The organism is Polaromonas sp. CG_9.7 (genome assembly GCF_015752205.1).
GTDB lineage: Bacteria > Pseudomonadota > Gammaproteobacteria > Burkholderiales > Burkholderiaceae_C > Polaromonas.
Genome location: NZ_JADOVG010000008.1, coordinates 111,602 through 166,113, shown reverse-complemented (window position 1 = coordinate 166,113; position 54,512 = coordinate 111,602). Strand labels below are relative to the sequence as shown.

At 61.1% G+C, this 54,512-nt stretch carries 57 protein-coding genes, 1 tRNA gene and 1 pseudogene (2 of these 59 running past the window's edge); 37 read left to right on the top strand and 22 right to left on the bottom strand.

Translation table 11 applies throughout. The annotated features are described in order from the left end of the window. Both IWX87_RS10440 and IWX87_RS10435 read right to left on the bottom strand, forming a co-directional pair. On the bottom strand, positions 1-288 hold the 5' end (the start) of the coding sequence (locus IWX87_RS10440) for a DUF2062 domain-containing protein (protein WP_196863449.1). The gene continues 300 nt to the left of window position 1, outside the view; 288 of the gene's 588 nt are visible here — the first part of the coding sequence; the start codon lies at positions 286-288; its stop codon lies beyond the left edge, outside the window. Between the two features lie 64 nt (positions 289-352). Beyond that, complete coding sequence (locus IWX87_RS10435; protein ID WP_348535230.1) at positions 353-787, bottom strand: DUF4149 domain-containing protein; 435 nt, start codon at positions 785-787, stop codon at positions 353-355. A 201-nt stretch (positions 788-988) separates the two neighbouring features. Here IWX87_RS10435 and IWX87_RS10430 point away from each other — a divergent pair, with 201 nt between their 5' ends. The 13 genes from IWX87_RS10430 (at position 989) to pdeM (ending at position 15,084) form a co-directional block, all read left to right on the top strand. Further along, positions 989-1,549, top strand: coding sequence for an ATP synthase subunit I (locus IWX87_RS10430; protein ID WP_196863448.1), 561 nt, complete (start codon positions 989-991; stop codon positions 1,547-1,549). 14 nt (positions 1,550-1,563) lie between these two features. Beyond that, positions 1,564-2,457 carry a F0F1 ATP synthase subunit A gene (atpB, locus tag IWX87_RS10425; RefSeq protein WP_196863447.1) on the top strand — a complete coding sequence of 298 codons (894 nt, stop codon included), beginning with the start codon at positions 1,564-1,566 and terminating at the stop codon, positions 2,455-2,457. Positions 2,458-2,531: 74 nt separating this feature from the next. Beyond that, the gene (gene atpE / locus IWX87_RS10420) at positions 2,532-2,780 is read left to right on the top strand and encodes a F0F1 ATP synthase subunit C (protein WP_011799683.1); all 249 of its coding nucleotides are present in this window, start codon (positions 2,532-2,534) and stop codon (positions 2,778-2,780) included. A 40-nt stretch (positions 2,781-2,820) separates the two neighbouring features. Beyond that, positions 2,821-3,291 carry a F0F1 ATP synthase subunit B gene (locus IWX87_RS10415; protein ID WP_196863446.1) on the top strand — a complete coding sequence of 157 codons (471 nt, stop codon included), beginning with the start codon at positions 2,821-2,823 and terminating at the stop codon, positions 3,289-3,291. A 16-nt stretch (positions 3,292-3,307) separates the two neighbouring features. Then, entirely contained in the window at positions 3,308-3,847 is a 540-nt protein-coding gene (locus IWX87_RS10410) for a F0F1 ATP synthase subunit delta (protein WP_196863445.1), read from the top strand. Between the two features lie 60 nt (positions 3,848-3,907). Next, positions 3,908-5,461 (top strand): F0F1 ATP synthase subunit alpha, encoded by a 1,554-nt coding sequence (atpA, locus tag IWX87_RS10405; RefSeq protein ID WP_196863444.1) that lies wholly within the window; start codon positions 3,908-3,910, stop codon positions 5,459-5,461. Between the two features lie 153 nt (positions 5,462-5,614). Then, positions 5,615-6,481, top strand: coding sequence for a F0F1 ATP synthase subunit gamma (atpG, locus tag IWX87_RS10400; RefSeq protein ID WP_196863443.1), 867 nt, complete (start codon positions 5,615-5,617; stop codon positions 6,479-6,481). A 48-nt stretch (positions 6,482-6,529) separates the two neighbouring features. Further along, complete coding sequence (atpD, locus tag IWX87_RS10395) at positions 6,530-7,954, top strand: F0F1 ATP synthase subunit beta (protein WP_036806937.1); 1,425 nt, start codon at positions 6,530-6,532, stop codon at positions 7,952-7,954. Between the two features lie 77 nt (positions 7,955-8,031). Next, the gene (locus IWX87_RS10390) at positions 8,032-8,448 is read left to right on the top strand and encodes a F0F1 ATP synthase subunit epsilon (protein WP_196863442.1); all 417 of its coding nucleotides are present in this window, start codon (positions 8,032-8,034) and stop codon (positions 8,446-8,448) included. 258 nt (positions 8,449-8,706) lie between these two features. Continuing rightward, positions 8,707-9,792, top strand: coding sequence for a ligase-associated DNA damage response exonuclease (locus IWX87_RS10385; RefSeq protein ID WP_196863441.1), 1,086 nt, complete (start codon positions 8,707-8,709; stop codon positions 9,790-9,792). Beyond that, positions 9,789-11,459, top strand: a complete 1,671-nt coding sequence (locus IWX87_RS10380) for an ATP-dependent DNA ligase (protein ID WP_196863440.1) — start codon at positions 9,789-9,791, stop codon at positions 11,457-11,459. The genes IWX87_RS10385 and IWX87_RS10380 overlap by 4 nt, the downstream gene beginning before the upstream one ends. A gap of 2 nt (positions 11,460-11,461) precedes the next feature. Continuing rightward, positions 11,462-14,398 carry a ligase-associated DNA damage response DEXH box helicase gene (locus IWX87_RS10370; RefSeq protein ID WP_280757229.1) on the top strand — a complete coding sequence of 979 codons (2,937 nt, stop codon included), beginning with the start codon at positions 11,462-11,464 and terminating at the stop codon, positions 14,396-14,398. Beyond that, a complete protein-coding gene (pdeM, locus tag IWX87_RS10365) occupies positions 14,398-15,084 on the top strand; it encodes a ligase-associated DNA damage response endonuclease PdeM (RefSeq protein ID WP_196863439.1) in 687 nt (228 codons plus the stop codon). Before IWX87_RS10370 ends, pdeM begins: the two co-directional genes overlap by 1 nt. A 109-nt stretch (positions 15,085-15,193) precedes the next feature. Here the strand turns inward: pdeM and IWX87_RS10360 are convergent, their stop codons facing one another. The 3 genes from IWX87_RS10360 to IWX87_RS10350 are packed head-to-tail and all read right to left on the bottom strand — an operon-like array spanning position 15,194 to position 17,289. Then, positions 15,194-15,724 (bottom strand): TPM domain-containing protein, encoded by a 531-nt coding sequence (locus IWX87_RS10360; protein WP_196863438.1) that lies wholly within the window; start codon positions 15,722-15,724, stop codon positions 15,194-15,196. A gap of 14 nt (positions 15,725-15,738) precedes the next feature. Next, the gene (locus IWX87_RS10355) at positions 15,739-16,665 is read right to left on the bottom strand and encodes a YgcG family protein (protein ID WP_196863437.1); all 927 of its coding nucleotides are present in this window, start codon (positions 16,663-16,665) and stop codon (positions 15,739-15,741) included. 15 nt (positions 16,666-16,680) lie between these two features. After that, entirely contained in the window at positions 16,681-17,289 is a 609-nt protein-coding gene (locus tag IWX87_RS10350) for a LemA family protein (RefSeq protein WP_196863436.1), read from the bottom strand. Between the two features lie 129 nt (positions 17,290-17,418). Between IWX87_RS10350 and IWX87_RS10345 the strand changes: the two genes are divergently transcribed. The 3 genes from IWX87_RS10345 to IWX87_RS10330 are packed head-to-tail and all read left to right on the top strand — an operon-like array spanning position 17,419 to position 19,732. Next, positions 17,419-17,865, top strand: coding sequence for a nuclear transport factor 2 family protein (locus IWX87_RS10345; protein WP_196863435.1), 447 nt, complete (start codon positions 17,419-17,421; stop codon positions 17,863-17,865). Between the two features lie 15 nt (positions 17,866-17,880). Beyond that, positions 17,881-19,086, top strand: a complete 1,206-nt coding sequence (locus IWX87_RS10335; protein ID WP_231374717.1) for a YheT family hydrolase — start codon at positions 17,881-17,883, stop codon at positions 19,084-19,086. A gap of 55 nt (positions 19,087-19,141) precedes the next feature. After that, complete coding sequence (locus IWX87_RS10330) at positions 19,142-19,732, top strand: DUF2946 family protein (RefSeq protein ID WP_196863434.1); 591 nt, start codon at positions 19,142-19,144, stop codon at positions 19,730-19,732. A gap of 69 nt (positions 19,733-19,801) precedes the next feature. Here the strand turns inward: IWX87_RS10330 and IWX87_RS10325 are convergent, their stop codons facing one another. Continuing rightward, positions 19,802-20,689 (bottom strand): cytochrome c5 family protein, encoded by an 888-nt coding sequence (locus tag IWX87_RS10325; protein WP_196863433.1) that lies wholly within the window; start codon positions 20,687-20,689, stop codon positions 19,802-19,804. Between the two features lie 197 nt (positions 20,690-20,886). On the opposite strand from IWX87_RS10325, the gene IWX87_RS10320 reads away from it, so the two are divergent. Then, positions 20,887-20,962: transfer RNA gene (locus IWX87_RS10320), tRNA-Arg, on the top strand. 336 nt (positions 20,963-21,298) lie between these two features. Here IWX87_RS10320 and IWX87_RS10315 read toward each other — a convergent pair. Then, positions 21,299-22,237, bottom strand: coding sequence for a 2-hydroxyacid dehydrogenase (locus IWX87_RS10315; protein ID WP_196863432.1), 939 nt, complete (start codon positions 22,235-22,237; stop codon positions 21,299-21,301). A 251-nt stretch (positions 22,238-22,488) separates the two neighbouring features. On the opposite strand from IWX87_RS10315, the gene IWX87_RS10310 reads away from it, so the two are divergent. After that, positions 22,489-22,695, top strand: coding sequence for a dodecin (locus tag IWX87_RS10310; RefSeq protein ID WP_196863431.1), 207 nt, complete (start codon positions 22,489-22,491; stop codon positions 22,693-22,695). Positions 22,696-22,726: 31 nt separating this feature from the next. After that, positions 22,727-23,164 (top strand): universal stress protein, encoded by a 438-nt coding sequence (locus tag IWX87_RS10305; RefSeq protein ID WP_196863430.1) that lies wholly within the window; start codon positions 22,727-22,729, stop codon positions 23,162-23,164. Between the two features lie 483 nt (positions 23,165-23,647). Here the strand turns inward: IWX87_RS10305 and IWX87_RS10300 are convergent, their stop codons facing one another. Further along, positions 23,648-23,965, bottom strand: coding sequence for a high-potential iron-sulfur protein (locus IWX87_RS10300; RefSeq protein WP_196863486.1), 318 nt, complete (start codon positions 23,963-23,965; stop codon positions 23,648-23,650). A 603-nt stretch (positions 23,966-24,568) separates the two neighbouring features. Between IWX87_RS10300 and IWX87_RS10295 the strand changes: the two genes are divergently transcribed. Together IWX87_RS10295 and IWX87_RS10290 are read left to right on the top strand one after the other, a co-directional pair. Then, the gene (locus tag IWX87_RS10295; RefSeq protein ID WP_196863429.1) at positions 24,569-25,540 is read left to right on the top strand and encodes a tripartite tricarboxylate transporter substrate binding protein; all 972 of its coding nucleotides are present in this window, start codon (positions 24,569-24,571) and stop codon (positions 25,538-25,540) included. 16 nt (positions 25,541-25,556) lie between these two features. Then, positions 25,557-25,934: a hypothetical protein gene (locus IWX87_RS10290; protein ID WP_196863428.1), complete on the top strand. Its 378-nt coding sequence runs from the start codon at positions 25,557-25,559 to the stop codon at positions 25,932-25,934. Between the two features lie 175 nt (positions 25,935-26,109). Here the strand turns inward: IWX87_RS10290 and IWX87_RS10285 are convergent, their stop codons facing one another. Continuing rightward, positions 26,110-26,469: a hypothetical protein gene (locus IWX87_RS10285; RefSeq protein ID WP_196863427.1), complete on the bottom strand. Its 360-nt coding sequence runs from the start codon at positions 26,467-26,469 to the stop codon at positions 26,110-26,112. Positions 26,470-27,021: 552 nt separating this feature from the next. Between IWX87_RS10285 and IWX87_RS10280 the strand changes: the two genes are divergently transcribed. After that, a complete protein-coding gene (locus IWX87_RS10280) occupies positions 27,022-27,501 on the top strand; it encodes a hypothetical protein (RefSeq protein ID WP_196863426.1) in 480 nt (159 codons plus the stop codon). Between the two features lie 10 nt (positions 27,502-27,511). On the opposite strand, the gene IWX87_RS10275 is transcribed toward IWX87_RS10280, so the two are convergent. Beyond that, complete coding sequence (locus IWX87_RS10275; protein ID WP_196863425.1) at positions 27,512-28,738, bottom strand: multidrug effflux MFS transporter; 1,227 nt, start codon at positions 28,736-28,738, stop codon at positions 27,512-27,514. After that, the gene (rsmI, locus tag IWX87_RS10270; protein ID WP_196863485.1) at positions 28,735-29,595 is read right to left on the bottom strand and encodes a 16S rRNA (cytidine(1402)-2'-O)-methyltransferase; all 861 of its coding nucleotides are present in this window, start codon (positions 29,593-29,595) and stop codon (positions 28,735-28,737) included. The genes IWX87_RS10275 and rsmI overlap by 4 nt, the downstream gene beginning before the upstream one ends. Positions 29,596-29,645: 50 nt before the next feature. On the opposite strand from rsmI, the gene IWX87_RS10265 reads away from it, so the two are divergent. From IWX87_RS10265 to IWX87_RS10255, 3 genes are all read left to right on the top strand, one after another. After that, complete coding sequence (locus tag IWX87_RS10265; protein ID WP_196863424.1) at positions 29,646-30,107, top strand: YraN family protein; 462 nt, start codon at positions 29,646-29,648, stop codon at positions 30,105-30,107. Between the two features lie 123 nt (positions 30,108-30,230). After that, positions 30,231-30,830, top strand: coding sequence for a phosphoheptose isomerase (locus tag IWX87_RS10260; RefSeq protein WP_196863423.1), 600 nt, complete (start codon positions 30,231-30,233; stop codon positions 30,828-30,830). Continuing rightward, positions 30,827-31,489, top strand: coding sequence for a BON domain-containing protein (locus IWX87_RS10255; protein WP_196863422.1), 663 nt, complete (start codon positions 30,827-30,829; stop codon positions 31,487-31,489). The genes IWX87_RS10260 and IWX87_RS10255 overlap by 4 nt, the downstream gene beginning before the upstream one ends. A gap of 78 nt (positions 31,490-31,567) precedes the next feature. Here IWX87_RS10255 and IWX87_RS10250 read toward each other — a convergent pair whose 3' ends face one another. From IWX87_RS10250 to IWX87_RS10235, 4 genes and pseudogenes are all read right to left on the bottom strand, one after another. Next, a complete protein-coding gene (locus IWX87_RS10250) occupies positions 31,568-32,470 on the bottom strand; it encodes an NAD(P)-dependent oxidoreductase (RefSeq protein WP_196863421.1) in 903 nt (300 codons plus the stop codon). 26 nt (positions 32,471-32,496) lie between these two features. Beyond that, positions 32,497-33,633, bottom strand: a complete 1,137-nt coding sequence (locus IWX87_RS10245; RefSeq protein WP_196863420.1) for a PilT/PilU family type 4a pilus ATPase — start codon at positions 33,631-33,633, stop codon at positions 32,497-32,499. A gap of 41 nt (positions 33,634-33,674) precedes the next feature. Continuing rightward, a pseudogene (locus IWX87_RS10240) lies at positions 33,675-34,290 on the bottom strand (Crp/Fnr family transcriptional regulator). Between the two features lie 38 nt (positions 34,291-34,328). After that, a complete protein-coding gene (locus IWX87_RS10235; RefSeq protein WP_196863419.1) occupies positions 34,329-35,372 on the bottom strand; it encodes a type IV pilus twitching motility protein PilT in 1,044 nt (347 codons plus the stop codon). A 43-nt stretch (positions 35,373-35,415) separates the two neighbouring features. Between IWX87_RS10235 and IWX87_RS10230 the strand changes: the two genes are divergently transcribed. Continuing rightward, entirely contained in the window at positions 35,416-36,156 is a 741-nt protein-coding gene (locus IWX87_RS10230; RefSeq protein WP_196863418.1) for a YggS family pyridoxal phosphate-dependent enzyme, read from the top strand. Here the strand turns inward: IWX87_RS10230 and IWX87_RS10225 are convergent. After that, entirely contained in the window at positions 36,153-38,630 is a 2,478-nt protein-coding gene (locus IWX87_RS10225) for a bifunctional diguanylate cyclase/phosphodiesterase (protein WP_196863417.1), read from the bottom strand. The two genes, IWX87_RS10230 and IWX87_RS10225, sit on opposite strands and share 4 nt — an antisense overlap. Positions 38,631-39,226: 596 nt before the next feature. On the opposite strand from IWX87_RS10225, the gene IWX87_RS10220 reads away from it, so the two are divergent. Continuing rightward, complete coding sequence (locus IWX87_RS10220) at positions 39,227-39,796, top strand: polymer-forming cytoskeletal protein (protein ID WP_196863416.1); 570 nt, start codon at positions 39,227-39,229, stop codon at positions 39,794-39,796. 132 nt (positions 39,797-39,928) lie between these two features. Here IWX87_RS10220 and IWX87_RS10215 read toward each other — a convergent pair whose 3' ends face one another. The 3 genes from IWX87_RS10215 to IWX87_RS10205 all read right to left on the bottom strand — a co-directional run bounded on the left by IWX87_RS10215 (position 39,929) and on the right by IWX87_RS10205 (position 42,667). Further along, the gene (locus IWX87_RS10215; RefSeq protein ID WP_196863415.1) at positions 39,929-40,654 is read right to left on the bottom strand and encodes an LrgB family protein; all 726 of its coding nucleotides are present in this window, start codon (positions 40,652-40,654) and stop codon (positions 39,929-39,931) included. Continuing rightward, the gene (locus IWX87_RS10210; protein WP_196863414.1) at positions 40,647-41,033 is read right to left on the bottom strand and encodes a CidA/LrgA family protein; all 387 of its coding nucleotides are present in this window, start codon (positions 41,031-41,033) and stop codon (positions 40,647-40,649) included. The genes IWX87_RS10215 and IWX87_RS10210 overlap by 8 nt, the downstream gene beginning before the upstream one ends. Before the next feature lie 131 nt (positions 41,034-41,164). Next, on the bottom strand, positions 41,165-42,667 hold the full coding sequence (locus IWX87_RS10205) for an FAD-linked oxidase C-terminal domain-containing protein (protein ID WP_196863413.1): 1,503 nt from the start codon (positions 42,665-42,667) through the stop codon (positions 41,165-41,167). Between the two features lie 456 nt (positions 42,668-43,123). Between IWX87_RS10205 and IWX87_RS10200 the strand changes: the two genes are divergently transcribed. After that, a complete protein-coding gene (locus tag IWX87_RS10200) occupies positions 43,124-43,270 on the top strand; it encodes a hypothetical protein (RefSeq protein ID WP_196863412.1) in 147 nt (48 codons plus the stop codon). 61 nt (positions 43,271-43,331) lie between these two features. On the opposite strand, the gene IWX87_RS10195 is transcribed toward IWX87_RS10200, so the two are convergent. Both IWX87_RS10195 and purU read right to left on the bottom strand, forming a co-directional pair. Continuing rightward, positions 43,332-44,252 (bottom strand): LysR substrate-binding domain-containing protein, encoded by a 921-nt coding sequence (locus tag IWX87_RS10195; protein WP_196863484.1) that lies wholly within the window; start codon positions 44,250-44,252, stop codon positions 43,332-43,334. A 75-nt stretch (positions 44,253-44,327) separates the two neighbouring features. Beyond that, on the bottom strand, positions 44,328-45,176 hold the full coding sequence (gene purU, locus IWX87_RS10190) for a formyltetrahydrofolate deformylase (protein ID WP_196863411.1): 849 nt from the start codon (positions 45,174-45,176) through the stop codon (positions 44,328-44,330). A gap of 142 nt (positions 45,177-45,318) precedes the next feature. Between purU and IWX87_RS10185 the strand changes: the two genes are divergently transcribed. Further along, positions 45,319-46,659: an aminotransferase class III-fold pyridoxal phosphate-dependent enzyme gene (locus IWX87_RS10185; protein WP_196863410.1), complete on the top strand. Its 1,341-nt coding sequence runs from the start codon at positions 45,319-45,321 to the stop codon at positions 46,657-46,659. A 118-nt stretch (positions 46,660-46,777) separates the two neighbouring features. On the opposite strand, the gene IWX87_RS10180 is transcribed toward IWX87_RS10185, so the two are convergent. After that, entirely contained in the window at positions 46,778-47,686 is a 909-nt protein-coding gene (locus tag IWX87_RS10180; protein WP_196863409.1) for a LysR family transcriptional regulator, read from the bottom strand. Positions 47,687-47,809: 123 nt separating this feature from the next. On the opposite strand from IWX87_RS10180, the gene IWX87_RS10175 reads away from it, so the two are divergent. The 8 genes from IWX87_RS10175 to IWX87_RS10140 form a co-directional block, all read left to right on the top strand. Next, the gene (locus IWX87_RS10175) at positions 47,810-48,526 is read left to right on the top strand and encodes a succinate dehydrogenase/fumarate reductase iron-sulfur subunit (protein WP_196863408.1); all 717 of its coding nucleotides are present in this window, start codon (positions 47,810-47,812) and stop codon (positions 48,524-48,526) included. A 62-nt stretch (positions 48,527-48,588) separates the two neighbouring features. After that, entirely contained in the window at positions 48,589-48,879 is a 291-nt protein-coding gene (locus IWX87_RS10170) for a succinate dehydrogenase (protein ID WP_196863483.1), read from the top strand. Continuing rightward, positions 48,876-49,232 (top strand): succinate dehydrogenase, cytochrome b556 subunit, encoded by a 357-nt coding sequence (sdhC, locus tag IWX87_RS10165; protein ID WP_036806829.1) that lies wholly within the window; start codon positions 48,876-48,878, stop codon positions 49,230-49,232. The genes IWX87_RS10170 and sdhC overlap by 4 nt, the downstream gene beginning before the upstream one ends. Before the next feature lie 72 nt (positions 49,233-49,304). Next, positions 49,305-50,297 (top strand): tripartite tricarboxylate transporter substrate binding protein, encoded by a 993-nt coding sequence (locus IWX87_RS10160; RefSeq protein ID WP_196863407.1) that lies wholly within the window; start codon positions 49,305-49,307, stop codon positions 50,295-50,297. Between the two features lie 15 nt (positions 50,298-50,312). After that, positions 50,313-51,188 carry a fumarate hydratase gene (locus tag IWX87_RS10155; RefSeq protein ID WP_196863406.1) on the top strand — a complete coding sequence of 292 codons (876 nt, stop codon included), beginning with the start codon at positions 50,313-50,315 and terminating at the stop codon, positions 51,186-51,188. A gap of 20 nt (positions 51,189-51,208) precedes the next feature. Beyond that, entirely contained in the window at positions 51,209-51,820 is a 612-nt protein-coding gene (locus tag IWX87_RS10150; RefSeq protein WP_196863405.1) for a fumarate hydratase C-terminal domain-containing protein, read from the top strand. Next, positions 51,817-53,553, top strand: coding sequence for an L-aspartate oxidase (locus IWX87_RS10145; RefSeq protein WP_196863404.1), 1,737 nt, complete (start codon positions 51,817-51,819; stop codon positions 53,551-53,553). Before IWX87_RS10150 ends, IWX87_RS10145 begins: the two co-directional genes overlap by 4 nt. A gap of 94 nt (positions 53,554-53,647) precedes the next feature. Further along, positions 53,648-54,512 carry the 5' portion of a tripartite tricarboxylate transporter substrate binding protein gene (locus IWX87_RS10140; RefSeq protein ID WP_196863403.1) on the top strand. The gene runs 122 nt beyond the window's last position, so 865 of the gene's 987 nt are visible here — the first part of the coding sequence; the start codon lies at positions 53,648-53,650; its stop codon lies beyond the right edge, outside the window.

Genomic DNA, 54,512 nt, shown 5'->3' with positions numbered 1-54,512 from the left:
AGCGACCGGAATATTGGCGCGCCACCAGACGCAGTTCAGGGTGGCCAGCGCAAACTGCGCCACCGGCACGGCAAAAGCCCAGAAAATTCCGATGGCAACGCCCCGCGCCACGGCTTCATGTTGTGCGCGCCACAACTGGCGGTCCAGCAGGCGGTGCGCCACAGGCTTGAGCCAAGGGTGCGCCGCGAGTGACTCGCGGCAGGGCAGTGCGCTGCGAAGGCGATTGATAAGGCCCGCCAGCCGCCCGTTGCTGCTGCGAGCGCTCGTCAGGGGCTGGTCCGCATTCATGGGGCTGTGTTCAAGGCAGTGCGCGCTGACCTTTTCGCGCGCAAAGATCCGGATCGCTCAGGCATCAAACGAGGAAGAACACGGCGCCAATGGCCAGCACGCCAAGCACCAGGTTGACAGTGGAAAGCGTGGCAATCTGCTTGGCGCGCCGGGCGCCTTCGCGCCAGTCGGCAGCAACGACGGCCTGCTTGAGACGGCGAAAAGGGCCAAAATAAATGTGGCCGAACAAGGCAAACATCACCAGGCCAATTCCCAGCATGGCGTGCCAGCCAGCCGGAGCATTCTTCATGCCCACGCCCATCAGCATCGCCAGTCCGGACAGCAGCAACACCACAATCGTCACCCAGACCAGGCTGAAGAAGCGTTGCAGCGTTTTGGCCATCAGGGGCAACCGTTGCGGTGGTGCCAGCAGTTCAGTTGCCGCAGGGCGCAACGCAAATAGAAGGAAACTGACTCCACCCAGCCAGGCGATTGCAGAAAGAACATGGAGGAATTTCATCAACGCAGGCATTGGCGGGTCTTTCATTAGAATGAGGCGCCATTGTGGTCCAGACCCCGGGCTGATCATAAAGCGGCCACGAAACCACACCAATCCCGCGCAGGCGCATGGATATTGGTAAACAACAGGGGTTTCTACGTATAATCAGAGGCTTTGCTGAGATTGGCGTTCGTAACCTTCGTGTAATTTGTGAGGATCACAATGGCAAACCCAGCAGCGAAATGCCCCAAGCGCCCTGAAGGATCTGCCTCGGCAAATGCGGCAGAAGCAGACTGGTCATACGGGCCAAGCGATACAGATGAGGCGGAAGGCGAAGGGTTCAAGCCCTTGACGCACGAAGAAGCGAAAAAGGTTCGGGAATTAAATCCTCCCTTTTCCTTGTGGCTTGTGTGCGCAGGTCAGGTTGTGGTTGGTCTCGTGGTGGCGGCATTGGCCTGGGTGTTGACCGGCCAGGCGCGCATGGGCTGGTCGGCAGGTTACGGGGCGCTGGCGGTGATCATTCCCGCAGCGCTGTTTGCGCGGGGTCTGTCGCGTCAAAAATCGGCAATGCATGGAAATGCGGCGCTGGCCGGATTTTTTGTCTGGGAAATGGTCAAGATTGCCTTGACGGTGGCGATGCTGTTTGCCGCGCCAAGGCTGGTCGAAGGATTGAATTGGCTGGCTTTGCTGGCAGGTTTCGTGGTGACGATGAAGGTGTACTGGGTGGCCATGTGGTTCGGCCCGGCACGCAAGACTCGATCAATAAATTTTTTGAAGAACTGACAAATTGGTGACCTATGTCTGCTGCTGAAATACATGCCCCGACGTCTGGAGAGTACATCCAGCACCACCTGCAGCATCTGCAGACAAATTTCTCGTTCGAAAGTGTCAAGCAAAGCAGTATTGTCGATTTCAGCCTGTTCAACCTCGACTCGCTGATCTATTCGGTATTGCTGGGCATCATCGGCTGCTTCTTCTTGTGGCGCGCAGCCCGCAAGGCGACCTCAGGCGTTCCTGGCCGCTTCCAGGCAGCCGTTGAAATCCTGTCGGAAATGGTTGACAGCCAGGCCAAGGGCGTGATTCACAATGCCAAGAGCCGCAAGCTGGTGTCGCCGCTGGCGCTCACCGTGTTTGTCTGGATTTTCCTGATGAACGCCATGGACATGCTGCCGGTCGATATGCTGCCCAGAATCTGGACGATGTTGTACGGCGCTGCTGGCCATGACCCGGAGCATGCCTATATGCGCGTCGTGCCCACGGCCGACCTGTCCACCACCCTGGGCCTGTCCGTCAGTGTGCTGCTGGTTTGCCTGGTCTACAACATCAAGATCAAGGGCGTCGGCGGCTGGTCGCACGAACTCATCGCTGCGCCGTTCGGCGACCACTGGTTTTTGTATCCGATCAACTTTCTGATGCAAATGATTGAATTTACCGCCAAGACCGTCTCACACGGCATGCGGTTGTTCGGCAACATGTTTGCCGGCGAACTCGTCTTCATGCTGATCGCCCTGATGGGTGGCGTGTGGGCCTGGCAGTTCAACCCCCTGACGGGTATGTTCTGGCTGGGATTCGGGCATGTTGTCGCCGGAACCGTGTGGAGTATTTTCCACATCCTGGTGATCACGCTGCAAGCCTTCATCTTCATGATGTTGACGTTGATTTACGTGGGGCAGGCCCACGATTCACACTAGGCCTTTCTGCCTGACGGCAGTTGGCTTTTTCTTTCCCTTTTCTTTTTACCTTTCCTCTCATCTTTGGAGCAATCATGGAAAACATTCTCGGACTCGTCGCTTTGGCTTGTGGTTTGATCGTCGGTCTCGGCGCTATCGGTGCCTCTATCGGCATCGCCCTGATGGGTGGCAAATTTCTGGAAGCTTCGGCACGCCAGCCTGAACTCATGAACGACCTGCAAACCAAGATGTTCATTTTGGCCGGTCTGATCGACGCTGCTTTCCTGATCGGCGTTGCCATCGCCCTGCTGTTCGCATTCGCCAATCCGTTTGTCTTGCGTTAATTTTTCGGCAAACCCTGGTAGGTTCTATAAGGAATAAGCCGTGAACATTAACTCCACCCTGTTCCTGCAGGCTGTCGTTTTTGCGATCCTGGTCTGGTTCACGATGAAGTTCGTGTGGCCACCAATCACAAAAGCGCTGGACGAGCGGGCACAGAAAATTTCTGACGGCCTTGCTGCCGCTGACAAAGCCAAGTCCGAACTCTCCACTGCCAACAAGCGTGTAGAAGCCGAACTGGCCACGTCGCGCACCGAGACCGCCACCCGTCTGGCCGATGCCGACCGTCGGGGTCAAGGCATCGTCGAAGAAGCCAAGGCCCGTGCGGTCGAGGAAGCCAACAAGATCATCGCGGCAGCCCAGGCTGAAGCCGCTCAACAAACGGTCAAGGCTCGCGAGGCGCTGCGCGAGCAGGTTGCCTTGCTGGCGGTCAAGGGCGCCGAGCAGATTCTCCGCAAGGAAGTCAATGCCGGGGTTCATGCCGAGTTGCTGAGCCGCTTGAAGACCGAGCTGTAGGCAGGACAGAAGCACTATGGCTGAACTTGCTACCATTGCCCGCCCTTACGCAGATGCGCTGTTCAAGGCGCAGGGCTCCGACCTGACTGCTGCCGCTCTCTGGCTGGACAGGCTGGCGGCTGTGGCGGAAAATGCCCAGTTGCTCCAGTTTGCTGACAGCCCGAAGGCAAGCGTGGACCAGGTGTTCGATCTGATGGCCAGTGTGGCCGGCAATGACACCAACCCGCTGCCCCCGGCTGCCAGGAATTTCCTGCGCCTGGTGATTGAAAACGGTCGCCTGTCCGCGCTGCCCGAGATCGCTGTCCAGTTTCGTTCGCTCAAGAACGCTGCAGGCGGGGTCACCGATGCCATCGTCTACAGTGCTTTCCCGCTGGACGAGCCAGCCTTGAACGAGATTGCATTGGTGCTGGAAAAGCGATTCGGACGCAAGCTCGGCATCAAGGTCGAACTTGATCCGTCGCTGATTGGCGGGATTCGTGCGGTCGTGGGTGACGAGGTGCTGGACACCTCGGTCAAAGCCCGCTTGGAACAAATGAAAATGGCGCTGATCGCCTGAACTGACGCACGCGCGCAGTCCCGGGTTTTTAGCCAACAACATAGAAAGAAGGAAAGAGTCATGCAACTCAATCCCGCAGAAATTTCTGAACTGATCAAGAGCCGTATCGAAGGCCTTGCAGCCAGCAGCGACATTCGCAACCAGGGCACCGTGGTGTCAGTGGCCGACGGTATTGTCCGCATCCACGGCCTGTCCGATGTGATGCAGGGCGAAATGCTTGAGTTTCCCGCCACGGCAGATGGCACGCCCACGTATGGCCTGGCACTGAACCTTGAGCGCGACTCGGTCGGCTCGGTGATTCTGGGCGAATACGAACACATTGCCGAAGGCGACACCGTTAAATGCACGGGCCGCATTCTCGAAGTCCCGATTGGCCCTGAACTGCTTGGCCGTGTGGTCAATGCACTGGGTCAGCCGATTGACGGCAAAGGCCCGATCAACGCCAAGCTGACCGACGTGATCGAAAAAGTTGCGCCTGGCGTGATTGCACGTAAATCGGTTGACCAGCCTTTGCAAACCGGCCTGAAGTCGGTTGACTCCATGGTGCCAATCGGCCGTGGCCAGCGCGAACTGATCATTGGCGACCGCCAGACCGGCAAGACCGCCGTCGCGATTGACGCCATCATCAACCAGAAGGGCAAGGGCGTTTCGTGCGTCTATGTCGCGATTGGCCAAAAGGCGTCCTCGATCAAGAACGTGGTGCGCTCGCTGGAACAAGCCGGCGCCATGGACTACACCATCGTCGTGGCGGCTTCGGCTTCCGAATCGGCCGCTATGCAATACGTCAGCGCCTACTCGGGCTGCACGATGGGCGAATATTTCCGCGACCGCGGCGAAGACGCGCTGATCGTGTATGACGACCTGTCCAAGCAGGCCGTGGCCTACCGCCAGGTATCGCTGCTGCTGCGTCGTCCACCAGGCCGCGAAGCCTACCCTGGCGACGTGTTCTATCTCCACAGCCGCCTGCTGGAGCGCGCCGCCCGCGTGAACGAGAAGTATGTTGAAGACTTCACCAAGGGTGCCGTCAAAGGCCGTACCGGTTCACTCACCGCGCTGCCGATCATTGAAACGCAAGCCGGCGACGTGTCCGCTTTCGTGCCGACCAATGTGATTTCGATCACCGATGGCCAGATTTTCCTGGAAACCAGCCTGTTCAACGCCGGTATCCGTCCTGCGATCAACGCCGGTATCTCGGTATCGCGCGTCGGTGGCGCCGCCCAGACCAAGCTGATCAAGAACCTGTCCGGCGGTATTCGTACCGACTTGGCCCAGTACCGCGAGCTGGCTGCGTTTGCGCAGTTTGCCTCCGATCTGGACGAAGCCACCCGCAAGCAGCTCGACCGTGGCGCGCGCGTCACCGAGTTGCTCAAGCAGTCGCAGTATTCGCCCTTGTCCATCTCCGCCATGGGTGCCACCTTGTTCGCTGTGAACAAGGGCTTCATGGACGATGTGGATGTCAAGAAGGTGCTGGCTTTCGAAAGTGGCCTGCACGCCTGGCTCAAGGACAAGAATGCGCCGCTGATGGACAAGCTTGAAGCCAACAAGGCCATGGACAAGGATTCCGAGGCCGAGTTGACCACGGCGGTGGCTGCATTCAAGAAATCGTTTGCGTAAGCAAACCGAAATCGAACGATGAGCGCAGCAACAACTCTGAGGACAAGGCCCATCAAGCAGGGGCCGCGGAACCGGCTCTGCCGGACCGCAGGCGCAGCGGCCCCCTCGGGGGGCAGCGCATTACACGAAGTGAACAGCGTGGGGGTAATCTAGATGGCAGCAGGCAAGGAAATACGCGGGAAGATCAAGTCGGTCGAAAACACCCGCAAGATCACCAAGGCCATGGAAATGGTGGCCGCCTCCAAAATGCGCAAAGCGCAGGAACGGATGCGTGCGGCTCGCCCTTATAGCGACAAGATTCGCAACATCGCAGCCCACCTGAGTCAGGCAAACCCCGAATACACCCACCCGTTCATGGAGTCCAACGACGCCAAGACGACCGGGTTTATCGTGGTAACCACCGACAAGGGACTGTGCGGCGGTTTGAACACCAACGTGTTGCGTATCCTGACGACCAAGCTCAAGGAAATGCAGGCGGCCGGTGAAGATGCGCAAGCTGTAGCCATTGGCAACAAAGGCCTGGGTTTCCTGAACCGCATCGGCGTCAAGGTGGCGGCGCACGCCACACAACTGGGCGACAAACCCCATCTGGACAAGCTGATCGGCCCGGTCAAGGTGCTGCTCGACGCATACAGCGAAGGCAAGATCAAGGCGGTTTACCTCTGCTACACCCGCTTCATCAACACGATGAAGCAGGAGTCGGTGGTTGAGCAGTTGCTGCCGTTGACCGCTGACCGCATGCAGGCTGACAAGACCGAGCACGGCTGGGACTACCTCTATGAGCCTGACCCCCAAACCGTGATTGACGAATTGCTGGTTCGCTATGTCGAGGCACTGGTGTTCCAGGCCGTCGCCGAGAACATGGCGTCCGAACAGTCCGCCCGCATGGTCGCCATGAAGTCGGCCACCGACAACGCCGGCAGCGTGATTGGCGAGCTCAAGCTGATTTACAACAAGACGCGTCAAGCGGCGATCACGAAAGAACTTTCGGAAATCGTTGCCGGTGCCGCAGCGGTCTAAGCCGCGCCACCCAGATTTACAAGATTAAAGAACCAAAAGGATTCGGTCATGGCTCAAGAAACTCTAGTGGATACAAGCATCCAGGGCAAGATTGTTCAGTGTATTGGCGCGGTGGTGGACGTGGAGTTTGCCCGTAACCAGATGCCCAAGATTTATGACGCGCTCAAGATGGAAGGCTCTGCCCTGACGCTTGAAGTCCAGCAGCAGCTGGGCGACGGCATTGTCCGCACCATTGCGCTGGGAACGTCCGACGGCCTGCGCCGCGGCAACATCGTGTACAACACCGGCGCCAACATCACCGTTCCCGTGGGCAAGGCCACATTGGGCCGCATCATGGACGTGCTGGGTGCGCCGATTGACGAGCGCGGTCCGGTTGACCAGACACTGACCGCCCCGATTCACCGCAAGGCCCCGGCCTATGACGAACTGAGCCCCTCGCAAGAGTTGCTGGAAACCGGCATCAAGGTGATTGACCTGGTGTGTCCGTTCGCCAAGGGCGGCAAGGTTGGCCTGTTCGGCGGTGCCGGTGTCGGCAAGACCGTGAACATGATGGAACTGATCAACAACATCGCCAAGGCGCACTCGGGCTTGTCCGTGTTCGCCGGTGTCGGTGAGCGCACCCGTGAAGGCAATGACTTCTATCACGAGATGGCCGACTCCGGCGTTGTGAACCTGGAGAACCTGGAAGAGTCCAAGGTCGCCATGGTTTATGGCCAGATGAACGAGCCCCCGGGAAACCGTCTGCGCGTGGCACTGACCGGCCTGACGATTGCCGAGTCCTTCCGTGACGAAGGCCGCGACGTGCTGTTCTTCGTGGACAACATCTACCGCTACACCCTGGCCGGCACCGAAGTGTCCGCACTGCTGGGCCGCATGCCTTCCGCTGTGGGCTACCAGCCCACGCTGGCCGAGGAAATGGGCCGCCTGCAAGAGCGCATCACGTCAACGAAAGTCGGCTCGATCACCTCCATCCAGGCCGTTTACGTGCCAGCCGATGACTTGACCGATCCATCGCCTGCCACCACCTTTGCCCACCTGGATTCCACCGTGGTGCTGAGCCGAGACATCGCTTCGCTGGGTATTTACCCGGCGGTCGATCCGCTGGACTCGACCAGCCGCCAGCTGTCGCCAGCGGTCGTTGGTGAAGACCACTACAACACCGCCCGTGCGGTGCAGGGCACTTTGCAGCGCTACAAGGAATTGCGCGACATCATCGCGATTCTGGGCATGGACGAACTGGCGCCTGAAGACAAGCTGGCCGTGGCCCGTGCCCGCAAGATCCAGCGCTTTTTGTCGCAGCCGTTCCACGTCGCTGAAGTGTTCACCGGCTCGCCCGGCAAGTACGTCAGCCTGGCCGAAACCATTCGCGGCTTCAAGATGATCGTGGCCGGTGAGTGCGATCACCTGCCAGAGCAAGCCTTCTACATGGTCGGCACCATCGACGAAGCCTTCGAAAAAGCCAAGAAGATGTAATCAAGCCGGTATTCGGTCAAGCATCTCAAGGCGCTTGCTGAATACCACTTTTTCTCATCTTTTAAACTGGAATACGTATGAATACCATCCACGTCGATGTCGTCAGCGCAGAAGAGTCCATCTTTTCCGGTGAAGCCCGGTTTGTGGCTTTGCCCGGCGAAGCGGGCGAGCTGGGAATTTACCCGCGCCACACGCCGCTGATCACCCGCATCCGGCCTGGCACCGTGCGCATTGAAAAAGCCGATGGCACGGAAGAGTTCGTCTTTGTGGCCGGTGGCATTCTTGAAGTGCAGCCTAACTGCGTGACGGTGCTGAGTGATACCGCCATTCGCGGCAAGGACCTGGACGAAGCCAAGGCAACGTCTGCCAAGGCGCTGGCCGAAGAAGCGCTGAAAAATGCCAAGAACGATATTGATATCGCCATGGCCCAGTCTGAACTGGCCGTCATGGCGGCGCAGATTGCAGCGCTGCGCAAATACCGCCAGAAAAAATAAAAACCGGTCAGTGCAGGCCCTGGCTTGCAATCGCAATGATCTGATTTCCAGAACATGGCCATTCAAGCCCCTTGTGCAAGCAAGGGGCTTTTTTCATGCCGACAAGCTGCGTGGCGGCGTAAAAGAAAACCGTCAAGTCCCTGCAGATTGCCCACAGGCTGGCCTGCAGCAAGCAGTTTCACCCCACTGGCGCTAGGATGACAAGCTGCTTCTTTGCCTGTGCGCAATGGCAAAGCTTTTTCATCCCTGAAATTGACCATGAATCTGATTGTTGCCCGGCCCGAAGGCCTGTATTGCCCCCCAGGTGATTTTTACATCGACCCCTGGAAACCGGTCGAAAGCGCGGTGATTACCCACGGGCATTCAGACCACTCGCGCATCGGGCATGCACGTTACCTGGCGACCGACAAGAGCGAAGGCATTCTGCGCAGTCGCCTGGGCGAGATCACCTTGCAAACCCTGGCTTATGGCGAGTCGGTGATGCACAACGGCGTCCGCATCTCGCTCCATCCGGCCGGCCATGTGCTGGGTTCCGCCCAGGTCCGGGTTGAATACGGCGGGGAAGTCTGGGTGGCGTCGGGTGATTACAAGCTTGAAGACGACGGCACCTGCGAGCCGTTCGAGCCCGTGGCCTGCAATACCTTCATCACCGAGTCAACCTTCGGCCTGCCGATTTACCGCTGGCCCTCGCAAGCTGATTTGTTCGCTGACATCAACCAGTGGTGGCGTAGCAACGCAGCAGCGGGGCGCGCGTCGGTGCTGTTCTGCTATGCCTTTGGCAAGGCACAGCGAATCCTTCATGGCGTGGACGCCAGCATCGGCCCGATCCTGACGCATGGCGCGGTCGAACCTTTAAACCGGGTTTACCGGGCCACCGGCGTCGATTTGCCCGCCACACAAACCGTTGCCGAAGCGGATGTCAGCGCTATCGGCCAGTCGCTGGTGCTGGCACCGCCGTCGGCCCAAGGCACGCCCTGGATACGCCGCTTTGGGAATTATTCCGATGCCTTTGCCAGCGGCTGGATGCTGCTCAGGGGCGCGCGCCGCCGGCGTGGGGTGGACCGTGGCTTTGTGATGTCCGACCATGCCGATTGGCCCGGTCTGCAACGCGCCATCGACGGCACAGGGGCCGAGCGTGTGTTTGTCACCCATGGCAGTGTCGCCGTGATGGTGCGCTGGCTGCGTGAACGGGGGCTGGACGCGCAAGGCTTCAAGACCGAATATGGCGGCGATGAAGACATTGCCGATCAGGCGCCGCCTTTGGCTGTGGCCCAAGCGGGCGGTATCGAACCCGAAATTGTGCAATCCAGGTCTGCGCCATTCCCGGGCGATGCTGCTTCATGAAAGCCTTTGCGGCCCTTTACCGCGAACTGGACGCCACCACGTCGAGCCTGGCGAAGCAGGCGGCACTGCGGCGTTATCTGCAGGACGCGGCACCAGCCGATGCCGCCTGGGCGGTGTATTTTCTGGCGGGCGGCAAACCGCGCCAGCTGGTGGCGAGCAAAGTGCTGCGCCAAATGGCGCAGGATGCCGCCGGCTTGCCCGAGTGGCTGTTTGACGAGAGCTACGATTCGGTCGGCGACCTGGCCGAAACCATGGCGCTGCTGCTGCCTCCACCCACGGGCCGCCATGACATCGGCCTGGCCACCTGGATCGAGCAGCACTTGCTGCCCCTGCGCAAGACCGCGCCCGACGACCTGCCTGAGCTGCTGCGTCAGCAATGGAGCCAACTGGCACTGGATGAGCGGCTGGTTTATTTCAAGCTCATCACCGGTGGCTTTCGCGTCGGTGTGTCGCGGCTGCAGGTCACGCAAGCGCTGGCGGCTGTCGCCGGTGTCGATGCCAAGCGGGTGGCCCAGCGGCTGATGGGTTACACGCACATCAGCGGCCAGCCGAGTGCGGCCGACTATGCCGCGCTGGTCGCGCTGGAAAGCCCTGGCGAGCTGAACCCGCAAACCAGCAGCCAGCCGTATCCGTTTTTTCTGGCCCATCCGTTCAACCAGCCGCTGGACCAGTTCGACATGCTGCTGGGTCCGCCCCAAAACTGGATCATCGAATGGAAATGGGACGGCATACGCGCCCAGCTGGTCAAGCGCGCCGGCCAGGTGTGGCTGTGGTCGCGCGGTGAGGAGCTGTTGACCGAGCGCTTCCCCGAACTGGCCGCCATGGGCGCTGCGCTGCCCGACGGCACGGTGCTTGACGGCGAAATCGTGGTCTGGCGCGGCAATGCCGACCAGCCCGGCAGCGAAGGCAGCGTGCAGCCCTTTGCCGACCTGCAAAAACGCATCGGACGCAAGACGCTGGGCGCCAAGCTGCTGCGCGATATTCCGGTGGTGTTGCTGGCCTACGACCTGCTCGAATGGCAGCAGCGCGATGTGCGCGGACTGCCGCAATCGCAGCGCCGGGTCTTGCTGGACGCCCTGCTGACCGACCTGCGCCACCCCGCACTGTTGCCCAGCCCGCTGCTTGAGGGCGAGAGCTGGCAGGTCCTGGCCCGCCAGCGCGAGTCGGCGCGGTCCATGGGCGTCGAGGGCATGATGCTCAAGCAACGCGATGCGCCCTACGGCGTCGGCCGTACCAAGGACGTCGGGCTGTGGTGGAAGTGGAAGATTGATCCGCTGAGCATCGACGCGGTGCTGATTTATGCCCAGCGCGGCCATGGCCGGCGCGCCAGCCTGTACAGCGACTACACCTTTGCCGTGTGGGACGGGCCGCCCGAACAGCTTGATCGCATGCTGGTGCCTTTCGCCAAGGCCTATTCCGGCTTGAGCGATGCCGAGATGGCGCGGGTGGACGCCATCATTCGCAAGACCACGGTCGAAAGCTTCGGCCCGGTGCGCAGCGTCAAGCCGACGCTGGTGTTCGAGCTGGGTTTTGAAGGCATTGCCCGCAGCCCGCGCCACAAGAGCGGCATTGCCGTGCGCTTTCCGCGCATGCTGCGCTGGCGCGAAGACAAGCCGGTGCTTGACGCCGACACGCTGCAAACGCTGTCAGCCCTGTTGCCGGGATGACCGTGGCCAAACCTTCGGCGACCGCAGCGGCAAAAAAAGTGCTTGATGCCTGGCTGGCCGAACGCGGCTGGAAGCCCTTCAGGTTCCAGCGCAACGCCTGGAAAGCGGTCGCCGAAGGCCGCTCCGGCTTGCTGCATGCCACGACCGGCGCGGGCAAGACCTATGCCGTCTGGCTTGGTGCCTTGATGGCTTTTAGTGCTTTTGCGCAAGTGGGCCGTGCGCAGGCCGCTATTAAAAAAATAGCAAATCAGAAGAATCCGAAAAAATCTGCAACCGCACCGTTGACCGTGCTGTGGATCACGCCGATGCGCGCCTTGGCGGCTGACACGCTGCGTGCCTTGCTGCCGCCGCTGGAAGCCTTGAACGCCGCTTTGAATGACGACGGATCGCCACGCTTCACCGCCTGGAGCGCCGGCGCGCGCAGCGGCGATACGCCGGCGGGCGAACGCAGCGCCCAGAACCAGCGGCTGCCGACAGTGCTGGTCACCACGCCAGAAAGCCTGTCGCTGCTGCTGGCGCGCGCCGATGCCCGGGACGTGCTGGGCAGCGTCAGGATGGTCGTGGTCGATGAATGGCATGAGCTGATCGGCAACAAGCGGGGCGTGCAGGTGCAGCTGGCGCTGGCACGGCTTAACACATGGAACATTGCGAGTGCGATGGACCAGACCACAAGCGCTTTAACCCAGCCGGGGCCGCGGAACCGGGTTCGCCGGGCCGCAGGCGCAACGGCCCCCTCGGGGGGCAGCGCAGTACGCGCAGCGACAAGCGTGGGGGCGTTGTCAATTTGGGGCATGTCGGCGACGCTGGGCAATTTGCAGGAGGCGATGCACACGCTGCTCGGCCATGACGGCGGCGTGCTGATCCAGGGTCAGGTACCCAAGAAACTGGTGATCGATTCGCTGCTGCCTGAGCGCACCGAACGCTTTCCCTGGGCCGGCCACCTGGGCTTGACGATGCTGCCGCAGGTGATCGCGGAAATCGACAAAAGCAGCACCACGCTGGTGTTTGCCAACACCCGTTCGCAGGCCGAGCTCTGGTACCAGGCGATGCTGGAGGCGCGGCCCGACTGGGCCGGCGTGATTGCGCTGCACCACGGCTCGCTCGACCGGGCGGTGCGCGAATGGGTCGAGCTGGGCCTCAAAAACGGTGAACTGAAGGCCGTGGTCTGCACTTCCAGCCTGGACCTGGGCGTTGATTTTTTGCCGGTCGAGCGCGTGCTGCAGATTGGCTCCCCCAAGGGTGTGGCGCGCCTGCTCCAGCGCGCTGGCCGCTCGGGCCATGCGCCGGGACGGCCGTCGCGCATCACGCTGGTGCCCACGCTCGGCATTGAATTGGCCGAAGGCGCGGCGGTGCGGGCGGCGATTGCCGCCGGCCACATCGAGTCGCGCACTTCGCCCGACCAGCCGCTGGATGTGCTGGTGCAACATCTGGTCACGGTGGCGCTGGGCGGCGGCTTTGTGCCAGAGGCCTTGTATGCCGAAGTGCGCTGCACGGCCGCCTATGCCGACCTGTCGCGCGAGAACTGGGACTGGTGCCTGTCTTTTGTCGCCCAGGGTGGCGCGTCACTGTCCGCGTACCCTGACTATCGGCGCGCCGTGCCCGACGGGGAGGGCGTGTGGCGCGTCCCCGATGCGCGGCTGGCGCGGCGCCACCGCATGAACATCGGCACCATCGTCAGCGATGCGAGCATGGCGGTGCAGTATGTCGGCGGCGCCAAAGTCGGCACGGTGGAGGAAAGCTTTGCCGCGCGCCTGAAGCCCGGCGACTGCTTCCTGTTCGGCGGCCGGCTGCTGGCGCTGGTGCGCATTCACGAGATGACCGCCTGGGTGCGCCGTGCCACGGGCAAGCGCGCGGCCATTCCGCGCTGGAGCGGCAGCCGTCTGCCGCTGTCGACCACGCTGGCCAATGCGGTGGTGCAGCAACTGGCGCTGGCAAGTGAAGGGCACTACGACACGCCCGAACTCAAAGCCATGCGGCCGCTGCTGGAAATCCAGCAGCGCTGGTCGGCCTTGCCCACGCCGCAGACCCTGTTGGCCGAAGTGCTGCGCACCCGCGAAGGCTGGCATCTTTTTGTGTATCCATTCGCCGGACGGCCGGTGCACATGGGCCTGGCCAACCTGCTGGCCTGGCGCGTGGCGCAGCAGGCGCCGCGAACCTTTTCCATCGCCGTCAACGACTACGGTTTCGAGTTGCTCAGCGCCACCGAGGTGGACTGGGCGGCTTTGCTGCCGCAGGTACTCGGTTTCTCCAGCCAAGCCAGGGCCTCGGAACCGGCTTCGCCGGGCTGCAGGCACAGCGCCCCCCTTGGAGGGCAGCGAACCACACGCAGTGGAGAGCGTGGGGGCGAGCTACTTCATGAGGTGCTGGCCAGCCTGAATGCCAGTGAATTGGCGCAGCGCCGCTTTCGTGAAATTGCGCGTGTGGCGGGGCTGGTTTTTCAGGGTTATCCGGGTGAAAAGCGCAGCAACAAGCAGCTTCAGGCCTCATCGTCGTTGTTCTACGAAGTGTTCAAAAAATACGATCCAGCCAATCGATTGTTGCTGCAGGCCGAACAGGAACTGCTGTCACAGGAACTGGAGATTGGCCGGCTGCAGGCGGCACTGGAACGCATGAACCGCCAGCAACTGCAACTCAAGGTCTTGGCCCGGCCCACGCCCTTTGCCTTTCCGCTGATGGTTGAGCGCTTTCGCGAACAGTTGTCGAACGAAAGCGTGGCCGACCGCATCGCCCGCATGGTGGCGCAGCTCGACCATGCAGCCGATGATCCGGTCGGCACTCAGGATGCGGGCAATGCGGGCAACGACGACGATGCTGCCGCCGAAAAAGTGCGCCGGTCGCTGGCGTTTTCGCAGGACACCTTGTTCCGCCCTTCCGCTGCAAAAGGTTCGGGCAAGGAGCGCGTACCGCGTCGCGCCACGGGACGCAGGCCGGGCTTGTGATGCTGGCCGAACAAGCTGCATTGGGCCGCCCGCTGGCAATTGCATGCGCTGGCGAGACCCTGTGGCTGCTGCCCGAGCATGCGCTGTGGTGGCCAGCCGAACGCGTGCTGTGGGTGGCGGACCTGCATTTGGGCAAGGCGGCAACCTACCGCGCGCTGGGCCAGCCGGTGCCTGCCGGTACGACGCGTGAAAATTTGGCGCGGTTGGGTGTCTTGCTGGACCATTACCAGCCGGCGCAACTGGTGTTTTTAGGCGACTTTTTGCATGCAGCGCAGGCCCGCACGCCTTCGCTGCTGGCCGAACTGGCGCTGTGGCGCCGAAGCCATGCCGCGCTGGAATGCCTGCTGGTGCGTGGCAACCATGACAGCCGCGCCGGCGATCCGCCGACCGCACTGAATATCCGCGTGGTCGACGAGCCCTGGCCGATGGGCCCGTTTGCCGCCTGCCATCATCCGCAAACCGATGCGGCCCGCTTTGTGCTGGCCGGCCATCTGCACCCCGTGCTGACGCTGCACGGGCCGGGCCGTGACCGTTTGCGGCTGCCTTGCTTCAGTTTTGACAAGCGTTGTGCCGTGCTGCCGGCCTTTGGCGAATTCACTGGCGGCTGGCAGGTGGATCGCCAGCCGGGGCGCTCCCTGTATGCCGTCGGCGGCCAGGCGGTATGGCACGTGCCGCCAAGGCGATAAAAAACCGTCAACAACAAGTTTTATGCATCAAATAGATGTTTTGCGCACGACCAGAAAGCATGGTTAGCTATGAAATAAATAGCAATTCAGGCAGATTAGGTGGTGTGGCTTATTGCAGCAGCGGGGTGTCGGGAAGCTCGTTGGGCTGTTCCTGAACCGCTTCGGTGCGCGGGAAATGGGCGACCAGCACCGCCGAGGTTTCCTCCAGCGCTTGCGTCAACCCGTCCTCGTAGCGCGCTTCGCGGAAAGAGCTGGCCATGTGCGCCACCACAGTTTGCCAGTGGTTGTCGTCCACATGGCGCCGCAATCCCCGGTCGGCGACGATTTCAATCGCATGCTCGGCCAGCAGCACATAGACCAGCACGCCGTTGTTGTGCTCGGTGTCCCAGACCCGCAGCTTGCCGAACATCGTCACGGCCCGCTGCCGGACCAGCTCGGCCATCGGGGTGTCAGCATTCAGTCGCCAGAGGTAACTCATGGGCAGCGAGGATTCAACGCAGATGCGGATCTGGCCGCTGTGGCGCTGTTCGCTGGCACCCACACGCTCAGCCAGGCGATGCAGCATGTCGGGCGGAATCGCGCGCTGGGTATCGGAAACATCGAGCCAGAGGTGCTTGAGCAGCAAGGTGAGCTTGTTCATCAGTCGTCTGCCCTTCACCAGCTGCCCGAGGCGCCGCCGCCGCCGAAATTCCCGCCGCCGCCACTGCTGAAACCGCCACCGCCACGGCCGCCGCCGCCAAATCCACCGCCACCGAAACCACCCCCGCCAAAGCCCCCGCCGTAGCCTGAAGACCGGCCGCCCATTCCCCCCATGCCGCCGCCAAGTCCTGAAATGAGTGCAAACACCATGCCCGCCAGCGCCGCGATGCCGCCAACGATCAGGCTGCTGGTGAACAACCAGGCCAGCACGCCAACCGCGCCACCCGTAGCGACCGAGCCCATCTTGCGCCCCAAAACGCTTGACAGCACGCGTCCGCCGATGGGCACGGCAAAAAACAGGAACACGGCCAGCGTTGTCCAGTCGAATCCGCCGCCACTGCTGCGGCGAGCGGGACTGCCCTGCTGCGGCGCCGGCAGGTTTTCGCCGGTAATGCGCGCCATGATCTGGTCGGCGGCTGCATCCAGGCCGCCGGCAAAGTCGCCTTGCTTGAAGCGCGGTGTAACGGCCGATTCGATGATCTGGCTGGCGGCCAGGTCGGGAATCGCGCCTTCAAGCGCTTTGGTGGTTTCAATGCGCACCGTGCGGTCGTTTTTGGCGACCACCAGCAGCAGGCCGTCGCCGATGCTCTTGCGGCCGATCTTCCAGCTGTCGCCGATGCGCTGGGCGTACGCAGCAATGTCCTCGGGCTGGGTCGTGGGCACCATCAGCATCACCACCTGCGCGCCGCGCGACTGCTCGAAAGCGGTCAGCTTGGCTTCAAGCGCAGACTTCTGCGCTGCTGTCAGCGTGCCGGTGCTGTCCATCACATGCGCTGTCAGTGGCGGGACGGGCTGCACGCCACCCTGCGCCCAGGCGGCCAGACTGGCCAAGGGTAACCAGAACGCCAGTAACAGTGCCTGCAAAAGGAAACGAATGCGCATGGAGAGTCGTTTCGCTTACTTTTTGTTGAAATCGACCACCGGCGGTGTCGATATCTGCGCTTCATTGGCCACGGCAAAGCTGGGCTTGACCTTGTAGCCGAAGACCATGGCGGTCAGGTTATTGGGAAAACTGCGCGTCAGCACGTTGTATTCCTGCACCGTCTGGATGTAACGGTTGCGCGCCACGGTGATGCGGTTTTCGGTGCCTTCAAGCTGCACGCGCAGATCGCGAAAACCCTGATTGGCCTTCAGGTCGGGGTAGCGTTCGCTGACGACCATCAGCCGGCTCAGCGCGCTGCCCAGTTCGCCCTGCGCAGCCTGGAATTTGCTGAAGGCGGCCGGGTCGTTCAGCGTCTCGGGCGTGACCTGGATCGATGTGGCCTTGGCGCGCGCCTCGATCACCTTGGTCAGTGTGTCCTGCTCGAAAGCTGCTTCACCCTTGACCGTGGCAACGATGTTGGGCACCAGGTCGGCACGGCGCTGGTACTGGTTCAGCACTTCGGACCAGGCCGACTTGGTCTGTTCGTCCAGGCTCTGGAACTGGTTGTAACCGCAACCCGAGAGCAGCAGGCTCAGCAGGGCGGCCAAAGACAGGCTGAATAAACGCGGAAAACGCAATAGCATGGGAAAGCCTCCAAAATTCAAGTTGCAACACTACCATAGCCGCGGGAGGCTTCTCCCGTTTTTGCCGGACAGGCGCACAATTCCGCACCAAGCTCCTGCGCCTTTCCTTCGACTGATTCGATTGTCACCATGCAAAAAACCAAAGCAATCCCTGCCAGCACCGGCAACCCTGACGAAACCGAAGCAGCGTTTTACGACGCGCTTCAGCAAGGCGACATCGAAAAGCTGATGGCCTGCTGGGGAGATGAGGACGAAATGGTGTGCGTGCATCCGGGCGGCTCCCGGCTGGTCGGCGCCGGCGCCATACGCAGCGCGTTCGACGCCATGTTTGCCAATGGCTCCCTGCGCGTGCAGCCGCTCAAGGTGTGCCGGGTGCAGGCGCTCGGCTCCAGCGTGCACAGCGTGCTCGAACGCATCGAAGTCCTGACCGAAGAGGGCCCGCGCCACGCTTATGTCCTGGCCACCAACGTGTACTTCCTCACGGCGCAAGGCTGGCGCATGATGGCGCACCATGCAAGTCCGGGCAGTTTGCACGATTTACAGGAAGTGTCCGAATCGCCTGTGCTGCTTCACTGACCGGTGGGCGCGGACATGAACTACGGCGCGCCCTGGTGGCTGCCCGAGGGGAACATGCAGACCATCTGGGCGGCCCTGCACGCCCGGCGTTTTGCCGGGTTGGCGCCCGTGTTCCAGCGCGAACGCTGGGCTACGCCGGACGGCGACTTTGTCGATGTGGACTGGAGTGTTCAAGCTCCCACGCTCCCCGCTGCGCGTGGTTCGCTGCTGAATGTTGCGCCCCCACGGTCGCTCACTTCGTGTAGCTTCCTGCCCCCCGAGGGGGTCACCCCGCCTGCGGTCTGGCAAAGCCAGTCCCGCGGCCGGAACTTGGCTGGTGAAGCGGCTGGGGCCGCTGCGCCTGCAGCTCCGCAAAGCCGATTCTGCGGCCCTGGCTTGAACGGTCCTGATGCGCGTGCTTCGGTACGCCCCGAAAAGGCATCGGAACAACCGCTGCTGGTGCTGTTTCACGGGCTGGAGGGTTCTTCTGGCAGCCACTATGCCCAAGCCTTTGCCGACGTGGCTGGCTGCCGGGGCTGGGCCTTTGCCGTGCCACATTTTCGTGGCTGCTCGGGCGAAATGAATTTGGCGCCGCGCGCCTACCACTCGGGCGATTATGCCGAGATTGACTGGATCCTCCGGCGCTTTGCCGACCGGCACCACGGGCCGGTGCTGGCAGCAGGTGTGTCGCTGGGCGGCAATGCGCTGATGCGCTGGGCCGGCGAGATGGGCCATAACGCCCGCCAGGTGGTGGCAGCCATCGCTTCGATCAGCGCGCCGCTGGACCTGACCGCCAGCGGCCGGGCCATCGGGCGCGGCTTCAATCGGCAGGTCTACACCCGCATGTTCCTCAAGAGCATGCGGCCAAAAGCCCTGCAAAAGCTGGCCCAGCACCCCGGCCTGTTCGACCGCACGGCGTTGCTGGCAGCCCGCGATTTGTATGCGTTCGACAACATTTTCACCGGCCCGGTGCATGGTTTCAAGGGCGTGGACGACTATTGGGCGCGTGCCTCGGCCAAACCGTATTTGCGCCAGATTGCCGTTCCCGCGCTGGCGCTGAATGCCTTGAACGACCCGTTCATTCCGGTCGGCAGCCTGCCCCGGAGGGTTGATGTCAGTCCCGACGTGACGCTGTGGCAGCCAGCGCAGGGCGGACATGTCGGCTTTCCGTCATCGGGTTTTCCAGCGCATGTGCGCGCCATGCCCGAGGCCGTGGTGGATTTTCTGGCCGCGCAGCTTTAGGCTTCCCTATCGCCCTGAAATGCCAGGGGTTGGCAAAGCAGCGCAAAATAAGGCCATGGATGACATTGTTCGACAAGCGATTGCCAAGTGGCCCAACGTTCCCGACTGCTATGGCTGGCTCGGGCTGGACGCACGCGGCAACTGGTACATGCGCGACGACCAAGCGCAGGCTGCCGGGCCGTTTGCGCCAGAAAATAAGGGCGACAGCCACGCCGACAGCAAAGGCTCGTTGCTGCAGCACGAAAAGCTGATTGACTTCATCCAGCGCAATTACGAAAGCGACGCCACCGGTCGCTGGTTTTTCCAGAACGGGCCGCAACGCGTGTACGTGGAGCTTGAAGCCACGCCCTTCATCTGGCGCGTGCACCCGGCGCCAGAGTTTGGCGTGACCGCGCACACCGGCCAGGCCGCGCGCGTCCAGCGTTGCGTGCTTGACGAGGAGGGCCGGCTTTACCTGGAAACCGATCTCGGCTTCGGCCTGGTTCATACCCAGGACATGACGCATGCTGCCGATGCGGTGGTTCAGGGCTTGTGGGTGCCGCAGGAACTGCAAGCGAGCGCCTTGCCAGCGCGGTTTGGCTACGCCTGCAGTCCCCAGGCTATGCAAAAAAATAGCAGTACATACTTGTGCGGCCTGCGAAAGTAGCCTTTTTTATCGAATTTTTACGAAAAAAGCCGGTCAATGACCGGCTTTTTTTAAATTCTGAGTTTGCGCTTATTTAGCAGCGTTCACCATGTAGACCACCGCAGAATGGATATCTGCGTCCGAACCGGCAGAGCCGCCCTTGGGGGGCATCGCGCCCTTTCCCTTGATGACGCTGGTGGTCAGGGCCTCAATGCCGGTCTGGATACGCGGTGCCCAGGCTGCCTTGTCGCCGAACTTTGGCGCGCCAGCCACGCCAGCCGCATGGCACGCCACGCAGGCCTGCTTGTACAGCGTTTCGCCAGCGCCCAAATCGACGGCTGCCACTTGGACGGGTGCGGCCGGTGCCGTGGCCATTGCAGGCGCTGCGGGAGCGGCTGCAACCACTGCGGCAGGCGCCGCTGGCATGGCCGGAGCCGCTGCTGCAGCGGACGCATCTGCAGCACCTGCTGCAGGCGCGGCGGGCTCTGCAAACTTGCCGCCTGCAGCGGCTGTCATGTACACCACGGCGCGGCCGATTTCAGCGTCCTGAAAGTCGCCGCCGCCCTGCGCTGCCATGGCCCCTTTGCCTTTGAGTGCTGAATTCAGCAGTGCGTCGTAGCCGGTGGCAATACGGGATGCCCAGGCTGAGACATCGCCGAATTTCGGAGCGCCTGCGACGCCCGCTGCATGGCAGGCAACACATTGGGCTTTGTAGACCTCTTCGCCTGCGCGAAGGGGACGGTTTGCATCGCGAATTTCAACCATGCCGATTTTCTGGATGCGCTCGGCAATGGCGCGGCCACCATCATCGGCGCCGGCCATGGGCTTGTTGGCCGAGGTGACGTAGTAAACCAGGCCAATGATTGCAAAAATCGGAACAACAAAAGAGAAAAAAACCGCGGCCAGCAGCTGCTGGGGGGTTTTGATCGGTCCCATGTGGGCTTCTTCATGGGCCGTGGTGTGATCGTTTGCGCTCATGGCGTCCTCAAAAACAGAAAGTCGGGGGCTGTTGCAGGCTGCTTCAGTAGGCTTGCATTATAGCGGCGGCCATGGAAATCCTGACGTGGTTCGGACCGACTGATAGAATCAGCGGTTGTGCCCGGTTTTGCTTGCCAAAGCCTGACCGGCCAGCCGCCTTAATCTCTCGATTTTGGCGAAAATCGGTTTTCAGCATTGCGGCTGTAGCTCAGTGGATAGAGTATTGGCCTCCGAAGCCAAGGGTCGTGGGTTCGATCCCCGCCAGCCGCACCATTTCAGACACCCGGAAACCCTTGAGTTTCCTTACCATCACGCCAACCACCCCGGTTGGCGTTTTTGTTTCTGGTCGATTTCTGGTGGTGGGCGAGTCTGGCTTGTTCTGGCCTTGTTCTGTATCAGGGGCAGCATTAGGCGACGCCGGTGACTTTGGCCCTGAGGTCTCCCAGCCAGCCAATGGCAACCGCCTTTTGTTCCGAGCATCTGTTTTTGTTTTGATCCGGTCGTGCCCGGAACAAGGCAAAAGAGGAGGGCTTTGTGTTGTCGCTGTGAACCGCCGCGAGTTTCATGGACGCTGGATGGTTCAAGTCAACCAGCTACCGAGGCCTTCGCTCAGATGGGGCTGACCACCCCGTGGCCGGAAAAATGGCCTTTGGCGTTTTCAAGAAAACGGTCAAAGGACGCTTGTGTCGCTTCGGGGGACCAGCCGGCCAGGTGGGGCGTGAGGATCACGTTGTCCAAGCCGATGAGTGCCTCGGGGCGTCCCGGTTCGCTTTCGTAAACGTCCAGGCCGGCACCGGCGATGCGGCCATCGCGCAGGGCCGTAGCCAGCGCTTCGGTATCGACCACGCTGCCCCGGCCGATGTTCACCAGAAAGCCTTGGGGGCCCAGTGCATCAAGCACTTGGGCGTTGACGAGATGCCGGGAGGCTTCGCCGCCCGGGGCGGCGCACACCAGCACATCGCACCATTGCGCCAGCCCGACTAGGCTGTCGAAGTAGCGATGCGCAACACCTGCTTTGGGACTGCGGTTGTGGTAACCGACAGGCATGTCGAAAGCGCCCGCGCGCCTGGCTATCTTCTGCCCGATGGTGCCCAGGCCGAGGATTCCGATGCGCTTGCCAGAGACATTGGGCGGCTGGGGAATGGCCAGACGCCACACGCCTTCGCGGCAAAGGCGGTCAAGTTGCCGGAAGTTGCGCACCGCGGCGATGACAAGACCGAAGGCATGGTCGGCCACGCAGTTGTCGTTGGTGCCCTGGCCATTGGCCACGGCAATGCCGCGTGCCCGCGCCGCATCCAGATCGACCAGCTCGTACCCCGCGCCCATGCAGCAGATGAGTTCGAGCGCCGGCATGGCGGCCATTTCCTGCCCTGTCAGACCCAGAACGCCAATGGTTAGCACGGCGCGAAACTTCGCGCCGTGCGTGGCGATCGCTGCGGTGCGTTCGCCATCGGTCGGTGCGTAAATCAGGTCATATAGCTCGGACAGCACCGATTGGTGTTCGCTTGAATGCGTGTTGAGCACCAGCAAGGGAATTTTGTCGGACATGCGCGTGAAACTCCTGAAAATGATTTTTAAGCCCATCAGTTTGGCACGTCGTTGGAAACGCGTCGGCTACGTTGGACTGAGGCCAACTTTCAGCCGGAAAAAATCCACATGCCACCGGCCCGGGGAAGTTGAACGGCCTGCTTCACCAAAGAATGACCGCATTGTGTCTGTTGACGTTGCGTTTGGCGTCTCAATGCAAACGCGTAAGATGAAACGTCATATCGCCTAACAACTTTTGAGGGAGACACACCATGAACAACCATGTTTACAAGCAACTGGAACTGACCGGCTCGTCAAGTGTCAGCATAGAAGAAGCCGTGAGCACCGCCATTGCCAAGGCGCATGAAACGGTGCGCAATATCCAGTGGTTCACCATCACTGAAACCCGGGGCCATGTGGTCGAGGGCAAGGTCGCGCACTGGCAGGTTTCCCTGAAAATCGGTTTCACGCTCGATTAGTCGTTCAGTCCACCCTTTCCTGGAACCTGCCATGTACCAACGAATTCTGCTGGCTTATGACGGCTCTGCTCCCGGGCAGCAGGCCTTGCTGGATTGCCATGAAATTGCGCAGTGGAGCGGCTCGGAACTGGCGCTGATTGCCGTCATGCCGCTGCCGTTGAACAACCTCGGGCTTGAAGGCAGCATTTACGACGAATCGCTGCAGGACAGCGAGAAGGAACGTTATCAGGCCATTCTTGACACCGGCCTGCGCAAGCTGGGCGATGCTGGCCTGAAAGCCAGCGGGCATGTCGTGACCGGGGATGCCGTGGGTGAAATTACCCATTGTGCGCGCCAAATCAAGGCTGACCTGATCGTGGTGGGTCACAAGCATCTGGAGGGATGGGCCGCCCGCTGGTGGCGGGGCTCTGTTTCCAAGACCCTGATTGAACAGTCGCCCTGTAGCGTGCTTGTGGTTATCACGCATTAAATAGCGTGCAGCAGGGCCAGCGAGCACTTTGCCGCTCAGGGCAGCACAAGGCCGAAAATGGCGACCAGCGGTATGCAGGGGATACAGCGCGCCTTTGTCAATCGGCCAAGCCAGCGCGTAATCAACAGGGCACCTTGTCGTTATGCGGCAAGCTGAAAATAGCTTTTTGCTATTCAATTAATAGCATAATTCGCTTTCCAGGATTGCGCAAAAGCCTTTTTTAATGCCTAAACGAATCCGTTGTGTCGATTGTCAGGAAATGCAGCCAGAATCCTTGTTCTGTTGACTGCTTTTCAATCCAAATGAATTCGATTTTTTACCTTGATACCGTCGCTTACTGGGTTTTCCGGATGGCAGGGTATGCGTTGCTCAACCTGGGGGAAGACGCCGCACTGATTGCCTTGATGTTTTGCTGAACCCAAGGCGCAGCCCGAAAAGCGCCGGACTGCGAAAAGGCGTGCGTCACGCCAGACCTTGGGTTCTTTAGGCTTTCTTCGCCCAGGCGCTGCACCAGGCTTTGGCAGAAACCTGCTTGCCGGCAAACAAAGGGCAACCGCCCGCTGCATCGGTTGGCTTGCCTTGGTACAGCGCGCAGTTGGCGCAGTTCTGCTCGTTGGCGTGTTTTGGGTACTTCGCCTTGTCCACCTTGGTGGTGTCGCTTTTGTAACCCAAGGCAACTGCCTGTGGTTCGGTTTCCACAACCAGTGGCGCGGCGGCCTGCGCCTGAACCAGACGGGTCGAAGCCAGCAAGCCCGCACCTGCAATGGAATGAATGACAAAGGTTCTACGATTTGATTTCATGTGGGTTCTCGATTTTATTGAATTGAACCTGATCCGATACGGTAAAAAATGAATTGCCGCATCGGCAAGGCATCGCTCAAGCAGCACCGGTTTCCAAAGAATTGAAACCAACACCACAAGACCTCGCCGCGTCATGGTTCTCCAGCCAATATAGGCAAATCAAGTTTACAGCCACGCCCTGAAAACTGCTGGCAGACAAGCGCGTTCCTGTGATCCAGCGCAACAGGTCTGTGCAAACTTTTGCCAGATTTGCGGCCCGGACCTATTTTTTAAATTGATAGCCAGGAATTTTCTTGCTGCTTCTTCTGAATAGATAGCAAATCATCTATGTCGAATAAGTGAATAAAAAATGATTCTCCCGAATTGCGAATCGCCAGGAGGGCACCGTGTCAGCCTTTTTTCTCGCAAACTGGGGGGTGCATAAACCTGGTTTGAAACAAACTGATTCTGAAGAGTTGAAGACAATGCCGATATTCTGATTTTGAAGTAAGGCTATGCTTAGCCTACAACTTGGTAACATGCGATGTCACCCTGGAGACAATTCCTTTCTCGCATGACGACTGGGTAATTGGTCATTTCCTCACACTAATAAGGGCTTTCGCCATGAAGAGACATTTTCTACGTACCGTTCCCGCACTGATTGCCTTATCCCTGTCACCAATGTTCGCGGCCGCACAGGCTGCCTGGCCCACCAAGACCATCACGCTGGTTTCCCCTTATGCACCGGGCGGCACCACTGACATGTTGGCGCGGATGCTGGCTTCCAAACTTCAGGGTGTTCTGGGACAGACCGTCATCGTCGAGAACAAGGGCGGCGCTGGCGGCAATATCGGCACCGACTATGTGTCCAAGTCCAAACCTGATGGCTACACGTTTTTGCTGGCCGCGAGTGGCCCGCTGGTGATTGCGCCGTCGTTGTATCCGAAACTGCCTTATCAGCCGAACACTGATTTCACTGCAGTGGCGCCGGTTGCCAACGCCGCGTTTGTCATTGCGGTCAACGCCAAGTCGGGGCTGACGAGCGTCAAGGACATCATTGCCAAGGCCAAAGCCGGCAATCTGGCCTATGCCTCGGCTGGCTCTGGCACGCCACAGCACATCATCGGGGAAATGTTCAATGTGCAAGCCGGCGTCAAGATCCAGCACATTCCCTACAAGGGGTCGGGTCCGGCGTTGAACGACCTTGTAGGTGGCCAGGTTCCCATGACTTTCGAGAATCCTGTACCCATCATGCCGCAGGTCAAAGCTGGAAATCTCAACGTGCTGGCGGTGACCAGCGCCAAGCGCTCGGCGGCATTTCCCGACATTCCAACCGTTGCCGAACTGGGACTCAAGGGCTTCGATGCGCAGCCCTGGTACGGTGTTCTGGGCCCGGCCGGTATTCCGGTTGAGATTGTCGACCGCATGAACAAGGAAATTCGCACCATCCTGGCTTCGACCGACACCAAGGCGCGTCTGTTTGCCCTGGGCGCAGAACCGATGGACATGACGCCGCTGGCATTCAAGAATTTCATTGCGGCAGACACGAAAAAATGGACCGGCGTGGTTAAGGCTTCTGGCGCCACGGTGGACTGAAGGGCAGACAGGCGCCATGAGTTCCGAATTGCTTGATGCTGAGACGCTGCGGCAGGCCTGCACCGGCCGCGCTGCTTCGTCCTGCACCTGCGCGCTGGGCGCTTGTCCAAGCTGGGAAAGCTTTACAGAAGACCGCTGGCCGGGCCAGTGGGTCCAGCGCTTGGGAACCTTGCGCGACCCGGCGATTGACGAGCCGACCCTGGAAGAACTTCACCCCGACGGCACGCGCTACGCTTCGCTGGAAGCGCCGCTGGCCCTGAAGTTTTTTCCCTGCAACCGCTGCGACTCCTATGCCTGTAACCGGTGTGGCCGGACCCTGCTGAGGTATACCGAGTACGGCGGCTACTACGTTGACCACCGTGTTCGTGAAGTGACACCGGAACGGGTGGTTTAGCGCTTACGGATTTTGGCCAGTCAGTGATTTGGTGTGTTGAAAAGGCTGCTTGTGCAGGTACAGCTTGCGTGGGCAGCTATTAATTAAGTAGCAAAAGTATTCATCGCCTTGATTGTCTTGCGCGCCAAGAGGCGCGAGCCCGGTGATTTGGCACCACAAGCTTTCCAAACTGCGTTCAGTCGGCCTGCCAGATCATCTTTTTGCCCGAGGCTTCCCAGCGTTCGTAATTGGCCGCATAAATCTCCTCAATGCGGTGGCGCTTGACCCTGAAGGTCGGCGTGATGATGCCATTGTCCACGGTCCAGGCGGTGGTCACGATGATGATGCATTGCAACTGCTCGCGCGGGTCCAGCGTGGCGTTGACGGCCTGCAAGTGGTCCGCCAGCGAACTTTTCAGTGCCGTGTGCGCGCCTAGCGGCTTCGGGATTGAGCACCTTTTTTGCACCAGCCCGCCAATCACCGGAATCGACAGCAGCAGCTGGAGCCTGGCCGGCGGCATCTTGTGGTGTACGCCCTGCTTGAACTTGAGCCACAACCGGTGGAACCGAGAAAAAGATGGTAGGCGGGGCGTGCTGCAGGTCCGCGGTAAAGGTGTCGAGCGACTTTGCAAACCAAAGCCGCATGCCGGTGCGCAGCCATGCGGCGCACCGGGTCGGCCACCTCGTCCCTGGAGTGATCCCGGATTTTTCTGTCCTCCATGGGCTGTGTCAGGCTGATACTCTGTGGGATGGTTTTTTCCCAATGGTAAAGGCGCCGCAGCACCAGCAGGTCAGGCGAAATGATGTCCATGAACAAGTTCTCCTGTCGTTGTTGTCAAGGGCGGCCAGCCCAGACACAGGACTGAATCCTGGGCGCACAAACGCTCTGCTGTCGAGCTTCGTGCCTTTGCGTATTGAGACTTCGATTGCCCGGCATGTCCACCTCTGGGGCACGGGGAAAACCCCATAAGAACCCCAAGGAAAACCCGCGTTTGGGGATTCCTGACAGACTGAAGGCCGTGGTGGGTTTGTTTGAATTTTCCTAAAACGGGAATGCAACAGGCTTCAACCGTCAGACCCGCAAGCGCTTTATGCCTCAGGAGTGCATCATGAAAATTCTCAAGAACTTTGTCGGCCTGGCTGCCGTGGCAGTCGTGGCGGCCGGCTGTGCTTTCTCACCCGTGCAGCCGGGCATGTCGCGTGAACAGGTGCTGGCCAGTTACGGCACGCCGACCCGGGTTGTGCCACTGGCAGCGGGAACCCGCCTGCAGTATTCGAGGCAGCCTGCCGGCCAGAGTGCCGTGATGGTTGACCTGGATGCGGCTGGCAAGGTGGTGGATGTGCGGGAGGCGCTCAAGCTGAATGAATTCTTGCGCATCGAACCTGGAAAGTGGACACGCGACGATGTGGAGCGCGAGTTCGGCCCGCCGGCACGGATTGACGCGGTAGCGTCGTGGTCCGGCGACATCATGAATTACCGCTGGCGGGATAATCTGCAAGACATGTATTACTGGGTGTACCTGGACGCCGGCAACCGCGTCCAGCGCACTGGGCAGGGCGTCGAATTCCCCGTCACGAAGGACGACTGAGCCTGCGGGCTTATTGCACCGCACGGCCAATTTCGGGCCAGTGGTGGTGCAGGTAGACCCAGGACACCAGCCCGATGCACAGCATGCCCAGCGACACGGCAGCCAGCGCTGGGGTCGAATGCATGACCAAGGGTGCAATGATGCCGGCCACCAGCCCATTGGCCGTTGAGCCGATGAAAGCCTGCAGCGAAGACGCCATGCCGCGCCGCTGCGGGTACAGGTCCAGCACCAGCAGCGTGACGACGGGCACCATCAGCGCCCAGCCAAAGGCGAAAACGGCAATCGGAAACATGGCCCATGCCACATGGGCATCAAAAAACAGATTGGCCACCAGGTTGACAACCGCCGTCACGAACATGATGACAAACCCGTGGCGTATCTGCTTTTTGGGCGCAATTTTTCCGGCCAGGCGGCCGCTCAGCCAAGCGCCCGACATGATGCCCGAGATGGTCAGCATGAAGAACCAGAAAAACTGGGTGGGTTGCAGGGCCAGATGCTGGCCAAGGAAGGCAGGCGCTGCCAGCACGTACAGGAACATGCCATTGAAAGGCACGCCGCTGGCCAGCGCCAGCAGTAAAAACCGTGGGCTGGACCCCAGCTGCCAGTAGCCGCGCATCAGGTGCCGCACTTCAAACGGCTGACGCTCCTCGGGCTCCAGCGTTTCCGGCAAATAGCGGTAGTTGGTCACCCAGAGCACCACGCCCACCCCGGTCAGAAACCAGAACACACTGTGCCAGCCCAGGTGCACGAACAGCCAGCCGCCGACTATTGGGGCAAGCGCCGGTGCAATGCCGAAGTAGATCGTGACCTGGCTCATGACCTGCTGCGCCTGCGCGGGCGGGAACATGTCGCGTATCACGGCGCGCGACACCACAATGCCGGCGCCGGTGGACAGGCCCTGCATCGCGCGGAAAAACACCAGCTGGCCGACGCTTTCCGACAGGGCGCAACCCGCCGACGCCAGCGTGAACATGGCAATGCCCCACAGCACGACCGGGCGGCGGCCAAAACTGTCGGCAAACGCGCCATGAAACAGGTTCATGAAGGCAAAGCCAAACAGGTAAGCCGACAGGGTCTGCTGCATTTCCACCGGGGTCGCGCCCAGCGATGTTGCCATGCCGGAAAATGCCGGCAGGTAGGTGTCGATGGAAAACGGCCCCAGCATGCCGAGCACGGCCAGCAGGGCCGCCAGCGCCCAGCGTGGGCCGCGCCAGAGTTGGTCAGCGTTCGGATTCATTCGTTTTTAAGCTTCAAGGCAGTGTCGTAGAGTTCGTTGCGCGGCGCGTCAGTGATGTCGGCGGTAAGCTTGACAGCGGTTTTCAGCGGCAATTCGGCCAGCAGCAGTTTGAGCACCCGCGTGCTGTCATCCGGCCCTTCATGTGGGACCGAGGCATGCAGTACCAAGGCAAACTCGCCCCGGGTGCGCTGCGGCCCGGCATCCAGCCAGGCGGCTAAATCCTGTGCTGGAACGGTCGCAATTTCCTCGAACTGCTTGGTCAGTTCACGCCCGACCGTGACGAGTCGGCCTTGCAACACCGCCATGGCGCGCGCCAGTGCCTCGATGCGGTGCGGCGCTTCAAGGATGACCGTGGCCCGCGAATCGGCCCGCAACAACTCGATGGCCTGCTCGCGTTCGCCGGCCTTTGTCGGCAGGAAACCGGCAAATACAAAACTGCTTCCGTTGTCAGCGCTGCCTTCGGCGCGGGTGACGCCAGCCGCGCTGAGAACAGTCGTGACGCTGCTGGCGCCCGGCAAGGGCATCACCTTGAACCCGGCGGCCCGTACCGCCGCCACCAGACGTGCACCGGGGTCGCTGACAGCCGGCGTTCCGGCGTCGCTGACATAGGCCACGCGTTCGCCGCGCTGCAATCGCTCCACCACGCCCTGCGCGGCTTCGGCCTCGTTGTGCTGGTGCACGGCCAGAAGCGGCTTGTCAATGCCATACTGGCGCAGCAGCGGCTGGGTGTGGCGCTTGTCCTCGCAAGCAATGGCCTGCACCAGTTGCAGCACATGCAGTGCGCGCAGGGTGATGTCGGCCAGGTTGCCGATGGGCGTGGCCACGACATACAGCGTAGCCTCGGGATAATGCTGCATGCCTGCTGCGGCGCGTGCCGTGTCCAGGGCCAGTTCGAAAGAAGCGTTCAATGTGGTTTTCCAGAAAACAGGCGGATCAATTGCCCACCCAGGACGTGGCGGGTGGTGCTGCGACGGCGCCGAAGCAGGTTACCACCAAGTCCCGGGGTGACGCCGCCGAAGCGGCGGCGCAAGCCTGGCTTTCCAAGGCGGGCCTGCGGTGGGTCGAGTCCAATTATCGGACGCCGGGACGCGGCGGCGGCGAGATTGACCTGATCATGCGAGCGCCTGACGGAACCCTGGTGTTTGTTGAGGTCCGCCAACGCGCAAATGCGTCGCATGGCGGTGCCGGCGCCAGCATCAGCAGCACCAAGCAGCGCCGCATCATTTTTGCCGCACGCCATTATTTGATGCGTTTTGCCAGTGCACCGCCATGCCGCTTCGACGTGGTGCTGGTTCATGGGGCACTGTGCGCGGGAAAAGGTCCAGGACCAGAAATTGAATGGCTGCCCGCTGCATTCGACGCCTCCTGATCCATGGCGGCTGCTGAAAATTCGGCCGCTGTAGAGAATGGTAATTTGTAACCAATCCTTCACGATGCCAACCGTATGCCTTTATCGACAGGGCGGCATGCCATGACCCGCTATCATCCGTTCATGCTTGAACAACGAATCGAACAGCACTTCATCGACAGTGCCGACCTTAAATACCAGTCCGCGCAAATTCTCTCCAAACCCGTTGCCGCCGCAGTGCATGCCATTCTGGCCAGTGTGACCAGCGGCAACAAGGTCCTGGCCTGTGGCAACGGCGGTTCGGCTGCCGACGCCCAGCACTTCGCGGCTGAATTCGTCGGTCGCTACGAGCGTGAGCGGCCCGAACTTGGCGCCATTGCGCTGACCACCGACAGCTCCATCATCACCGCCATTGCCAATGATTACGATTTCAGCGTGATTTTTTCCAAGCAGGTGCGCGCCCTTGGCGTGGCCGGCGATGTGCTGCTGGCCATCAGCACCAGCGGCAATTCAGCCAACGTGCTGGCCGCCGTCGAAGCGGCGCACGAGCGCGAAATGACGGTGGTGGCGCTGACCGGACGGGGCGGTGGAAAAATGAACCAGGCGCTGCGCGAAACCGATGTCCATATCTGTGTGCCGCATGAGCGCACAGCCCGCATTCAGGAAGTGCATTCCCTGGTGATCCACTGCATTTGCGATGGTGTGGACACCCAGTTACTTGGCGATCAGGAGTCTTCGGTATGAATTATGGTGCAATGAAACGAATGGCCGGCATGGCCTGCACGGCAGTGGTGCTCTCCAGTCTGTTGTCGGCTTGCGTGGGGCCGCTGCTGGTGGGTGGCGCCATGGTGGGCGGCACGCTGCTGGCGGTTGACCGCCGGACTTCCGGTGCCCAGCTGGACGACGAAGCCATTGAGCTGCGGGCTGCCAATCAAATACGTTCCAACCTCGGAACCCGGGTGCGCGCAAGCGTCACCAGTTACAACCGCCAGGTGCTGCTGACCGGCGAGGTGCCCAACCTGCAGGACAAGCAGCGCGTCGAGGAGGTGGTCAAGTCAGTGGAAAGCGTGGCATCGGTGGTCAACGAACTGGCGGTCCTGAACAGCCCGTCGCTGATGGACCGGTCTGCCGACACGCTGCTGACGGGCCGCATCAAGGCCATGCTGCTGGATGCACGGGAACTGCAGTCGAACGCCTTCAAGATCGTGACCGAACGCAATACGGTGTACCTGATGGGCCGTGTCACGCAGCGCGAAGCAGACCGTGCCACGGAAGTGGTGCGCGGTACGCCGGGTGTGCAAAAAGTCGTCAGGCTTCTGGAAATCATCAGCGAGCAGGAGCTGCAGAGAATTGGAACCGTACCAGCCAAAAATGCCCAGCCTGCCGCTTCCGTGAAGCTCTGAGTCGCTTGCGAAAGGGTTAATGATCATTGCCTTTTCGCATCGCAGGCAAGCCGGGCCGCTGCAAGAAGCCGCTTAGTGTTACCTCAGTCGTTTGACCAGGCTGGACGTATCCCAGCGCTGGCCGCCCATTGCCTGCACATCGGCATAAAACTGGTCCACCAGCGCCGTGACTGGCAGCCGGGCGCCATTGCGCTTGGCTTCGTCAAGCACCAGACCCAAGTCCTTGCGCATCCAGTCCACCGCGAAGCCAAAGTCAAACTTGTCGTCGACCATGGTCTTGCCGCGGTTGTCGAGCTGCCAGCTTTGCGCAGCACCCTTGCCAATCACCTCTAACACCTGGTTCACGTCAAGCCCGGCCTTCTGGCCAAAAGCCACCGCTTCGCTCAGGCCCTGAACCAAGCCGGCAATGCAGATCTGGTTGACCATTTTGGTCAGCTGGCCAGCGCCTGCCTCGCCCATCAGGGTGAAGGCTTTTGAAAAGGCCATGCCGACCGGCCGGGCCGCATCAAACGCCGCCGCATCGCCGCCGCACATGACCGTGAGCGCGCCGTTTTCAGCGCCAGCCTGGCCGCCCGAGACCGGTGCGTCAATGAACTGCAGGCCGATGGCTTTCGCCGCGCTGTAAAGCTCGCAGGCAACGGTCGCTGACGCCGTGGTGTGGTCGACAAAGATGGCGCCCGGCTTCATGCCGGCAAACGCGCCGTCCGCGCCCAGCGTGACGGAGCGCAGGTCGTCGTCGTTGCCAACGCAGCAAAACACCATGTCTGCACCCGCTGCGGCTTCGCGCGGTATGGCGGCGGAAGCGCCCTTGAATTCATCGCGCCATCCCTGGGCCTTGGGGGCGCTGCGGTTGTACACCGTGACGTCGTGGCCCGCCAGCGCCAGATGTCCGGCCATGGGGTAACCCATGACGCCCAGCCCGAGAAAGGCGACTCTGCAGGAAATGGAGGGCGCGTAGTGCTTGGTCGTGAGGATGGTCATGGGGTTCAATAAAGCGGTTAAAAAATTCACACAATCGCAAAATGTTCGGTTCCAGCCGACAGGTCGGTTGACTTGGCACGCTGCGAATAAAGCTTGATCTGCAGCCGAAGGTCGTTAACCGAATCGGCGTTGCGCAGGGCGTCTTCATACAGGATATGGTTGCCTTCAAAAGCATCGAACAGCGACTGGTCAAAGGTCTGCATGCCCATGTTGCGGCTTTTCTTCATGATTTCCTTGATCTCGTTGACATCACCCTTGAAGATGAGGTCGGAGATCAGCGGGGAATTGAGCATCACCTCGACTGCCGCAAACCGCCCCTTGCTGTCCTGCCGGGGGACCAGGCGCTGGGACACCACCGCCTTGAGATTGAGCGACAGGTCCATCAGCAACTGCGTGCGGCGCTCTTCCGGGAAAAAGTTGATGATGCGGTCCATCGCCTGGTTGGCACTGTTGGCATGCAGCGTGGCCAGGCACAAATGGCCGGTTTCTGAAAAAGCCAGCGCATGCTCCATGCTTTCACGGTCTCGGATCTCGCCCATCACGATCACGTCAGGCGCCTGGCGCATCGAGTTTTTCAGCGCCGAGGCCCAACTGTCTGTATCGAGTCCGACCTCGCGCTGGGTCACCACGCAGTTTTTGTGCGGATGGACAAACTCCACCGGATCTTCAATCGTCAGGATGTGGCCGTAGGACTGCTCGTTGCGCCAGTCCAGCATGGCCGCCATGGTGGTTGACTTTCCGGCACCAGTGGCGCCAACCAGAATGACCAAGCCCCGCTTGGCCATCACCACGTCCTTCAGTACTGGCGGCAAACCCAGGCCGTCCAGTGTGGGAAGCATCGCTGGAATGACGCGTATCACCATGCCGACCTTGCCCTGCTGCATGAAGGCATTGATACGAAAACGGCCAATACCGGGCGGCGAGATGGCAAAGTTGCATTCCTTGGTGCGCTCAAACTCGGCCGCCTGCTTGTCATTCATGATGGCGCGTGCCAGCGTCAGCGTGTGGCTGGCATTGAGCGGCTGGGAGGACACTTTGGTCAGTTTGCCATCAACCTTGATGGCAGGCGGAAATTCTCCTGTCAGGAAAAGGTCGCTGCCGCCACGGTTGACCATGAGTCGCAGAAGGTCGTTGATGAATTTACTGGCCTGGTCTCGTTCCATACGTTCTCCTGTGTGTTGTCAGCGGATGAGAGAGCACCCGATTAGCTCTGCTGCTCGCTGAGCCGGGCGCTCACGACCCGCATGCGGCGCGAAAGCTTGCGGGCCAGTAAGGCGATCAGGCAAGCCGTCAGCGCAGGGTCGGTCCCCATCATTTCGTCGAGCCTCTGTGCGCTTAGTAGCGCAATCAGTCAGCGAGGAGCAAACGGAAAACCGCGGGCCGCTGTCGAGCAGCGACATTTCGCCCAGCCGTGCTTCGGTCAGGTGCAGACGCTCGCCCCAAGGCTGCTCGCGGTCCATGGCAATGCTGCCACTCAGCAACACCGGCATGGAGTTGCCGTACTCGTGCTGACGAATCACGTCCTGATTGGCCGGAAGCGCAGCGAAGACAAGGAATGCCTTCAGGCGTTGCAAGGCATCTGGCCCCAAGCGTGCCATAAGGTTGTCCGGGCTCCACAGTTTGTCCAGCAATTTGCTGCCGCGTCCCGCTGCCAAGCGCTTGGCGCCCACCTCATTGGCCCGGGCTTCCCAAGGCACCATGGACGACGCATCGATTCCCTGGTCAGCAAAGGCGGGGGAAAAGAAAACCGTGTCAACAAGGCTGTCGCCGCCGGAACTGGTTGGCGTGGCTTGCCTGATCCGTCCGGGTAAGCCCTTCATGGTGCATTTCTCCTGATGAACACGGGGGGGGGGCGGTTCTAGCCTGGAAAGTTATCGGGAATCTTGGCCTTGCCGCGAGCTTCTGCAGCAGAAATGACATTGCGCCTGACCAGGTCAGTCAGGTTCTGGTCCAGCGTCTGCATGCCCAGGCTGTTCCCCGTCTGAATCGACGAATACATCTGCGCCACCTTGGCTTCACGGATCAAATTGCGGATGGCACTGGTGCCCAGCATGATTTCATGCGCGGCCACCCGGCCCTGGCCGTCCTTGGTCTTGCACAGGGTTTGCGAGATCACTGCCTGCAACGATTCGGACAGCATCGAGCGGATCATTTCTTTTTCCTCAGCCGGAAACACGTCGATGATCCGGTCGATGGTCTTGGCGGCGCTCGACGTGTGCAGTGTGCCAAACACCAGGTGGCCGGTTTCCGCCGCCGTCATGGCCAGACGAATGGTTTCCAGGTCGCGCATTTCACCCACCAATATGGCGTCCGGGTCTTCGCGCAGGGCCGACTTCAGCGCAGCAGCAAAGCTTAGCGTGTGCGGGCCAACTTCACGCTGGTTAATCAGGCATTTCTTCGACTCATGGACAAACTCGATCGGGTCCTCGACCGTCAGGATATGGCCGTACTCCGTTTCGTTCAGGTAGTTGACCATGGCCGCCAGTGTGGTCGATTTGCCCGAGCCTGTTGGACCGGTGACCAGCACCATGCCGCGCGGCTTGAGCGCCAGATCGCCAAAAATCTTTGGTGCCCCCAGTTGCTCCAGCGTCAGGATTTTGGAAGGAATAGTTCGCAGCACCGCCCCGGCGCCGCGGTTGTGGTTGAAGGCGTTGACCCGAAATCGCGCAAGGCCGTCGATCTCGAAAGAGAAATCAACTTCCAGGAATTCTTCGTACTGTTTGCGCTGGGTGTCGTTCATGATGTCGTACACCATGGCGTGGACTTCCTTGTGGTCCAGCGGATCAATGTTGATGCGGCGAACATCACCATGGACCCGGATCATCGGAGGAAGGCCGGCTGACAGGTGCAGATCGGATGCCTTGTTTTTGACGCTGAAGGCCAGCAACTGCGTAATATCCATTCCGGCAAATCCTCTAGGTTGAATCTGAGCTTACAGTCGGATTATGACCACGATTGCCCACCATCTCCAACTTGTCAATGACCAAATTCATGCCGCCTGCCTGGCCTGCGGACGCGATCCTTCCAGTGTGCGCTTGCTGGCAGTTTCAAAAACCTTTGGCGCCGATGCAGTGATGGAGGCCATGGCGGCAGGCCAAACAGCTTTTGGCGAGAACTATATTGCCGAAGGCGTGGGCAAAATCGAGGCTTTGCGCGGTGCGCTGGCCGGTGCTGACCAGAAGCTTTTTACAGCTGCCAACGCCCTGGAATGGCACTGCATCGGACCAGTCCAAAGCAATAAGACACGGCTGGTGGCCGAGCATTTTGACTGGGTGCAGTCGGTGGACCGGCTGAAGATCGCGCAGCGGCTGAGCGAGCAGCGCCCGGCCGAACTGCCCGCACTGCAGGTCTGCCTCCAGGTCAACATCGATGGCGGCACCAACAAGTCAGGCGTGGCGCCCGAGGCGGCCCTGGCGCTTGCCCGGGAGGTTGCGCTGCTCCCGCGCCTGGTATTGCGCGGCCTGATGGCTATCCCTGAGCCTGCTACTGATTTCGTAGCTGCTTGTGCTTTGCACGCAAGAGCAAAAGACCTTTTCGATCAAATAAATGCCTCTGGCGTACTGGCGTTGCCAATGGACACGCTGTCGCTGGGAATGTCGGCGGACCTGGAGGCCGCGATTCACGCTGGCAGCACGATGGTGCGCGTGGGAACGGCGATCTTCGGTGGGCGCCCGAGGCCTGTCTAGCCAGACAGCAAGGGGGCGGCCAACGTCTTTCGCTGCGTACCCGGTTCCATGAGGTAGGCTTCGAGTTCCACCAGTGGCAGGGGTTGCGAAAACAAAAAACCCTGAAACTGGTCGCAACCCTGTGCCACCAGGAAGTCTTGCTGGGCTTGGGTTTCTACGCCTTCGGCGACCACTTCCAGGTTCAGGCTGTGCGCCAGGGTAATGATGGTGCGGGAAATGGCGGCATCGGTCCGGTCGGTCAGCACTTCCGCGACAAAGCTCTTGTCGATCTTGAGTTGGTCCAGCGGCAGGCGCTTAAGGACCGACAGCGACGAATAGCCCATCCCGAAATCGTCAAGCGCCAGTGTCACGCCCAAGGCCTTGAGCGTTCCCATGCGCGCCAGTGTGATGTCTATGCCGTCAGCCAGCAAGGTTTCGGTGAGCTCGAGCTTCAGGCGCTCGGGCTTGACACCAGTGCGCCGAATCTCGGCCATCACCTGGTCGACAAAATCAGGATGCCGGAACTGGCGCACACTGACATTGACCGCGATGCTCAAGCCGGCAGCCTGTGGCCAGTGTGCCCAGGCAGCCAGTTGTTCGCAGGCGGTTGCCAGTGCCCACTGGCCCAGCGGCAGAATCAGGCCGCTGTCCTCGGCCATCGGGATAAAGTCGGCTGGCATGACCAGCCCGCGTCTCGGATGCTGCCAGCGCAGCAAAGCCTCGACACCCGTCACGCAGCCCTGACGGTCAACCTGGGGCTGGTAATGCAGCACAAACTCTTTCTTGCGCAGGCCAGCGTGCAATTCCGAGCTGACAGCGGCATTGGCATTGACCGCCGCCTGCATTTCGGGATCAAAAAAGCACACCGAATTGCGGCCGGTGGTTTTGGCCTGGTACATCGCCAGGTCGGCCTGCTTGAGCACCTCGCTCACGCTGTCATGCGGGCCACAGAGAGAGGTCACGCCGATGCTGGAGGTGGTGTAGTGCTGGTGGCCGGACAGATCAAAAGGCTCACGCAAATGCTCCAGCACTGTTTCGGCCAGCTTTCGGATCTTGACGGTAGCTTCGATTGCATTGTTTCCCAGGTCTTCGAGCAGCACGACGAATTCATCGCCTCCCAGCCGCGCCACTGTGTCAGTGTCATCAACGCAGCCCGCCAGCCGTTCAGCAACCTGCTGCAAAAGCATATCTCCCTTGTGGTGGCCCAGGGTGTCGTTCAGCACCTTGAGCTTGTCCACGTCAATGAACATCAGTGCGCCGTTGCGCCGCTGGTCAACGCTTTGAGACATCACCTGCTCCAGGCGGTTCAGCAGCATCAGCCGGTTTGGCAGGCTGGTCAGCGGGTCGTAGAAGGCCAGCTGGTGAATGGCATCGGCCGCAACCTTGCGCTGGGTGATGTCCCGGCCGACAGCGACCCAGTGCGCCAAGTCATCCGCCGTGTCGGCGACCTGAACGATTTCCAGTTCCAGCCAGAAGCAGCTGCCGTTCTTGCGGTAGATCAGCAGTTCGCTGCGGGCCTGCCGCTTGCGCGCCAGCATTCTGGCCATGCGTTCAAATTCGTCCTGCGCTGCTCCTGACCCCAGGAGTCTGTGCGGCGTCTGGCCCAGTACCTCATGGCGGCTGTAGCCCGTGTGCTGTTCAAAAGCGTGGTTGACGAACACGATGTAAGGCACTTTTTTGCGCGCAGGCTGGGCTTCGGCGATCAACACGATGTCGTTGAGCCGAGACACGCAGGTTTCCAGCAGCATCAACTGCTCCTGCGATTTGCGCCGCTTGCTCACATCGCGAAAGTAAACCACCAGCCCTTCGGCAAAGGGGCCGGCGCGCACTTCCAGCCACTTGCCCAGTCCGGGGTAGAAGTCTTCGAACTCAAGCTGCCGGCCGGTGGCGATTGACCGCTGCAGTTCCTGACGCAGGCGCTGGTTCTTGTCGTTGACCAGAACCTCCCAGATTTCCTTGCCCAGCAATTCGGTACTGGCATGCCGCAGCAACTGCTCGCTTGCCTGGTTCACGTGGGTAAAGCAGCATTGCCGGTCCAGCATGACAAAGGCGTCGGTGATGGTGGACAGCGTCGTGGTCAGGCGCATGCCCGGATGAAGCGTTTCCTGCTGGGCCTGCTTGCGTTCTGAAATATCCTGCAGCATGCCCTGAAGACTCTTGACCTGGCCGCGCTTGTTATGCACCGCTTCGCAAACGATGCGCACCCATTTGCTGCTGGACGGTGTGTCGATCTGCATTTCTTCGTCAAAACCGGTGCCATGCCGGCTGCACTGCTGAAGCAGCCATCCGACGCGGTCCCGGCACTCTGGCGAGAACCGGGCGGTGAGTTCATCACGCGTGATCAGGCGCTCTGGCAGCAGACCGATGATGGCCGAAAATTTCGTCGAGCAGGACACCCATTGAGGGGTTTTCAGTTCCATCGTCCAGCTGCCGGCCTGCGCAACGCGCTCAGCCATCGCCAGTAAGTGGGTGGCCTGTTGAGAGGCTAGGGACATGAAACTCCTGATGAAAATGACACGGGAAGAAGTCAAATAGGGTTGTCTGGCGCTCAGACACCAATATAGACAGGCTTTTGCCGAGCGGCAGCATTTGGGCAATGCGCTTGCATGTAAAAACATCTCTATGCGGATTATGTGCAAAAGTCATGGCTTCGCAGGCATACATTTTTTGAGCCGTGCGCCCACTTGGCCGGTCGATTTTTTCAATGCTCGACCCATGCATGACCGCAATACCTTGGCCGCACCCCAGCATTGCAGGGTCTTGACACGACGCGATGGCAAGGCGCGTGCAAAACGCTTGCCGACGCTTTGCGTTCTGCAAAGTGGGCGGCGGGTTTCGCTCTGCCGCGGCCGAGGAGTTGATGGTGCAACTTGATGCCTGTCGTGACTTGACTGACTATCTTTTAGATAGTCCGCACCGCGTGTGGGTCGCACTGATGAATGAACTGACACTCAGTTCTGATGGAGTGGCCTGCGGGATTTGTATGAAAGATTTTTGGGCATGAAAAATTAATTAGTTACTCATCTTGCATTCGGACAGAAGGTCTTTGCCTATTTCGCAACGTAGGATGAATGGTTTTGAAGGACATGACATGGCAACACCGTTTTTTGGCAAGCGCGACAATGAAATTCCAACCACCGGTGTACGGCCTGCTGTGGGCGGCAACTACACAGGTCCTGGCGCAACGCCCGCCGGCCCGGTGCATTCCGCTTCCCCCGCAACAGGAACGCAAAACATGACCCGGCCGATGGCGGGTGAGCCAGCTGCCCCTGCGGTGAATGAACGGGACAGCGGCAGCAAACTGACGGTCGGACCCAACATCAAGCTCAAGGGCGTCGAAATTACCGACTGTGACACGCTGGTCGTTGAAGGCACGGTGGAAGCCACCATGAACTCGCGTGTCATCCAGATTTCCGAGCAGGGCGCATTCAAGGGTTCGGCCGAGGTCGAGATTGCGGAAGTTTGGGGAGAATTCGATGGCAACCTGATTGTTCGCCAGAAACTGGTGATCTACGCCACCGGCAAGGTCACCGGCACCATCCGCTACGGCAAGCTGGTGGTGGAAGAAGGCGGCCAGCTTTCGGGCGAAATTGTGTTTGGCACCCAGGGCGGCAGCCTCAAGCCCGCCGTGGTGGCCAAGTCCGGTTTGCAGGCTGCATGACTGTTTAATATTATCGAATAGTGGCTTTTGCGCTTGTCGTGTGGACTTGAGCTGCTATTTTTTTGGACATTGGTCGTTCAAGTTCGATTTGTCCCTTTTCCGATCATTGGCGGCAAGCGTAGTCCAACGTGATCAAAAGAGCCTGAAAACCAGTGGAATGAGCAGCGATGCCAGCACAACCTGCATGCCCAGCGCCAGACCTGCGTAGGCTCCGGCATCTGCATCCACCTGCATCGCACGCGCTGCCCCGATACCATGCGATGCCGTTCCCAGGGCAAAGCCCCGCGCCGCCCAGCCTTGCGTCGTCGTCGGGATGCGCAATGCGGCAAACAAGTATTTACCGCACAATGCGCCGACCAGACCGGTGATCACCGCAAAAACCGCCGCCAGGGCAGGAATGCCGCCAATCTGCTCGGCAATGCCCATCGCAACGGGTGCGGTAACCGATTTGGGCACCAGCGAAAGAATCAGTTCCCTTGGCAGGTCAAGCATCCATCCGAGCAGCAATGACGAGAGCGCCGCTACGCTTCCCCCGGCGAGTGCCGCCACCAGTAGCCGACCCCAACGCTGACGCAATTCGGTGCGGCGCAGCCAAAGCGGCCAGGCCAACGCCACAACCGCAGGGCCCAGCAGAAAGTGTATGAATTGCGCGCCGGCAAAGTAGGTCGGATACGACACGCCGGTGCCTAGCAGTCCGCAGGCCAATATCACGACCGACCAGAGCACCGGATTCGCCCACGGCCCATGACCGGCACGAACGTAAAGGGCATGTGCCAGCACATACACCATCAGCGTCGCGGTCAGGCCGAACAGCGGCGTGGTCGAAAGATAAACCCACAGCTGGACAAAATCAGACATCGCCATCCTTTGCCGAAGCCGTGATTGCTGTCGGACCATGGCCTCGATCCCTGAGCAGGTGCAGTGTCAGCACTGTCACTGCCAGTCCGGCCACGGTGGACAACACGACGACAGCCAACATGCGGATTCCGTATTGGCTTACCAGTGAAAGATGGGTCATCACGCCCACGCCCACCGGAACAAACAGTAGTGAAAGGTGTGAGAGCAAAAATTCCGCGCATGCCCCTACCGGCTCCTGAATGGCTGGCCAGCGCAGCGCCAGCAACAGCAACACCATGCCAATCACCGGACCGGGCAGCGGCAGTGCCAGGCCACGCCCCAGCAGTTCACCTGCCGACTGAAAAATCAACAGCCACATCATTCCGCGCAGGGGATTCATGTCATTCCATTTCCAGATCAATCCGACAGGTCATTTTCCTGCCGTGCCAAGCCACCGCCTGTTCTCAGGCTTCACGGTGTGTGACTGACTGATTTTTCAACGGAATCATGGGCGCAATGGCGCGGCAGGTTTCAAAAACGCGGCAGGTCAGGGTGTGAAATCTTGCCGCCGCGCACCAGCATTTTTCCATACTCGGCGCAGCGGTTCAGCGTCGGGATCACCTTGCCCGGATTGAGCAGGCTTTTCGGGTCAAACGCGCGCTTCACGCCGAACATCTGCTCGTTCTCCTCGGCTGAGAATTGCACGCACATCGAATTGAGCTTTTCCACGCCCACGCCATGCTCGCCCGTGACGGTGCCGCCCATGGCCACGCTGGTTTCCAGAATGTCGGCGCCGAACAATTCGCAGCGGTGCAGCTGGTCGGCATCGTTGGCGTCGAACATGATCAACGGGTGCAGGTTGCCGTCGCCCGCGTGGAACACATTGGCGCAGCGCAGGCCGTACTTGATTTCCATGTCGGCAATTGCCAGCAAAATATCGGCCAGGCGCTTGCGCGGAATCGTCGAGTCCATGCACATGTAGTCGGGGCTGATGCGGCCCGACGCGGGAAAGGCATTCTTGCGTCCGCTCCAGAAGCGCAGCCGTTCGGCTTCGTTCTGGCTGACGGTGATGGCCGTGGCGCCGAAGCGTTCCAGCACCGCGCTCATGCGGCCGATTTCCTCTTCGACTTCTTCCGGCGTGCCGTCGCTTTCGCACAGCAGGATCGCTGCTGCCGTCAGGTCGTAACCGGCATGCACGAAATCCTCGACTGCTGCCGTCATCGGCTTGTCCATCATTTCCAGCCCGGCCGGAATGATGCCGGCGGCAATCACGCCGGCCACCGCATCGCCGGCCTTGCGCAGGTCGTCAAAGCTGGCCATGATGCAGCGCGCCAGTTGCGGCTTGGGAATCAGCTTGACGGTGACCTCGGTGGTCACGGCCAGCATGCCTTCGCTGCCGATCACGATGGCCAGCAGGTCGTAGCCCGGCGCGTCCAGCGCATCGCCGCCAAATTCCACCTCGTCGCCTTCAATGGTGAAACCCTTGACCTTCAATACGTTGTGCACCGTCAGGCCGTATTTCAGGCAATGCACGCCGCCCGAGTTCTCGGCGACGTTGCCGCCAATGGTGCAGGCAATCTGGCTGGACGGGTCGGGCGCGTAGTACAGGCCATGCGGCGCGGCGGCTTCGGAAATCGCCAGGTTGCGCACGCCGCCCTGCACCAGCGCCGTGCGGCTCGCCGCATCGACCTTCAGGATCTTGTTGAACTTGGCCAGCGACAGCGTCACGCCCAACCGGTGCGGCATGGCGCCACCCGACAGCCCGGTGCCCGCGCCGCGCGCCACCACCGGCACATCGAGTGCATGGCAGGTCTTGAGCACCGCCTGCACCTCGGCATAGGTTTCCGGCAGGGCGACCACCAGCGGCCGCTCGCGGTAGGCGGTCAGCCCGTCGCATTCGTAGGGCGTGGTGTCTTCACTGTTCCAGAGCAGCGCATGTTTGGGCAATACCGCCTCCAGGGCGCGGACGACTTGCGCCTGGCGCTCGGCGCGTTGGAGTGAAGAGCGTTGCTGGGAAGAGGCGGGTGCGTTCATGGTCAGGTTCCATCAGTGAAACCTGACTTTAGTCCAAGCCGCCTTAGCCGGGGTGAAGATTTTTAAAACCCGGCGTGAAATGCGGCATGTGGACGGAGCGGAAATTGGCGGCGCATTTTTTGCGTCAAGGCTCTGGCGTTTTCCCATCAAGCGGATGGCATCGTGGGGCTGACAAGCACGCCAGGCTTTGACACCGCTTCATAGTGACTTTCCATCGATTCACGCAAAGGACATCGCCATGGCCCAATCCGCCCAAAACCCTGTTTGTACCGCCGCTGCCAACAGCTACTTTTTAACCCGACGTGCTGGTGACCTGCAGCGCGCTCGATCTGGCCAGCGCCATGGTCAAGATCGAACCCAAACTGATCGCCGAAGTGTTCTTGCCCAGCACCGCTGCCTAGAACCGGAGGACTCAAATTCAGCCACCACCGCCGCCTTGCCAGCCTGAAAGAATAGGTGCTGATTGACATGGACACGCGCAGCACCGACTGTTTGCGCAAGCGCGATAACGGGTTGTGGGTGCTGCACCCTTTTGCCCGGGGCGGCAAGGTGGCGCTGGAACTCAGCGCGGCGCAGTTGTTTGTGGAAGTGCCAGAAATCTGATTGCTATCATATTAATAGCTTTATGTGCCCGTGCTGTATGCGCAAGAGGCAGTTTTGATGCTCAAACCAGGCTCTTGCGCAGCCAGTCAGCAAACGCCGCGCATTCCCAGCGGTCCATGGTGCCGGTGCGCCAGCACAGGTAGTGCGCATGCGGGCTGGGCACCTTGCGGCTGAAAACTTCGTTGGTGTCCAGCCGTACCAGCGAGCCGTTTTCCAGCCAGGGTGCGCCCAGCTTCAGGCGCACCAAAGCAATGCCCATGCCGGCAGCGGCGCAGTCGCACATCAGGCCGATGTCGTTGAACTGCGAGCCTTCGACCGGCTCGGGCCAATCCAGCTTGTTGGCGGCAAACCAGATGCGCCAAGGCTCCAGCGGGGAGCGCAACAGGTTTTCGCCGAGCAGGTCTTCTGCTGCCTCGAACGGACCATGCTCACGAACGAAAGAAGGGGAGGCCAGCGGCGTGACTTCGTCGTTCAGCAGGCAGACATGCTCCAGGTCGGCATAGCGGCCGGTGCCGAAGCGCACGATCAGGTCGGATTCTTCGGCCACCACGTCCAGCAGTGGAATCGACACCTGCAGCGTCAGGTCGATCTCGGGGTAGGCGTCGGTGAACTGGCGCAGGCGCGGAATCAGCACGGAGCGCGCAAACGTCGGCGTGACCGCCAGGCGCAGCTTGCGTTTGCCCGGCGTGGCGCTCTGGCCGGCCGTGCCGGGAAACTTCTGCAGCGTGGCCAGGCCTTCGCGCACATGCGCCAGGTATTCGCTGCCCTCGGTGGTCAGTGAAAAATCGGCCCGGCCAAACAACTTGGTGCCGATGATCTGCTCCAGCTGCTTGACCCGGTGGCTGACGGCGCTGGGTGTGACACACAATTCTTCGGCCGACAGGGTGACGCTGCGCAACCGCGCCAGCGCTTCAAACGTCAGCAGGCACTGGATCGGCGGTATGCGCTTGGCGGCCGCGCTGGGCACTGCGTAGGCCTCCATCGGCACAGGTCCCCGCACAAAGGGCGGGACGCCCGTCTGTGCGGAAGGAGTTTCAGCAGTTGCCATGCGGTGTGCCTATTTGAAAATCACGGTTTTGTGGCCGTTCAGCACCACGCGGTGTTCGCTGTGCCATTTCACGGCTCTAGCCAGCACCTGGCTTTCGGTGTCCCGGCCCATCGCCGTCAGGTCGTCCACGGTCATGCCGTGGTCGGCCCGGGCCACATCCTGCTCGATGATCGGCCCCTCGTCCAGGTCGGCGGTCACGTAGTGCGCCGTGGCGCCTATCAGTTTTACGCCCCGGTCGTGCGCCTGGTAATAGGGTTTTGCCCCCTTGAAACTGGGCAGGAAAGAATGGTGGATGTTGATGGCCCGGCCAGCGAGTTTCTTGCACAGGTCGTTCGACAGGATCTGCATGTAGCGCGCCAGCACCACCAGCTCGGCGCCTTCGGACTCGATGATCTCCAGCTGTTTCGCCTCGACCTGCGCCTTGGTGGCGGCGCTGACCGGCAGGTGGTGAAACGGAATGTTGTAGCTGGCCGCCAGCTGGTAGAACTCGCGGTGGTTGGAGACGATGGCGCGCACATCCACCGGCAGCAGGCCCGATTTCCAGCGAAACAGCAGGTCGTTCAGGCAGTGGCCTTCCTTGCTGACCAGAATCACGGTGCGCATCGGCTGCGCGCTGTCGTGCAGTTTCCATTTCATCTGCAAGGGCTCGGCGAAGGTTTTCAGCCGGCTGGAGAGTTCTTCGTGGGCGAGCTGGACGCAGGCAAACTGCACGCGCATGAAAAACAGTCCCGTGCCCTGGTCGTTGTACTGCGCCGCCTCTTCAATATTGCCGCCATGCTCGAAAAGAAAGCCCGATACGGCATGCACGATGCCCCGGCGGTCAGGGCATGAAAGGGTCAGGATATAAGCGTGATTCATAAGCGGTGAATTGTCGCAGGTGGCCTGTGTTTGCCGCGCTGGCGGCCGATTTTTGCACTGCGCCACCGTGCAAGAGTGCCAGAATGCAGTTTCAACCCGCATTCGCCGGCTTCATTTTTCACCGCACCTTGGGAGACTCGATATGGCTTATCAGAACTTCAACATGGACCACCAGTGGCTGCCGTTCACGCCCAACCGCAGCTTCATGAAAGACCCGCGCATTTTCGTGGCCGCCGACGGCATGCATTTCACGACGCATGACGGCCGCAAAGTGATTGACGGCATTTCCAGTCTTTGGTGCGTCACCGCCGGCCACAACCGCAAGCCGATCAACGAAGCCATCAAGAAGCAGCTCGACACGCTCGACTACGCCACCGCCTTCCAGGCCAGCAACGACCAGGCCTTCAAGGCCGCTGAAATGATCGCTGGCATGGCGCCGGGCGATTTGAACAAGGTGCTGTTTTGCAACTCCGGTTCGGAGGCTGCCGACACCTCGCTGAAAGTGGCGCTGGCCTACCACCGGGCGCGTGGTGAAGGCCACCGCAATGTGTTCATCGGCCGGGAAAAGGGTTACCACGGCGTCGGGTTCGGAGGCATGAGCGTGGGCGGCATTCCGGCCAATCGCAAGGTGTATGGCGCGGCCCTGCTGCCGCGCGTGGACCACCTGCGCTTCATCCATGACCCGGTCAGCCATGCCTACATCAATGGCGTGGAGCCTGAATGGACCGAAGACCTGCTGCTGGAGCTGGAAAACCGCATCCTGCCACTGCATGACCCCAGCAACGTGGCCGCCGTGATCGTCGAGCCGATTTCCGGCAGTGCCGGCTGGTACCTGCCGCCCAAGGGCTACCTGAAGCGACTGCGCGAGATTTGCGACAAGCACGGCATCTTGCTGATCTTTGACGAGGTGATCACCGGCTTTGGCCGCCTTGGGTGTAACTTTGGCGCCGACTACTACGGCGTCGTGCCCGACATGCTGAATTTTGCCAAGGGCGTGACGAATGGCGTGATTCCGCTGGGCGGCGTGATCTGCACCGACCGCATCTACCACGCCATGATGAAAGGCAGCGCCAACAGCCCGGAATACGCTGTGGAGTTCTTCCACGGCTACACCTATTCAGGCCATCCGGTGTCCTGCGCAGCGGCGATTGCCACGCTGGAGCTGTTCCAGCAGGAAAACCTGTTCGAGCGCGCCGGCCAGATGGGCAAGGTGCTGGGCGACGCGATGCACGGCAGCCTCAAGGGGCTGCCCAATGTCATCGGCATTCGCACCCTGGGGCTGGCCGGTGCCGTCGAACTGGCCCCGGTGGCAGGTAGCCCGGGCAAGCGCGCCTACGACATCTTCATGGAATGCTTCCACAACGGCGTCATGGTGCGGCCCGCCGGCGAGAACGTGGTGGTCTGCCCGCCCTTCATCGTCGAGAAAGAACACATCGACCGCATCGTCAATGTGGTGGCCGACGCCGTTCGCAAACACGCCTGAGTCCCCACGCGGCGCAATCAACGGTTTTGTCGATGCTATGTTTTAAATAGCATTGACATGTCTTGAACAGTGCGCAAAGGCTTGATTTGGTCAAGAATCAGGATGGCTGTCCGCATCTTCAGCCAAGTGCATCCTGGCCGAGCTGCTTTTTGTGAACGATGAAGTACTGCTTGATTGCGTCAGTAAACCCCGTTCGCAGGTGGCTGGTGCGCTCAAGCAGGCCCACGTCGCGTTCAAGCACCACGCCGGGCAGGGGAATGATCATCAAACCCCGGTCACTTGACCAGTCCACGTTCGCCAGCTTCGGCACGATGGCAATGCCGAAACCCTGGCGCACAATTTCCATGATGGCCTCGAACGAATTGAGTTCCATGGCATCGGTCGGGTTGACATGGCACTGCCGCAAGACCTCGCTCACCAGATAACCTGTCCAGGTGGTTTTGTCGAAGCGGATGAAGGGGCTGTTGCGGAGCATTTCGATTGGATCGTCAGACCGGTCGAAGTGCGGGTGGCGAGGCGCGATCAACACCATGGGTTCGCGGTAGAGCGGTGTCCAGACCAGGTTCGAGGGCAGCGCATGTGGTGACCTGATCACCACCGCGCCGTCCAGCTGACCGTGTTCCACCTTGCGCATGAAGTCGTCAGACTGGCCGGCAAGCAGACGTACCTCCAGACGCGGATACTGTTTTTTGATGGTCCACAGCGCATCGGCAAACGACCCCATCAACGCCGAGATCAGCGCCCCCATCACAACGGTACCCGACAGTCCGTCGTTGTCTCTGCCGGCTGCCAGTGCCTCATGGCGCAGCACCAGGTCCTGAATGGCCGGCACCAGCTTGCGCCCGGCCGGGTTCAGCACCACCGAACGCTTGGCCCGGTCAAACAGCTGCTGGTTCAAGTCTTCCTCCAGGCTGCGTATCTGCAGGCCAATGGCCGCCGGCGTCAGGCCAATGGCATGGCCGGCTGCCGCAAAGCTGCCGTGCTGAACCACTGCCAGAAAAGTTTTGAAGGTCCGTACTGAACGCATTTTGTTTCCAGTTCTTGAAAGGGCAGGTGTCGCCCCGTGAACACCGCGAGATAAATAAATACTTTACTTTCAGGAAATTATTACTGGCTTTTATTTTCTATTGGCCAAATCAAAAATACGCCCATGCATAAAACTCTCAAAGTGAAGGTATGGCGCGGCAAAGAAGCCGGCGGGTTCACGGCATACGACGTGCCGCGCAACGAAAGCCAGACCGTGCTGGATGTCGTGACCTATATCCAGCGCCATCTGGAGCCTTCGCTGAGCTACCGGTTTGCCTGCCGCGTGGGCATGTGCGGCTCTTGCGCCATGACCGTCAATGGCAAGGCGCGCTGGACCTGCCGGACGCACATTTCCAAGGTGGCGCCCGACGGCGAACTGGAAATCGCGCCGCTGTCGAACCTGCCGGTGATCAAGGACCTGGCCACCGACATGAGCGAATTCTTTGACAAATGGGCGCGTGCCAAGGGTCAGTTCAAGGGCGAACTCACGCGCGACGCGCCTTTCGCCAAGGTCGAGCCGGCGTCGCCGGAACGCAAGGCGGCCGACGCCGGCATTGAATGCATCGGCTGTGGCATTTGTTACGCGTCTTGCGACGTGGTGAGCTGGCAGCCTGACTACCTGGGTCCGGCGGCGCTCAACCGCGCCTGGACGCTGGCCAACGACGTGCGGGACGTGCAGCAGGTCGAACGGTTGCGAGCGGTGGCCGGCGACGCGGGCTGCCATTCCTGTCACACGCAGGGTTCCTGCACCGAACGCTGTCCCAAACAGCTCGCCCCGACGATGTCGATTGCCGGCCTCAAGCGCAAGGTGGCCAGGGCGGCCGTGCGGGGCGAGCTGTGAGCGCCACACAGGCATCCGGGGTGGCGCAGGCCAAGCGCTGGTACTGGCAGCGGATCAGCGCCATGGTGCTGGCGCTGTGCGTGCTGGTGCATCTGGCGGTCATGATTTACGCCGTGCGCGGCGGGCTCAGCGCCGGGGAAATCCTGGGCCGCACGCAGGGCAACTGGGGCTTTGCCGTGTTTTACGCTGTGTTTGTCGTGGCCTGCGCGGTGCATGTGCCCGTCGGCGTGGCCAACATTGCCCGTGAGTGGTGGGGCCTGGGGGAAGGTGCTGCGCTTTGGCTCTCGCGGGCCTTCGGGCTGCTGCTGCTGGTGATGGGCCTGCGTGCCGTGGTGGCGGTCGTGGCGGCATGAAGCGCCGCAACGACCAGCGCGCCCGTGCGCATCCAGCCTACTGGGCTTTCCTGATGCATCGCCTGTCGGGCCTGGGCCTGGCGGCATTTCTGCCACTGCATTTCTGGGCGCTGGGCCAGGCCTTGCAGGGGGCCGCCGCGCTGGACGGTTTTCTGCGTTTCGCCGACCAGGGGCTTTTCAAGTTTGCCGAATGGGGCCTGGTGGTCCTGCTGGCGCTGCACATGATGGGCGGCGTGCGCCTGCTGCTGATCGAGTTCGGCAGTGCCTCGGGTCTGCGCAAAGACTGGATTGCGGGTGCTGCAGGTTTCGCTGCCGCTGCCGGAATGGCTTTTGCCCTGTCACTCTTTTCCTGACTTTCACGGGCTTTTCCTGACTTTTCCAGGCTGTGCTGTAGGCCTGCTTTTCAATAACAAGGAGACAACGACATGACCTTCAACCGACGTTCAGCCCTGGGCCGCGTTTTTGCCGCAACCGTCGTCACGGCTGCCGCATGGGGCGCCATGCCCGCCACGGCGCAAGAACGCTGGCCCGTCAAGCCGGTGCGCCTGGTCGTTCCCTTTTCGCCGGGCGGCTCAACCGATGTGGTTGCACGCATGATCGGCCAGAAGCTTTCGGTGCTCTGGGGCCAGCCGGTGGTTGTCGAAAACCGCGCCGGGGCTGGCGGCAACCTGGGTGCGGACATGGTGGCCAAATCGCCGGCCGACGGCTACACGCTGCTGATGGCCTCGGGCAGCATCACCATCAATCCGCACATCTACAAAAACATGTCTTTTGACACCAGGAAAGACCTGGCGCCCATCACGAATGTGGCAAGCGGGCCGATGTTGCTCGTGGTGCCTGACCGCGCGCCGGTCAAGAGCGTGAAAGAATTGATCGCCTTGGCCAAGGAATCGCCAGGTGCGCTCAACTTCGGCTCTGCCGGCGTAGGCAGCCAGGTGCATCTGGCCGGCGAAAACTTTGCCGATGCCGCCCGCATCGAAATCAGGCATGTGCCTTACCGGGGCGAATCGGTTGCCTACAACGACCTGATTGCGGGTCAGATCCAGATGATGGTGGGCAATTTTGCCGCGGCTTCTGCCTTGCTGGGCCCGGGACGGCTGCGCGCGTTGGCCGTGACGGGCAAGCAGCGTTCAGCGCAACTGCCTGACGTTCCCACCGTGGCCGAAAGCGGCCTGCCGGGCTTCGAAAACACTGGCTGGTTCGGTTTTCTGGCGCCCGCCGGCACGCCCCAGGGCATTCTTTCCAAAATACAGATCGACACGGCCAAGGTGCTGGCCGAGTCTGACACCAAGGCGCGCCTGTTCGTGCAGGGAATGACCCCGGTGGGCAACACCCCGGCCGAATTTTCAAAGGCCATGGATGCCGAGTCCATGCAATGGGCCACCCTCGTGAAAAACCGCAAGATAACCACCGACTGACAAGAGAAAAACCCGATGAAGATTGATTTGCAAGCGGTCGAAGACGCCGCCATGACGCTGTACATCCGCGCGCTCAAGATGCTGCCGCCCGATGTCAAGGCCGGGCTGGACCGGCTGACCCGGACTGAAACCGCCGCCACCGCCCAAAGCGTGCTGGCAACCATGGTGACCAATATCCAGGTCGCCGAGGCCACCGACAACCTGCTGTGCCAGGACACCGGCATTCCCATCTACAACCTGCTGATCGGCTCGAACGTAGAGGTGGACGGCCACGCGCTCAAGCAGGCGATACGCCGGGGCTGCGAACGTGCCACCCGCGAACATCCGCTGCGCTCCTCGGTGGTGCATCCTTTGACGCGCAAGAACAACCACACCTCCTGCGGCATTGAGGTGCCTGTCATTCACATTGATTTCAGCCCGACGCCCGACCTGCTGGACATCGAAATGATCCCCAAGGGCAGCGGCTCGGAAAACAATTCCTTCCTGAAAATGGCCATTCCGGCCGAGGGCATCGACGCCATCAAGACCTTTGTGATCGACTGTGTGTTGGCAGCCGGCGGCAAGACCTGCCCGCCAACCATCGTCGGCGTGGGCCTTGGCGGCACCTCCGACCTGAGCGTGGCGCTGGCCAAGCGCGCGGCCACGCGCGAACTGGGCAGCCGCTGCAGCGATCCGGAAGGCGCCCGGCTGGAAGAGGCGCTGTCTGCCGCAGTCAACCAGCTGGGCGTGGGACCGCAGGGCCTGGGCGGCGACTCGACGGCGTTCGCGGTGCAGATCGAGCTGGCCTCGACACACATCACCATGAACCCCATCGCCGTCAACATGCAGTGCCATTCGGCGCGGCGCGCCCGCGCAACCTTCACGCCTGCAGGCGTGACCTACGGCTATTAGAACTTTTTCAGGAACTCAGCATGGCGCATCACGAACTCTCCACGCCGGTCACCGAGGCGCAAATCCGTCAGCTGCGCATCAACGACACGGTCACCCTGCAAGCCACGCTGTTCGGCATCCGCGATGCGACGCAGATCCACATGTTCGACCATGGGCGCCAGGCCAGGTTCGACATGCACGGCCATGCCGTGATCCATACCGCGCCGAATGTGCAGAAGGTTGAGAAATCTGCTGAATACCCGGCCGGCTACCGGCCGATCTGCATTGGCACGACGACTTCCGACCGCATGGAGCGCTTCACCCGGCCGCTCATGACCGACTACGGCGTGCGCATGGTCATCGGCAAGGGCGGCCTGCGTGACGGCTCGCTGTCTGCATTCAGGGAGCTGGGCGGCGTCTACCTGGCCATTGTCGGCGGTACCGCCGCGCTGGAAACCACCTGGATCGAGCAGATCGAAGACGTCGACATGGACGATTTGAACCCCGAGTCGCTCTGGAAATTCAGGATTCGCAATTTCGGCCCGCTGCTGGTGGCAATGGACAGCCATGGCGGCAGCCTGTATGACGAGCTCAAGCAAAGCACGGCAGGCAACAGGGCCGCAGCGCTGGCCAGCCTGGGAGTGACGGCATGAACATCAAACGACTGCAGACCGACATCCTGATCCTGGGCTCCGGCGGCGCCGGCCTGTTTGCCGCCCTGCATGCGCACCAGACGGCGCCCGACCTGTCGATCACCGTCGCCGTCAAGGGCCTGCTCGGAAAATGCGGCTGTACCCGCATGGTGCAGGGCGGCTACAACGTCGCGCTGGCCGCCGGCGATTCGGTCGAGCGGCATTTCATGGACACGATCGAAGGCAGCAAGTGGCTGTCGGACCAGGACCTGGCCTGGACGCTGGTGACCAAGGCGGTCGAGCGGGTGCACGAGCTTGAAAACGAGCTGGGCTGCTTTTTCGACCGCAACCCCGATGGCACCGTGCACCAGAAAGCCTTTGCCGGCCAGACCTTCGACCGCACCGTGCACAAGGGCGACCTGACGGGCATCGAGATCATCAACCGGCTGTCCGAACAGGTCTGGTCGCGCGGCATTGCCCGGCTTGAAGAGCACCGCGCCATCGAGCTGATCAAGACAGCCGATGGCAGCGCCTTGGCGGGCGTGCTGATGATCGACATGCGGGACGGCGGCTTCGTGTTCGTGCAGGCCAAGGCCGTGCTGCTCGCCACCGGCGGCGGCCCGACCATGTACAAGTACCACACCCCTTCCGGCGACAAGTCCTGTGACGGCCTGGCGATGGCGCTGCGGGCCGGCCTGCCGGTGCGCGACATGGAAATGGTGCAGTTCCACCCCACCGGCCTGCTTGCCGGCACGGGCACGCGCATGACCGGCACGGTGCTGGAAGAGGGCTTGCGCGGCGCGGGCGGCTACCTGCTCAACGGCGACGGCCAGCGCTTCATGGACCGCTACGACCCGAGGCTGGAGCGCGCGACGCGCGACATCGTGTCACGCTCCATTTTTTCCGAGATGCGCGAAGGCCGCACGTCGCCGAATGGCGGCGTGTACCTCCAGATGTCGCATCTCGGGCCGGAGAAGGTGCGCAAGCAGTTCAAGGGCATGGTCGAGCGTTGCGGTGATTGCGGTTTCGATCTGGCAGGCGGCCTGGTGGAAGTGGTGCCCACCGCCCACTACATGATGGGCGGCGTGGTGTTCAAAGCCGACTGCACCACGGCGCTGACCGGTTTGTTTGCCGCTGGCGAAGACACGGGCGGTGTGCACGGCGCCAACCGCCTGGGAGGCAACGGCGTGGCCAATTCCACGGTGTTTGGCGGCATCGCCGGCGACAGCATGGCGGCCTGGGTAAAAAGCCAGGGCCGCCTGCGCGAACCGGACGAAGCGGCGATCGGGCAAAGCATGGCATCGCACCTGGCGCCGTTTTCACAGGCGCCCGGAGACATCGAGGCGATTCGCGAGGCCCTGTTCGACTGCATGTGGCAAGACGTCGGCATCTTGCGCACTGCACAAGGCCTGCAGCGCGCACTCGTTACCCTGAACGCACTTGACGAACGGCTATCGGGCATTGGCGTGGCCGATGGCGACCGCGCCTTCAACCTGAGCTGGCACGACTGGCTCAACCTGAAAAGCCTGATCGCCGTGGGCCGCGTGATCGCGACTTCTGCTCTGGCCCGCGAAGACTCGCGCGGCGCACATTTCCGCGAAGACCATCCGCACACCGGCGACCTCGAAGGCTCCAGCTACATCGTCGTGACGCAGGACGGCCAGGCGCTGTCGATGCGCCGCGAACCGGTTCACTTCACCCGCGTCGTGCCTGGCCAGACGATCCTGCAAGAGGAGGATGCAATCGTTTCTTGAAACGCTTGAACAAGGCGCCCCGTGCGCGTTGACCTTTTCATGGCAGGCCAGCCGGTTGGCGCCCGAATTTCTAATCTGAACAACAGGAGACGTCGTGCATTCCATCCCGTATACCCTGGTCCTGTGGGCCGGTCTGTCTGCCATCGCACCTCAGGCAAGCTCCCAAACCCACCCCTACCCCGATCGCCCGGTCACGCTGATCGTGCCCTTCAGCGCCGGGGGCGATGCCGATGTCGCTGCGCGCAATCTGTCCGTCGTGGTGCAACGCACCCTGGGCCAGAGCCTGATCGCCGTGAACCGGGCGGGCGCGGGCGGGGCCATTGGTTCCCTTGCAGTGCAGGGCGCCAAACCCGACGGCTACACCCTGCTGCTCGCCCGTGTGGGCTCGCAGGTCGTCCTGCCGGCACTGCAAAAGGGGCTGGACTACAGGTGGGACAGCTTCACTTTCCTTGGCCTGCTGGAATTGAATCCGGTGGTCTGCGCAGTGCGCAGCGAATCGGCCTACAAGACCATGGCGGACCTGGTCAATGCGCTGCGCGCCAATCCTGGCAAGCTCAACTACAGCACCACTGGCCCTGCGACGATCCTGAACTTTGGTCCCCAACTGTTGTTCGATGTGCTCAAGCTCGGCAAGAACGCCGCTGTGCCGGTGGCCTACAAGGGCGGTGGTGAAGCGGCCATGGCTGTGCTGTCGGGCGATGTGGATTTCAGTTGTGGAAACCTCACGTCGATGATCGGCAATATCAAGGGCGGCAAGCTGCAGGCGCTGATGACCACGACGCCAGAACGACTCAAGGATCTGCCAGACGTGCAAACAGCGCGCGAGGCAGGTTATCCGGAACTTGAAACGGTCATTGGCTGGAGCGCGCTGTATGGCCCGCCTGGCCTGGACAAGGAAATCACAAACCGCTGGGTGAACACACTGGCTGCTGCCGCGCAGGATGCCCAGTGGACTGCCG

Coding starts and splice junctions, on each gene's coding strand:
- IWX87_RS10175 (WP_196863408.1), top strand. CDS start 47,810: ATGCATAAAACTCTCAAAGTGAAGGTATGGCGCGGCAAAGAAGCCGGC.
- IWX87_RS10310 (WP_196863431.1), top strand. CDS start 22,489: ATGAACAACCATGTTTACAAGCAACTGGAACTGACCGGCTCGTCAAGT.
- atpD (WP_036806937.1), top strand. CDS start 6,530: ATGGCTCAAGAAACTCTAGTGGATACAAGCATCCAGGGCAAGATTGTT.
- IWX87_RS10155 (WP_196863406.1), top strand. CDS start 50,313: ATGAAGATTGATTTGCAAGCGGTCGAAGACGCCGCCATGACGCTGTAC.
- IWX87_RS10185 (WP_196863410.1), top strand. CDS start 45,319: ATGGCTTATCAGAACTTCAACATGGACCACCAGTGGCTGCCGTTCACG.
- IWX87_RS10390 (WP_196863442.1), top strand. CDS start 8,032: ATGAATACCATCCACGTCGATGTCGTCAGCGCAGAAGAGTCCATCTTT.
- atpB (WP_196863447.1), top strand. CDS start 1,564: ATGTCTGCTGCTGAAATACATGCCCCGACGTCTGGAGAGTACATCCAG.
- IWX87_RS10325 (WP_196863433.1), bottom strand. CDS start 20,689: ATGAGCGCAAACGATCACACCACGGCCCATGAAGAAGCCCACATGGGA.
- IWX87_RS10225 (WP_196863417.1), bottom strand. CDS start 38,630: ATGTCCCTAGCCTCTCAACAGGCCACCCACTTACTGGCGATGGCTGAG.
- atpE (WP_011799683.1), top strand. CDS start 2,532: ATGGAAAACATTCTCGGACTCGTCGCTTTGGCTTGTGGTTTGATCGTC.
- purU (WP_196863411.1), bottom strand. CDS start 45,176: ATGAATCACGCTTATATCCTGACCCTTTCATGCCCTGACCGCCGGGGC.
- IWX87_RS10330 (WP_196863434.1), top strand. CDS start 19,142: ATGGATGACATTGTTCGACAAGCGATTGCCAAGTGGCCCAACGTTCCC.
- IWX87_RS10360 (WP_196863438.1), bottom strand. CDS start 15,724: ATGAACAAGCTCACCTTGCTGCTCAAGCACCTCTGGCTCGATGTTTCC.
- IWX87_RS10410 (WP_196863445.1), top strand. CDS start 3,308: ATGGCTGAACTTGCTACCATTGCCCGCCCTTACGCAGATGCGCTGTTC.
- atpG (WP_196863443.1), top strand. CDS start 5,615: ATGGCAGCAGGCAAGGAAATACGCGGGAAGATCAAGTCGGTCGAAAAC.
- pdeM (WP_196863439.1), top strand. CDS start 14,398: ATGCTGGCCGAACAAGCTGCATTGGGCCGCCCGCTGGCAATTGCATGC.
- IWX87_RS10145 (WP_196863404.1), top strand. CDS start 51,817: ATGAACATCAAACGACTGCAGACCGACATCCTGATCCTGGGCTCCGGC.
- IWX87_RS10335 (WP_231374717.1), top strand. CDS start 17,881: ATGAACTACGGCGCGCCCTGGTGGCTGCCCGAGGGGAACATGCAGACC.
- IWX87_RS10290 (WP_196863428.1), top strand. CDS start 25,557: ATGAGTTCCGAATTGCTTGATGCTGAGACGCTGCGGCAGGCCTGCACC.
- IWX87_RS10350 (WP_196863436.1), bottom strand. CDS start 17,289: ATGCTATTGCGTTTTCCGCGTTTATTCAGCCTGTCTTTGGCCGCCCTG.
- IWX87_RS10150 (WP_196863405.1), top strand. CDS start 51,209: ATGGCGCATCACGAACTCTCCACGCCGGTCACCGAGGCGCAAATCCGT.
- IWX87_RS10380 (WP_196863440.1), top strand. CDS start 9,789: ATGAAAGCCTTTGCGGCCCTTTACCGCGAACTGGACGCCACCACGTCG.
- IWX87_RS10275 (WP_196863425.1), bottom strand. CDS start 28,738: ATGAATCCGAACGCTGACCAACTCTGGCGCGGCCCACGCTGGGCGCTG.
- IWX87_RS10235 (WP_196863419.1), bottom strand. CDS start 35,372: ATGGATATTACGCAGTTGCTGGCCTTCAGCGTCAAAAACAAGGCATCC.
- sdhC (WP_036806829.1), top strand. CDS start 48,876: ATGAAGCGCCGCAACGACCAGCGCGCCCGTGCGCATCCAGCCTACTGG.
- IWX87_RS10220 (WP_196863416.1), top strand. CDS start 39,227: ATGGCAACACCGTTTTTTGGCAAGCGCGACAATGAAATTCCAACCACC.
- IWX87_RS10195 (WP_196863484.1), bottom strand. CDS start 44,252: ATGGAGGCCTACGCAGTGCCCAGCGCGGCCGCCAAGCGCATACCGCCG.
- rsmI (WP_196863485.1), bottom strand. CDS start 29,595: ATGCAGCATTATCCCGAGGCTACGCTGTATGTCGTGGCCACGCCCATC.
- IWX87_RS10180 (WP_196863409.1), bottom strand. CDS start 47,686: ATGCGTTCAGTACGGACCTTCAAAACTTTTCTGGCAGTGGTTCAGCAC.
- IWX87_RS10355 (WP_196863437.1), bottom strand. CDS start 16,665: ATGCGCATTCGTTTCCTTTTGCAGGCACTGTTACTGGCGTTCTGGTTA.
- IWX87_RS10250 (WP_196863421.1), bottom strand. CDS start 32,470: ATGACCATCCTCACGACCAAGCACTACGCGCCCTCCATTTCCTGCAGA.
- IWX87_RS10170 (WP_196863483.1), top strand. CDS start 48,589: ATGGTGCTGGCGCTGTGCGTGCTGGTGCATCTGGCGGTCATGATTTAC.
- atpA (WP_196863444.1), top strand. CDS start 3,908: ATGCAACTCAATCCCGCAGAAATTTCTGAACTGATCAAGAGCCGTATC.
- IWX87_RS10385 (WP_196863441.1), top strand. CDS start 8,707: ATGAATCTGATTGTTGCCCGGCCCGAAGGCCTGTATTGCCCCCCAGGT.
- IWX87_RS10430 (WP_196863448.1), top strand. CDS start 989: ATGGCAAACCCAGCAGCGAAATGCCCCAAGCGCCCTGAAGGATCTGCC.
- IWX87_RS10295 (WP_196863429.1), top strand. CDS start 24,569: ATGAAGAGACATTTTCTACGTACCGTTCCCGCACTGATTGCCTTATCC.
- IWX87_RS10205 (WP_196863413.1), bottom strand. CDS start 42,667: ATGAACGCACCCGCCTCTTCCCAGCAACGCTCTTCACTCCAACGCGCC.
- IWX87_RS10315 (WP_196863432.1), bottom strand. CDS start 22,237: ATGTCCGACAAAATTCCCTTGCTGGTGCTCAACACGCATTCAAGCGAA.
- IWX87_RS10300 (WP_196863486.1), bottom strand. CDS start 23,965: ATGAAATCAAATCGTAGAACCTTTGTCATTCATTCCATTGCAGGTGCG.
- IWX87_RS10160 (WP_196863407.1), top strand. CDS start 49,305: ATGACCTTCAACCGACGTTCAGCCCTGGGCCGCGTTTTTGCCGCAACC.
- IWX87_RS10280 (WP_196863426.1), top strand. CDS start 27,022: ATGAAAATTCTCAAGAACTTTGTCGGCCTGGCTGCCGTGGCAGTCGTG.
- IWX87_RS10265 (WP_196863424.1), top strand. CDS start 29,646: ATGTGGTTTTCCAGAAAACAGGCGGATCAATTGCCCACCCAGGACGTG.
- IWX87_RS10215 (WP_196863415.1), bottom strand. CDS start 40,654: ATGTCTGATTTTGTCCAGCTGTGGGTTTATCTTTCGACCACGCCGCTG.
- IWX87_RS10435 (WP_348535230.1), bottom strand. CDS start 787: ATGAAATTCCTCCATGTTCTTTCTGCAATCGCCTGGCTGGGTGGAGTC.
- IWX87_RS10245 (WP_196863420.1), bottom strand. CDS start 33,633: ATGGAACGAGACCAGGCCAGTAAATTCATCAACGACCTTCTGCGACTC.
- IWX87_RS10210 (WP_196863414.1), bottom strand. CDS start 41,033: ATGAATCCCCTGCGCGGAATGATGTGGCTGTTGATTTTTCAGTCGGCA.
- IWX87_RS10255 (WP_196863422.1), top strand. CDS start 30,827: ATGAATTATGGTGCAATGAAACGAATGGCCGGCATGGCCTGCACGGCA.
- IWX87_RS10260 (WP_196863423.1), top strand. CDS start 30,231: ATGCTTGAACAACGAATCGAACAGCACTTCATCGACAGTGCCGACCTT.
- IWX87_RS10345 (WP_196863435.1), top strand. CDS start 17,419: ATGCAAAAAACCAAAGCAATCCCTGCCAGCACCGGCAACCCTGACGAA.
- IWX87_RS10305 (WP_196863430.1), top strand. CDS start 22,727: ATGTACCAACGAATTCTGCTGGCTTATGACGGCTCTGCTCCCGGGCAG.
- IWX87_RS10230 (WP_196863418.1), top strand. CDS start 35,416: ATGACCACGATTGCCCACCATCTCCAACTTGTCAATGACCAAATTCAT.